This window comes from Thermobrachium celere DSM 8682 (assembly GCF_000430995.1).
Taxonomy (GTDB): Bacteria; Bacillota; Clostridia; order Clostridiales; family Caloramatoraceae; genus Thermobrachium; species Thermobrachium celere.
On record NZ_HF952018.1, the window covers coordinates 457,803 to 515,308 of the forward strand.

Below are 57,506 nucleotides of genomic sequence, written 5' to 3' on the forward strand. Positions count from 1 at the left end.
ACATTTGTAACCTTTGTTACCATACTTTTTATAGGTTGGAAGTTAACATCGCAATTAAAATATCCTTTTTTATATCTAGTTGCAACTACAGAAATACCTGTAATTTCAAATTTTGAACCACTTTTTATATTCATCTGGGGCAACAAGATATTTCAAACAGCTGCATGTATGCATTTTGGAGCTACATATTATTTTTCAGAGGCAACCAAGATCCCATATAAAATATCCTGTGCAGTGACATGTATTTTAGCAGCTCTTTTAGGATTAATTTTAGTACCAGAGCATAATAGAGGCAGTATAACAGATAAGGTTATGCCTTTTTTAGTAGGGTATATAATTTTATGGTTAATTACTGCATTTTTAATTAGCAAGTTTAAGAAGGTGAAGAAAAATGCAAAGGCTTAAACTATTTTTTATAATTCTTTTATTTTTACTATTTAGTAGCTGCTATAACAGAGTTTCTATTGAAAAGTTGTCGGTAATAACTGGAATAGGATTTGATATAGGGGAGGATAAAAGAAAAATAGAAAACGTGGCAGAGTATTTAATATTTAGGGGGCAAAATGAAATAGACAGGGGTGTAAGTTTAGAAATAGGAAAAACAATAAATGAAGCAAATGATTATAGGCAACTTAATTTAAAAAAGAATTATCTTTTAGGTACAACTAGAGCCTATGTAATTAGTGAAGAGAGGGCAAAACTAGGTATAAAGGATATATTAGATATCTGCATAAGAGATCAGGAGAGAAACTTAAATACCATAATGGTTGTATCAAAAGGAAGCTGTAAAGAAATATTTGAGCAAAAGCCTAAGGAAGAAAATACAATGGCTGATGAAATAAAGGAATTAATTGAAGCAGCCTACAGTGCCAACTTTTTTACTAATAATGCAGGAGTTAAGCATTTAGTTAATATGTATTATCAGGAGGGCAGAAACATTATCATACCAGCAATTGAAAAGAAGGATTCAACAATAAGAATTGCTGGTATTGCTGTCTTTGATAAAGATAAACTAAAAAAGATAATTCCAATTGAAGAGGCTGTATATGTAAATCTTTTAAGAAACAGTGATGTTAAGGGGAATATTGCAATTGTAATGGGTGATTATAATAAAGCTGTTGATGTGGAATGCATTTCAAAAAGAAAGGTTAAAGTAGATAAGATAGGAGATAAATTAAAATATACAATTACACTAAATATACAAGGAGAAATTAAGCTTAATACCTATAGTTTTGAACAACAAAAGGATGAAAAAGAAATTATTGAAGAAATTAATTCACTACTAATAAAGAACTTATCTGAAAAACTTAAAGAGACAATAGAAAAGGCAAAGAATGATTTTGAAATAGATGTATTTGATATACAAAAATATGCTGTGGCTAAATATGGGAGAACAGATGCAATTGTTGAAAAAATACAGGAGGGATTTAAAGATTGTGAGATAGAAGTAGTAATAAACTCAAAAATAAGGTCAACAGGAAGATATAAATAAAAAAGCGGCTAAAAAGCCGCTTAAATTATTTAATTATCTTAAGAAAGCACCTAAAACTTTTCTACAGTCGGTAATTATTTCGCAGATGCAGTGGATGTCAACAAATTTAACTGGGCAGCCGCATCCTGCGATTTCACATACTAAAATGTTATCGCAAACTGTTAAAACTCTTACACATTGAGCTCTGCCATTCTTTAATACTATAATGCAGTTTTGACCCTTTAGCATTTCAAGTATATTTTTAATTGAGCAGCATGGATTGTAGCTGAAATCACAGCAGTTATTCATACAGTTCACCACCTTTCTTAAAAATTATGTTCAACTTATATCATTGGTAGCCTATATCTTTTCCTAGTACATATTATTCTTTATGGTATTTTTTGATACAAAGTTCGACAATATTTTGTAAACAATTGGTTAATAATTTGTTTTATATGTCACTTATTTTTTTAAAGTTGCTATAATATCTTTAGAAGGTTTGGGGGTGTTAAGATGAGGTATGGTTTATGTTTAACTGGTGGAGGAGCAAAGGGAGCCTTTGAAGCAGGTATTTTAAAGTTTTTTAAGGAAAAGGGATTAAGTTTTAATGTTATAACAGGTACTTCAATTGGAGCTATTAATGGATATTTTATGTATAGGAACTCCTATGAAGATATGTATAGGTTTTGGCTTGAGATGGATTCAAATAAATATTTTGATTCGTTAAACATGGTTGTAGAAAATAAATTGGTTATAGAAGAATTAAAAAAATTAAAGGGATTTGATAATAGTATAGAATCATTTTATGTGAACTATGTTAAGGTAAGTGGTACAGCTATAGAAGAGGTTGTAGTTGATATAAAAGATTTAAGTGAAGAGGAGGCATTAGATGCAGTAAAGGCAAGTTCCCTTCTGCCATATAATTATGAAGGTGATCTAAAAAAAGTGAGTGCTAAAATTCTTTTTGAACAGTTTAAAAAAGATTTAGTAGAGGGCAAGTATGATGGGTACAAGTTAGATGGAGGAATATTAAATAACTGCCTATTAAGCCCATTAATTGAGGATAAGGTAGATAAGATCTATATAATTGCACTTTCAAATGGTTTTATAGTACCAGAGTACATATATGATATATATAAAAAAGAAGACATTATTGTCCTAGAACCCAATTTTGAAGTAAGACCAGAGGATACAGTAAACTTTAGTAATGATTTTTGCACAAGAATATTTAATCTAGGGTATGAATATGCAAAGGGATTAGAAGGGACTAAATTAATTTAGTCCCTTCTAATCCCCTTTTTATTTTTTATAGGAGTATCATTCTTTTCATATTGGTATTGGGATGTTTGCTTTTGATATTTTTCTTTGTTTTTATTATTTTGTATTTTATTATCGGGATTTTTATTAAATTCTTTTTTGGTATTATTTAAATCGTTGTTTTTTATTTTTTTGTTAGGTTTAATTTTATTTGAAGGTACTTCCTTTTCATTATTATCTTTAGGTATTGGTTTTGTTTTTTGTTTAATAAGTTCATCTTTTTGTTTATCCTGTGTATTTTGAACCTTATCATATACTTTTACAAAATTTATATTCTGTTTTTTTAGTTCAGATATAAATTTATTTAGTTTTATATCTTCTTTATCTATTTGAATATTTATTTTTTTAGATTTGTTATTATAATACTCATCAGTTATATACTTTTTTTCCTTTGCCTTATTTATAATTAAAATTAGTCCATCGTTGATATTTTTATTTTTTAGTTTAATAGAACTTGTTATTTCTTCACCATCTTTATTTAATGGGATTATCTTTATTATTCTATTAAATTTGTTAATATCAATTTTAATTTTTGGATTAATTGTTATAACTATTGAAGCATATACTTGGTTATATACTGTTAAAAATGATCCAAAAAGTATACAAATTATTAGTGAAGCTGCTATTAAAAAAGGTTTTAAATTTATAGATGTATATGTGTATTCTTGGCCTATTTGTAATTTTTCTTTAGATTTAAATTTAATAAATTCCCCTGTTTGAGTAAATAGAACGGCTTCGTTATTATTAACTTCTACAACTATACCTTTTTTAATCATTTATTTCACCTACCTTTATATTGAGGTATGATCTGATATATTTTAAATCTTCATCTGTCAAAATAAGTATTAGTGCTATTAGGTACCTTCTCCATTTTTCAATAAACTTTTCGTTTTTAGAGGCTAAAAGACATATTTGCTTTATGGGAAGCTGTTTAGTCCTAGTTAGTTTTTCAATAATTTGGCTTTCTTTAGAAACTAAAAATGCAACGTTTATTAATTCTTCTCTTGTATCTTTATGCTTTGGTGAATTTGATACCAAGTCAGAGAAACTTATTCCATATTCTTTAAGTTTAAGTGAAAAAAGAGTAATTTCTTGAGCTCTTACTTTATTTTCTTCTTCTATTTCATATCTTTCGATTGAACTTCTATGTTCAAAGCTTATAAGATCTTCATCATCAAGGGAGATGTTTAAGTTTTTTGTACTTTTCCTAAAGTAATCTATAAGTGAATTTTTAATTACCATTTTAGCATAGGAGAAGAAGTTACCTTTTTGTTTGTTATAGGTATCAATGGATTTATTAAAGGCAATTAGAGCAATACTTAATTCATCATCATTTTCCCAATTTAATCTTCTTTTACATATGCTTGAAGCAACCTTATATATAAAATCTCTATTTGTTTCAATAAACTGTTCTCTATCAGTTATCATCCTCTTCCCCCTTTCACTATCTAATACGTAAAATTTTAAAAATTTTATGGGGTAAAAATTTCTTATTCCCCCCTTAAAAAATAATTTTTGTTCGTATAATTAAGTGAAAACTAAATTAAGGGGAGGTAATAAAGATGAAAAAATATTTATCAATTGTATTAGCTTTGGCGTTTTCTTTTAATATTACAATAGCAAAGGCGGACGTGCAAGGATCAGATGCTGGAATAACACCAGACAGCATACTATATCCTGTTGATAAGCTAATTGATGAAATAAAAATAGCTTTAACCTTTGAAGAGGAGAAAAAGGCAGAAGTTACAGCAGATGTAGCAGAGGAGAGATTAGTAGAGGCACAGGTAATGGCTGAAGAAGGTAAAGAGGAACTTGTAAAACCTGCAGTAGATGAATATCAGCAGAAGATGGATGCAGCACAACAAACAGTAGAAAAAATAGTTTCTCAAGAGAGTCAGGAAGATAAAAATCAGGAAGATGATCAAGATAAAGTTAATGAATTAAGAAATAGAATAGAAAGTAGATATAAAAATTCAATAGAAATATTAAACAAAATACAGGAAAAGGTATCGGAAAATGCAAAGCCTACAATACAAAAAGTAATTGAACTTCAAACTCAAAAAAGAGAAGTATTAATAAGTTTAATAGATAAGAAAAAGGAAATGTATGAAATTAGAAAACAGGTAGTAGAAGCAAGAAAAGCACTAGAGACAGCAAAGGAAGTAAAAAATGAAGAGGAGATTAAGAAGGCAGAAGAGGCATTAAAGTTGGCACAGTCATTATTAGATAATAAAAAAGAAGAGATGAAGAAAATAAGAGAACAAGCAAGAGAAACAATTAAAGTTAGAAATCAAATAAGAAAAGAAACTAGAGAGGTATTAAAACAAGAAGTAAAAAATGGAACAATAACAAAAGAAGAGGCAAAGCAGGTTAAAAAGGAAATTAACAATAATTTTATAAACAAAAAGGATACAAATGAAATAAAGGTGGAATTAAAAAAGGAAATTAAAGAGAAAACTCAAGAAAAGCATCAAGAGAGAAAGAATAAAAAAGGTGTAAAGCAAGTTGAATCAGAACAAGCAAGTATAACAAATAATGTTGAAGAAAATCAAGATTAGTAGCATTTACCCCCATGTAATATGTTCTTGCATGGGGGTTTTTTATAAAAACCTTAAAAGTATTGGTAGACAGAAGGATTTTAATATATAATTTTATAGCTTTTTATTTAAGTTATGGTAAATACATGGATATTTTTATAAGAAAAAAATGAAAAATATATTGACAAAACTTGCAATTGTTTATATAATCTAAATCAAGAATTAAATAACAAGCTCTTATCGAGAGAGGTGGAGGGACTGGCCCGATGAAGCCCGGCAACCTGCGAAAAGCAAGGTGCCAAATCCTGCAGCGAAAGCTGGGAGATGAGAGAGGATGCCTCTTTCATCAAAGAGGTTTTTTTATTTGTATTACAGGTAAATAATATAATTTATTCAAATAAATAACAAGCTCTTATCGAGAGAGGTGGAGGGACTGGCCCGATGAAGCCCGGCAACCTGCGAAAAGCAAGGTGCCAAATCCTGCAGCGAAAGCTGGGAGATGAGAGAGGTAAGCCTCTTTCATCAAAGAGGTTTTTTTATTTGTATCACAGGTAAATAATATAATTTATTCAATAAAATAACAATAAATAATTTTAAAGGGGTGTCAGCATGATAGAAATAAAAAATTTAAAAAAGAGCTATTTGGTAAACGGAAAAAATTCAGAGGCCTTAAAAGGAATTAATTTAAAAATTGAAAAGGGGCAAGTTTTTGGAATTATAGGTAAGAGTGGTGCAGGCAAATCAACACTTTTAAGGTGTTTAAATTTACTTGAAATTCCAGATGAAGGTCAAATAATAGTTGAAGGTGAGGATATAACAAAATTTAATAAAAGAGAGCTTAGAGAGTATAGAAAAAATGTAAGCATGATTTTTCAGCATTTTAATCTGCTTTCAAATTCTAATGTGTATAAGAATGTTGCATTTCCACTTGAGATAGCAGGATATAAAAGGGAATATATAGACAAAAGAGTTAAGGAACTTCTAGAGATTGTAGGACTAGAAGACAAAGAAAGAGAATATCCTTCAAATCTGTCAGGAGGCCAAAAACAGAGAGTTGCAATAGCAAGAGCACTTGCTAATAATCCTAAAATACTTCTTTGTGATGAGGCAACCTCAGCCCTTGACCCTCTTACAACAAAACAGATTTTAGATTTATTACTCCATTTAAATAATAAATTTGGTTTAACGATAGTTTTAATTACTCATGAAATGGATGTTGTTGAAAGAATATGTAGTCATGTTGCAGTTATGGAAAATGGTTTGATTGTAGAAGTGGGCAAAAAGGATGAGGTATTTAATAGTCCTAAGTCTAAGACATTAAAACAGTTTCTACGAAGCCAAAATGAAGGAGTAATATATTTAGACTTAAAAGAAAAGGCGATGTAAGGAGGTTGAAAATATGAGTGAAATTGTTGAATTAGTGGTACCTTCATTTTTAGATACTTTGTATATGGTTGTGTTTTCTACATTTTTTTCAATAATCTTAGGGGCTCCCCTTGGAGTGTTTTTAGTATTAACTGATGAAGAAGGGTTACTTAAAATGCCAAAGATTAATTCAGTAATAGGAACAATAATAAATATAACAAGATCAATACCATTTATTATTTTAATAATAGTACTATTTCCCCTTTCAAGAGTTATTGTAGGCACAACAATAGGAAAAGAAGCTGCAGTGGTTCCATTATCCATTGCAGCAGCCCCCTTCGTTGCAAGGGTGGTAGAATCTGCTCTAAAGGAAGTAAATAAAGGTGTAGTAGAGGCAGCAGTATCATTAGGTGCTTCTATACCTCAAATAGTTTTAAAGGTTTTGATAAAGGAAGCTCTTCCAGGTCTAATATTAGGTATTACTTTAACAATTGTAAATATAATAGGATATTCTGCAATGGCAGGAGTTATAGGGGGTGGTGGAATAGGTGATTTAGCAGTAAGGTATGGGTACCAAAGATTTAGAACAGATATTTTAATAGTAACTGTTATAATTTTAGTACTCATTGTTGAAATAACACAAAGAACAGGAAATTATCTTGCAAAAAAAATTGACAGGAGGTAATAATTATGAATTTAAGAAAATTTACTTCAGTAATAGTATGCGTTTCATTATTACTTACAGGAATTACAGGATGTCAAAAGAAAGAAACTAAGAGTGTGAAAAAGATTGTAGTTGGAGCTACTCCAGTTCCTCATGCAGAAATTTTAAACTACATAAAACCAAAACTTAAAGAAAAGGGAATAGAATTAGAAGTTAGAGAGTTTACAGACTATGTTACTCCAAATACAGCACTAAATGATAAGCAAATAGATGCAAATTTCTTTCAACATGTTCCATATCTTAATGAGTTTAATAAGGAAAAGGGATTAAATCTTGTTTCAGTTGCAAAGGTACATGTTGAGCCAATGGGGGCTTATTCACAAAGGATAAAAAATAAAGAAGAGATAAAGGATGGAGCAGTAATAGCAATACCAAATGATGCAACAAATGAAGGAAGAGCACTTTTGCTTTTACAAAAGCAAGGTCTTATTAAACTTAAGGATAATAGTTTAACACAAACTCCAAAGGATATAGTTGAAAATCCTAAGAATATTCAGTTTAAAGAATTAGAAGCAGCTCAACTTCCAAGGGTTTTAAAGGATGTTGATTTAGCAATTATAAATACTAACTATGCCCTTGAGGCAAAATTAAATCCTGTAAAGGATAGCCTATTTATTGAAGATAAGGACTCACCATATGCAAATGTACTTGTAACAAGGGAGGACAATAAGGATAATGAATTAATTAAAGAACTTATAAATGTACTGCAATCAGAGGATGTTAGAAAGTTTATAGAAGAAAAGTATCAAGGAGCAGTAGTTCCAGCCTTTTAACTTAATATTTAACCTTTAAAAGCCCCATGAATTTTAAAATCATGGGGCTAATTTTACTAGAATTATTTAATACTAAACATAATTATAAATTCGCATCCATCAATTGTAGGAGTTTGGTCTTCACCTTTTCTTCCTGAAACATTATTTAATATTATTTTGATTTTAATATTTTGATTTTCATCTACATAGGTTAAAGCATCTACAGCGAGTTCAGTGTCCTTTTGAAGCATATTATATTTTTCATAAATTCCCTTTAATATCTCATTAATATTTTTGCTATAGATTAATATATTGTTTTTAAAGATATATAAAGTTGCATTGGAATTGTTATATTTAAAGCTAAATTCCTTCATATTTGTAGTATCTATATTGTATGAGTTAATTTGAACAAAATAGTCATAACCTTTAATATCTATTAAACTGTTTTGCTTTATTCTGTAATAGAAATATTGAATACTATCTGGAGTGTAAAGAGCTTCATATTCAAAACCAAATACTTCTTTCATCTTTGATGAATTGAAATCAGAAGGAACAAACTTTAACTTATCTATTCCCTGCCTATATTCAAAGTATGAAATGATACTGCTTATCTGTTGTTTATCTTTTTTATCTATATTAGGATTTTTAATAATTTTCCCATCTTTTAACATGTTATTTCTTTTTAATATATTTTCAAAACGCTTATTTTGGCTATATCTTGATATACTAAAGCTAGATAAAGGAGTAAAAAGTGATATAAATATTGTTATTGCTAAGGTAAATGGTATTAGTGTATTCTTAGTCTCTTTGGTTATATTCCAATATACGAAAACTAAGAGGACCCATATACCAGCTATAATTACATAATATCTTGGTTCTGTGACTCCATAGGCATTAATTCTAATTCCCATTGAAGTAAACATCATTAAAATTAAAGGTATTATTGCCTTGGTAATAACTTTAGTAAAATAATATGCTATTTTTACATCCTCTTTTATTGGGGCTAGGAAGAATACAACCAAAATTGTTATAAATGAATACCATAGAACAAGGTGAGAAACAAGTCCCTTAGGCCAGTTTTGTGTTATTAGTATTTTAAAGAAGTAGATGTATAGTATTATGGTATATGCAGTAAGTAGAGGCACCACTATATAATTTAAAAGTATATTGAAGGCTCTTGGAAATACGTCCTTTGTAAAGTTATCTTTAATTCTAGGAACCAAAGATAAAAAGTAATTTACTGCAAATATAAAAACACAAATAAAGAATGTTTGTAAGTATGTTTCAGGGTTTATTTTTACTTCAAGTAGCCTGTCAATCGTAAAAAGAATGGCACTAAGTCCAAAATAGAGTACACCAGTGTATATTGAGGTTATAAATCCAGCTGTAAATATTTTTATGGAGTACATTTCAAAATTTTTTCTATCAATAAAATATGGGATAAGTAGGAATAGAAGATAAAATATTATATTTGATCCAACAATTCTTGATGTGCTTATATAGTCAAGCTTATTTAGATAGATGAAGTAGTATCCGATAATGAATACAAAGGAAACGGCGTAGTAAATTAAAAGCCTCGCATAGTCTTCCTGTCTTCTTTCCCATATTATCTTAGCAGTGAGTGTTACAGGTATTGATAATATTAATATCATTGCTAATCTTTGTAGAGTGGATGGAGGTGAAGTCCTATATTCCACAATTGATATCATTGTAATACATGCAGCCAATGAAAATAAAAAGGTAACAGGAAAGCGCTTTATGCTGTTTTCAAATGCTTTAGTTATCTTAAAGGTAAAGTTTGAGATATTCATATTAATTCTCCCTTCATGGTTTATTATTAATATTATACTACAAATATTTCTATAAAAATTAAAAAATAGTATAAAAAATTAAAATGCTATTTTAAATATTTCTTAATTTATTCATAATGCTTTTTATATAAAATTTATATGTATTGTATAAAGGATTTTATTTTTAGATGTTGAATAATAAAGGTATATATCTAGTGTCTGGAGGAATTATGTAATGAAAAAAAGGTCTGTTTATATAATATTTTTTGTTTATATATCTGCTTTTATAATTGGACTAGCTATAGGTAAGTTTTATGCTGAAAACAATTCAGCTAAAGCAGAGATTAAAAGCCAAGCAAATATTAATGAAAAGGAAGAAAAAAGAATAGAAAATATAAGTAATAAGGATCATAAAAAACATTATGAACAAAAGTTGGACAATGAGGAAAATAAAAAACAAAAAGAAGATATAAGCGTTTCAAGTGACAAAAAGGATATTGATAGTATAAATAACAAAAAAGTTAATGAGATCATAAAAAAGAGCTCTAAAAAGATAGCGTATCTAACATTTGATGATGGTCCAAGTCAAGATGTAACTCCAAAGGTTTTAGAAGTGTTAAATAAAAATGGTATAAAAGGAACGTTTTTTGTTTTAGGCAGCATGGTTAAAGATCATCCTGAATTGTTAAAAAAAATACACGATGATGGACATGCTATTGCAAACCACACATATACACATATATATAGTAGAGTATATTCATCACCAGAGGTTATAATTGAAGAGATAAAGAATACAGAGAAGGTTATTAAATCTGTATTAGGAGATGATTATAACAATAAATTCTTCAGATTTCCAGGTGGAAGCTTTGGAAGACCAAAGGAAATAAAAGCTGCAGTGGTTTCAAGTGGATATAACTATATAGACTGGAACTGTTTAACTGGAGATGCAGAAGGAAAGATAGTTTCGGTTGAAAGGCAGTATCAAAGGTTTTTATCAACCTGTAAAAATAAAAAGACGTTAATAATATTAATGCACGATGGTAAGGGAAAATATACAACGCCAGAGGTTTTAGATAAGGTTATAAATTATCTAAAAGAACAGGGTTATGAATTTGAAGTTTTAAGGTAGGTGGATGATATGGACAATTTAAAAGTTCTTGTTGTAGAGGATGAAGTAAGCATTAGAAAGTTTGTAAAAATAAACTTAGAGAGAAATAATTTTATTGTTTATGAAGCAGAAACAGGTGAGAAGGCATTAGATATTTTTGATAAAACTATACCTGATGTTATTGTTTTGGACATTATGCTTCCTGGAATTGATGGGTTTGAGGTTTTAAGAAGAGTTAGAGAGAAGAATAATGAAGTTATAGTAATTATGCTCACTGCAAAATCTCAAGATATGGATAAAATAATGGGGCTTGAGCTTGGAGCAGATGACTATATGGTAAAGCCCTTTAATCCTTTAGAGTTGGTTGCAAGAATAAATACTATTTTTAGAAGAATAAAAAAGAATGAAAATAAAAGTGAGCTTACAGGAGGAGATATAAGGGTTGAACTAAATTCAATGAAGGTTTTTAAAGGTGATGAAGAAATATCATTAACACCAAAAGAGTTAGAGATATTAATATTCTTTTTGAAAAACAAAGGTAAAGTTTTAAGTAGAAATGAAATATTAGATTATGTTTGGGGTAAAAACTATTTTGGTGAAGTGAAGACTGTGGATGTTCATATAAGAAGGCTTAGGGAAAAGATAGAAGATGATTCATCAAATCCTCAGTATATAGAAACAGTTTGGGGATATGGATATAGATGGCGAAGGGAGAAATAATATGGGTAGTATAAGACGTAGGTTGCTTTTAAACTTCGTCATAATAATTGTTTTAACAGTTTCAACTTTGAATTTAATTATATATATTTCCTTTAAGAATATTTACTATAACAATATTGCAAACCTACTTATAAATCAGATTAAAATTTCATCGGATTTATACAGTAAATATTTTTCAAGGGATAGCCTATATGAAAATGTTATAAACGGAGTTGATAGTTTTTTTAGAAACAATTTAGAGGTTCAGATATTTGATAATACTGGAAAAATAATATACGATTCAATAGGTATTTTAGATAGGAGGATGTATTCGGATATTCAAGAGGCACTTTTGGGCAAATTAGGTAAGTGGATTGGACGAGTGGAGTATGATGATGAAAAGGTGTTAGCAGTATCACATCCTCTATATCAAAATGGTGAGATAATTGGAGGTATTAGGTTTGTTACAACCTTAAGAGAGGTAAATAGAGATTTAAATAATATATTGATTATACTAATAACATTAGGATTTGCTGTTACACTTCTTTTTGCTTTTTTAAGCATACTTTTAGCTGATTCAATTACGATACCTATTATAAAAATTACAGATGTGGCAAGAAAAATGGCTGATGGTGATTATAAACAAAGATGTGAAAATGCTAAGTTTGATGAAATAGAAAAACTTTCATCTACGCTAAATCATATGGCTGAAGAAATAATTAAAAGAGAGAGACTGAAGGATGAATTCATATCCTCAGTTTCACATGAACTTAGGACTCCTTTAACATCTATAAAGGGATGGGCAGTTACATTGAAACATTCAATTGATGATGAGGAATTATTAAATGATGGATTAAATATTATAGAAAACGAGTGTGATAGGCTTTCTCAAATGGTGGATGAGCTTTTAGATTTTTCAAAGCTTTCTTCAGGTAAAATTGATTTTAAATATTCTGAGGTGAGTTTAAACAAGTTTTTAAATGATATTAGAAAACAGGTAGAGTTAAGAGCTTTAAGAGAAAACAAAATATTTAAAGTTGATATGTTGAAGGATGATTTAATCTTATATACAGATATAAACAGATTGAAGCAGGTTTTTATAAACATATTAGACAACTCCTTTAACTTTACCAATGCAGGAGATGAAATATGCATAAAACTTAAAGAAGATGAATATAAAATAATGTTTGTTTTTGAGGATACTGGTATTGGAATTTCAAAGGAGGATCTGCCTCATGTGTTTGAAAAATTTTACAAAGGAAAAAGCAGCAGATCTAAAAATGGAATTGGGCTAGCTGTTTGTAAGGACATAATTGAAAGATTAAATGGAAGTATATCAATTGAAAGTGAATTAAACAGAGGAACTAAAGTTTTAATAAGTCTTCCTAAAGATGGAGTGATCAAATGAGAAGGTATATTATTCTTTTGTTGTTTTCATTTTTATTTATTCTAACAGGTTGTAATGATTTTACAAATGCAGAAAAGGTAAAGGCACCTAAGAATAAGTTAATTCCAATTAAAGGTACATATAGGGTAGAGAGCTCTGATTACATCAAAGATGATTTGATGGGAAGAAGTTTTGTTTTTAAAGAGGATGAGTTTTGGGATGGTGTGGATAGGTTTAATAACATAACCTATAAAATAAAGCTTGTTGATATGTCGGAATATCTTTTATATGGATACAAAATACAAAACAATATAAATAAAGGAAGAGAAGTAGAGGTTGTGTCTGTCTTAAGTGGAGGTAATTTTTTGTATGATTTTATTAAAGTAGATAGCGAGAATATAATGGTGATATACAATAATAAGCTATATAGATTAAAAAAGACTAATGATGAAAGTTTCAATATTTCTTCTTGGAAGAGGAGTATACCTAATTTAAAAAAATATGAACAAAACTTTAAAGATACAGCCCTATACTTAAGTATAAGGCATGAGGAGGAAGAAAAAACAGTATATAAAACATACTACATAGGAGTATCAAATGGAGAAGTAAATGAAATTTATTGTACTAATGATATATTTCTACCAAGAAAAAGTGGTTTTTGGCGTATAAGTATGGATGATTACAAAATTAAAGTAGAAAACATATCAAAGGGGCAGGAGAAGGTTGAAAGCAGAAAAGAAAAAATAGAGACTATGTTTATAAATGAAATGAACAAAATAAAAATAGATTATGTGGGAAATGATTACATGGCGTTAGAAGAGAAGCAGGGTAATGTGGATGTTTTAAAAATTGTTCCAGTGGATAATCCAATGCAAAATAAGGGGGTAAATATTTCTGACTTGCTTGGGCAGGAATATAAAAGTCTATTTGAAGATGTAAGAAAAAAGATATTAAAGGATATAAGAGGTACAGTTTTAAGAGAAGATTTAAAATATGAGAATATAGGTTTAATGAGAAAAAATGGAGGTTTTTGGATTAAAGGAAGGGTAAATTATCAAACTGATTATACCACTTCATATATAGATTTTAATACAGGATTTATACCACCTAAAAAAATGGTTGCATATGATAATTTATGTGTTCAAATGAAGGATATAAAGGATAGGGTTCCTCAGGCAATAGATGCCTACACATCTCCAAATAAAGATATAGCAGTTATAGTACTTCCTAAAGCTGTTGAATTTTATAAAATAAAAAACCTAAGGCTTGTTGATAAGGTTGGTGAAATTAAATTACATAATCAAGATAAGATAATTATGGTAGAGTGGTCAACAGGAAATTATGCTAACCTATGGAGAGAAAGCTTTATTAAGAACAATTCTGTTGAGGTAATAAAAGAAGGTAAACAGTAATTAAATTTATTTAATTATCTAGAAAAAATCTGCAAAAAATGTTATAATTCAAAATAATAATTTACATAATAAAGAAAAATATTCAATATTAACAACACTTAGCAAATTTTATAATAGATTTAATGACATTTAAAAAGTAATTTAAATTAAGGGGTATAGGTATGCAAGCTAGAAAAAGATTAGGAGAATTTTTAATAGAAGCAGGACTTATTACACAAGAACAGCTACAGAAGGCATTAAACATACAAAAGACTACAAACAAAAAATTAGGAGAAGTATTAGTTGAAAGTGGCTTTGTTACAGAGGACCAAATAATAGAAGTACTTGAATATCAGCTTGGTATACCTCATGTAAAGCTTGATAGATACCCAATTGATCAAGAATGCACAAAAATGATTTCTGAAACATTAGCAAAGAGGCACACTGTACTTCCTATTAAAATGGAAAGGGACAAGCTAGTTATTGCAATGGCTGATCCTTTAAACATATTTGCCCTTGAGGATATACAAATATACACAGGAAAACAAGTACAGCCAGTTTTGGCAAAGGAAGAGGAGATAAAAAGATTTATAAATAAATATTATGGTAAACAGGAAGCCCTTAAGGCTGCAGAGGAGTTTAAGAAGGAAAATAAGGCATTAAAACTTGATAGAAATAAAAACCCAAGAATAGCAGATGAGGATGTTCAGGGGCCAATAGTTAAGCTTGTAAATTCTATTTTTGAACAGGCTATAAATCAGAGGGCCAGCGACATACACATTGAACCCTTTGAGGAAGAGGTAAAGATTAAGTTTAGAATAGATGGAATACTATATGAGATAATGAAGGTTGAATATGAGCTTCATGCTCCACTTGTTGCAAGGATTAAAGTTATAGGTAACATGGATATAGCTGAAAAGAGAATACCTCAGGATGGAAGAACGACATTTGAAATATATGATAGAGAATATGATATGAGAATTTCATCTCTTCCTACAGTATTTGGAGAGAAGATAGTTATAAGAATAGCAGACAAGAGGGAGTTTTTGAAGGATAAGAAAAACCTTGGTTTTTTAGAACATGACTTGAAACTTTATGAAAAATTGATATCTTCACCACATGGAATAATATTAGTTTCTGGTCCAACAGGAAGTGGTAAGTCAACAACCCTATATACAGCACTTAGAGAACTTAATACTGGAGATAGGAATATAATAACAGTTGAAGATCCTGTTGAAAGTACAATATATGGGGTAAATCAGGTTGAGGTTAATGTTAAAGCAGGGCTTACTTTTGCAACAGCCTTAAGGTCAATTTTAAGACAGGACCCAGATATTATAATGATTGGTGAGATTAGAGATAAAGAAACAGCAGAAATTGCAGTTAGGGCGGCAATAACGGGACACCTAGTTCTTTCAACAATACATACAAATGACGCACCAAGCTCTGTTACAAGATTAATTGATATGGGAGTTGAAAGCTTTTTAATAAGCTCATCATTAATTGGCGTTATAGCCCAAAGATTAGTAAGGCGTATATGTCCTTACTGTAAAGAAGAATATATTGCAGACATAAGTGAAATTAAGGCTATGGGCCTAGATGAAGAAAGAGAATATAAGCTCTATAGGGGAGCTGGGTGTTTGTACTGTGGACATAAAGGATATATAGGAAGAACAGGTATATATGAAATATTAGTTATAGATAAGGAATTAAGAGCTGCTATTACAAAGGGATACAGCAGTGATGAATTAAAGGATTTAGCAGTAAAAAAGGGAATGGTTACACTTAAAAATAGCTGTATTCAAAAGGTTTTAAATGGTGAAACAACAGTTGAAGAATATTTAAGAGTTACATATTCTATGGATTGATGAGGGGTGCTTATGGCAAATTACGTATATGAGGCTATAGATTCAAAGGGTAAAAAAATAAAGGGAAAAGTTGTAGCTGAGGATGAACAGGATGCTGTAAGACAGCTTAAGGATAAAAACCTTTATGTTGTTGAAATTAATCAAGATAACCTTTTAAACAAAGAAATAGATGTAAAGTTTTTAAATAAGGTAAAGGCTAAGGATTTAGCTGTATTTTGTAAGCAGGTAGCAACACTCTTACAGTCGGGGCTTAATATATTAACCTGCCTTAATGTAATAAAAAATCAGATACCTAACAAAAAGCTAAAAAAGGCGGTTGAAACTCTTACAGAGGATGTTGAGAGGGGAACGGCGGTTTCAACTTCTATGAAGAAATTTCCTAATGTCTTTCCAGAAATACTTGTAAACATGGTAGAAGCAGGAGAGGTTGGAGGTTCCCTTGATAGTTCCTTTGATAAGATGGCGATACAATTTGAAAAGGAAATGAAGCTAAAGCAAAAGATAACAAACGCACTAATGTATCCTGCAATAGTTATATTAGTAGCTCTTGCTGTTTTAAATCTTCTTTTAGTATTTGTTGTTCCAACCTTTGTTGGAATGTTTAATGATTTAGGAGTTGAACTTCCAGCAACAACAAGGTTTATATTAAATACAAGTACATTTATGCAGAACAACTGGTTAATTCTTTTAGTTTTACTGGTGTTTATAATAATTTTACTAAATTATTATATAAAGACTCCTTCAGGCGATATTGCTTTCTCAAAACTTAAACTTAAAATGCCTATTATAGGACAGATATCCTTATTTTCTTCAATAGCAAGGTTTACTAGGACGCTTTCAACCTTAATAGGTGCAGGTGTTCCTTTAGTTACTGCTATTGAAACAACAAAAAAATTATTAAACAATGCCTACATAGAAAGCAAGTTTGAAGGAGTCGTAGAACAGGTTAGGGGGGGAGAAGGCCTAAGTAGACCAATAGGAGCTTTAGAGATTTTTCCAGAGCTTGTGCCAGTTATGATTAAAACAGGCGAAGAGAGTGGTACCCTTGAGGAGATGCTCTCAAAGCTTGCAGACCTCTATGAAAATGAGGTTGAAAACATGGTCACAAGACTTACAGCAGTATTTGAGCCTATAATGATAGTTTTCTTGGCTCTAATTGTAGGTTTCATGCTGGCATCAATTATTCTACCTATGTTTAAACTTTATGGAAACATGAATTTATAAAAGATGGGGAGGTTTAACTATGAACAAGAGAAATAAGAAAAAAGGTTTTACGTTGATTGAACTTATAGTTGTAATGGCAATAATTGCTATTTTAGTTGGTATTGCAGTTCCACAAATTACAAAGCAAATAAATAATTCAAAGATAAGATCTGATGTTGCGACTGCTAAAACTATAGCAGGTGCATTACAACAATATATGGCAGAAGGAAATACTATAACTGCTTCAGGAAAGCAAAAGATTGAAGAAAATACAGTTGTAAGTAGTGATGGGAAAACTAAGATAGATCTAAAGAAGTATATTGATAATGCAACAGCAATATTAAAACCAAAAGCAAATACATCCTATGATTTTTACTATGAATATGATCCTTCTAATAATACTTTAAAGATATTTGCTGGACCATCAGCAAATAATGCGGAAGAATTATATCCTGTTTTAAGTGATAAATATACTGTTAATATAAAGCAAGATAATAACACTCAAAATAATAACGCTCAAAATAATGACAAATAAAATCGGGGCATCTTCTGCCCCCCCTATCTTTATATTTAGGTGATAAATATGAAAAAAAAAGGTTTTACACTTATTGAGTTGGCAATTGTGGTTGCAATATTAGGTATACTTATTTCAATCGCTTATATGAATTTTACAAAGTCTCTTATAAGTTCAAGACTTGATTCTGCTGCCAATGAAATTGCATCAATGCTTAGGGATGTATATGAAAATGGAAACAAGTCAATGGACTTTGAAAGTTATTTTATAAGTATCAATGAAAATAATGGGACTTATATAGTAGAACTTGTTAACAAAAAAGAAGGAACTGAAAAGGTTGTAAGAAGCGTTGAGTATAGGGATTTAACTATTTATTATGGAGACAGCAAATTTCAGGGCGAAAATGTAATTTACTTTACACCAGAGGGTGAAGTGTTAAATCAAGATGGACAAGAAATAAATCTTATACAAATTAAAAACAAATCCGAAAACAATACCAAAAAGGTTTATATAGATAAAATACCAGCAGGAAATATAAGAGTTGAGTAGGGGTTTTGTATGAAGAAGAAGGGTTTTACTCTAGTTGAGCTTTTGGTAGTATCAGCTATACTTTTAATTCTAATCGATGTAGGTTATAGATTTTTTAATAACAACTACAAAGTCCTTCAGGAAGAAAAAAAGAAGGCATACATAGAGTCACAGGTTAAAAGTTTTATGGACTATGTGATGCAGTCTTTGCAGATGGCATATCAAGAGGATATAGTTGTAAAAAAACATGATCGATATGATAGCAAGGATGAACTTGTTATGTATGTTCCTAAGGGAAATGGCGATTTTATCTTGGACCAAGATAAAACTAATGCAGATATGATAGAAGTATATAGTTTAAGTGACGAGATACATATACAAAAAAATAATACAGAGAATATAATACTTGATGGAAACATAGAAGATTTTAGATTTGAAACTAAAACAGAGAAAACAATCATTCAAAAGCTGGATGGTACTTTTGAAGAGAAGGAAGTTTTAAAGTATATTGAGATAAAATTTACAGTTGATTATAAAATAAGAGGTATAAAAAGAGATTATTTAATTAAGTACAATATTAGAAGATGAGGGGTAGTAGTATGTTAGATAGTTTATTTAATAGTCTATGTATTGAACTTAACAGCAACTTTGTAAAGATAGTAGAAGGAAATAAGGGCAAAAAGATAAAGATATTGAAGGCTCAGGATATTAAAATAAATAGTAATAATGAAGTATTAGATGTATTAGATGAAAATTCTATCATTGAGGAATTAAACAAATTCTTTTTTGAAAATAAGGTATCTAAGAAGAATGTTAGTATAGTTTTATCTGGACTTACCAATCTTCTTGTTAGAGAGGTTACAATACCATATATACAAAGTGATAAGATATATACAATGCTAAAATATGAATCAGCACAATATTTCCCAGTAAATATAGATAAATATATATTAGATTACAAGATACTTGAGGTTTTAAAGGATGGAAAGAATAAAAAATTAAGGCTTCTTGTTTTTGCAGTTCCTAAAAACATAATTGATCAAGTTATGGCAATAGTAAATAAATTGAATTTAAAAGTAGGCAAGATAGATATAGAACCAAATGTTTTAACAAAGCTAGCTAAAAAATTAGGATTAGGTAAAGAGGAAAGTGCAATGCTTTTAAACGTAGAGAGAAACTTTTTAACAGCTGTAATTGTAAGGGATGGTATTATACATCTTACAAAAACTTATCCCCACGATTTAAATATAAATGATGAAGGTTATTTAGACACAAATGAATACACTTTAAATGAGGTGTACGATAACATAACAAAGCTAATAGAATTCTATAAAATAAGAGAAAGACAAGAATTAACTAATGTTTTTATTACTGGTGAATTGGTAAATAAGATTAAGTTTGATGAGGTGTTACCAGCAAAGGCTGGTGTTAATGTAAATTATATTGTAAACCTTGATTTTGTAGAAACAGAGTTTGATAAAAATAAATTTATAATTCCAGTTTCAACATTTATATAGTATAAGGGGGATAATATGTTAGATTTACAGTTAAATAGAGGGAAGGATATAAACCTACTTGAAGCATATAACAGGCAATACAAAAAAAATACAGAGAATAATAAAAAAATATTCATATTTTTAATATCAGAAATTGTAGTTTTTTTATTAATTACAATCATTTCTATAACTAAAATAATTTATTATAAGGTTCAAAATACAAAATTAACTCAAGAAATAAATAACTTGATTCCAATTGAAAATCAAGTTAAAGAATATACAAAGATAAAAATGCTGTATGAAAGCAAAAAAACGATCTTTGATGCAGTATCTAAAGACAATGAAACATTGAATTTAGTTATAAAAAATCTTGAAGAGATAACTCCATCAGAGATGGCTATTGAGAATATGACTTTAAGTAAAGATAAGGTATCCTTTGTAATAAAGTCTTCAAAAGAGGAGAATATAGCACAATTTGTTTATAATATGCAAAATTCATATATATTTAAAAATATAGTTTTTAATGGTATTTCCAATCAAGGAACTGAAAAAAGAACATCAATTACTGCTGAGATTGTGAGGAAGTGATGGGTATGTTTAAGTTAACAGAAAAGGATAAAAAAATGCTTTTAATTCTTTTAATTTTTCTTATAGGTTTTGGGTTTTATCATGCTTATCAATCTATGTCTTTAAAATTAAGTAACTTAAAGGAAGAAAACACTAAACTACTTGATAGAAAAGCAGAACTTGATAGAGCAGTTGAGGTATACAATAAAAATAAGGATAAAATAGAAGAGACAAAATTAAATTACTATGAAATATCTCAAAAATTACCTAATAATTTAGATGAAAAGTTCTGTGTTGTAGATGCTTTAAATCTACTTAGAAAGTATGGGGCTGTTATAAACGATTTACCCATTGCACAAAAACAACAATTTCAATACAATGGCCAAAAAAAAGTAGATGGGGCATACTTTCATAGTATAAAAATAACTACACAACTTACTTATGAAAATCTTAAAAGACTTTTTACAGAGACTAGTGACTTTAACACTTTATATTCAGTTGATAGTTTATCCCTTGTTCCATTAAATAACGGAGATATTATATCAGCTTCATTTGAACTTAAATTCTTTGGATTTGAAGATAATAATGCACCAGTTAGACAGTGGCAGGACTTTAATTTGGAAACAGGAAAGGATAAAATTTTCTCAAGTAGTACCTTAAAAACAACAATAGTGGACACAACATCAAAGGAATATATAGAACAAAATAAGGACTTTTTGGTAATGCTCTCAACTCTTAATTCTCCAGAGACAGCTGTACAAATTGTAAAAATAGGAGAAGATTTCAAAATTTATGGTAAAAACAAGCAAATTGAAAAGGCATACATAGAACTTAAACAAAATGGTGAAAAGCTTTTATATAGAATGTCAACAGAAGGAGATGCTCATCCAAAGGATGGAGGATTTAAGGAATTTAAAATAAATTCAGAAAATATAATAATATATGTTTATTCAACGGAAAGAAAATATCAAGATGATAAAAATGTAATCCTTTTAAATGTAAAAAATGAAACAAGTAAAAAGGTAATGGTTTATGTTTTTAACGATGATAAGAATAAACCAAGGCTTAACTTAACAGCAATAGGCAACAATATTTTTGTTGAAAAGAGATGATGTTATGAAGAAGATGAAGGGATATACGTTAGTTGAACTCTTAGTTGCATTTTCTATATTTGCTATCTTAATAGTTCCTGTTTCGGGAATGATAAATACTGCAATAAGAGGTAATAAATTTTCTAAAGAAAAATTAGAATTAGTAAATATATTTGACTATGCATATGAAAGTTATTTGAATGGGGATGTAAAATTAGAAAATAGTGATTCAAAAGAAATTAAATATATGAATTCTGATTATAAAATCAGATTTAAGAAGGTAGGCCAAGTAGAATATCAAATGAAGGGAATAGATTATAGTAATTACGATTTAGTATTAAAAGTTGAAGGAAATGAACTGCAGTTGTGGAAGAAAGACTGTAAAATAGCAGTAAGTCAATTAGAAAAAGAGAAAAAACCTGAAAATAGAGAAAAGGTTAAAAATAGGGCGTTTATTAAAATAACATTGGAGAATAGTAATTCATTTAAATATGAAATAAAAATAAATAAAATAAGGGAAGAAAATGACAACAAATTCAATAGTTTACCTGATGAGACATTTAGTGAAATAGTATTGAATCCTTCTGGAAAGCTTTTAATTGATGCAAATAATACAGATTATAATGTTAATTTTTTAATAGATGGTGTGTATAATAGTAATAATTTAATAGATAGAATTTTAACAGTTAATCTTAAAAATAAACCAAATGGAGATAATGTTAAGGTGGCATCTGTGTATCCTAATGTAGAGTTTATTTCAAAGGAAGATGTACAATTAAATAAAAATCAAAATATAGAATATGTAAAAATATCAATATTCAAAGAAAATGATTTAAATAACCCATTAGATGAAAAAGTATATGAGTTTTCAAAAATACAAAAATGAGAGTGATGTTTATGAAGATCAAAAAAGGTTCTGCGATGATATATGTTATTTTAATGTTAGCTGTATTATTTACTACAAGTGTTATAGCTATGCAGATTACATTGGCTTCTTTAAAGCAGAGTAGCAGCTTTTATCAAAAAAATCAAGCATATTATTATGCTGATTCATCAACTGAGAAAATACTTTATTTTTTAGATGCTATAGCTGATGAAGCAAGAGGTTATGCAAATAGTTATTGCTATACCCCTTCAGGTGCACCTAACTTAGATAATCCTGAAATTAAAACGATATACGAAAACTTTTTAAATGATAAAAATAAAGAAAATTATGAGACAGAAATTAGAAATATATTTAGAGAGAAATATGTGGAGTATTTGGATGAATTTTTTAACAATAACAGCAGTTATTCTATAAATAAACAAGTAAAATTAGGTGAAAATAGTTATACAATAAATGGTACTTGGGAAAACTGGAAGAATAACATTAAAAATATTTTAGTTAATTCTGATTTTGAAGTGGATTTTAAAATTGTTAGAGATTTAGAAGAAGATAGTGATGAATATAAAAGAATATTTAAGAATATATCAAAAAATAATTTGACTTCATATTTAAAAAGCAGATATCCATTAGAAACATTGTTAGTAAAAATTAAGCTTAAAAATAGCGATGTTCAAAGATATATGGTAACAACATTTGAATTTAATCCTTTTAGAGATAAAGCTTTTGCAACTGAAAATAAAAAAGTGTATAGAGGATATAATGGACTTTTAGATTATGCATTGATTTCAGGAAGGAATATAATTATTGCGAATGGAAATAGTACATTAACTATAAAGGGAGATATATATGCAAAGGGAACTGGTAATAAAATAGAAGAAAATAAACCATATGAAAACTATGGAGGAGTTTTAGTAGGTATTGATTCTGATGCTATACAAAACTTAAAATCAAATAAGGTAAGTGAAAATCCAACCAATATAGCAAGTATGGATACTTCAACTGGGAATTTGATAGTCGAAGGTAATATATATTCAGGATATGTTGATAAAAGCAAAAATTTTATAAGTGGATTTGTTAGAACCGTAACTCCAAATTCTAAAATAGAAGTTAAACAGAATCAAAATGGACAGGGTGGAGATGTTTGGTGCCACTCTATTATAACAGATGAAAAAGTAAATAGTTCAAATATAACAATTAAGAATGCATATATTGCAGATAATGTATCTTTATATGCAAAAAATAGTAAAATTAATATCGATAATGAACTTATATCATATGAGGAAGCAAATAATAATACTAATTATAACAGTTCATCTTCTATTGTTATAAATGATACTACTTCAAAACTTAGAATAGGTGGAAGAGTGATTTTATTTGGAGTTGCCTTTGTTGATGAACTTGTTAAGGGAAATAATCCATTTAAAACATTAGAGACTACTGCTATAAATCCAAATTTTATTGTGTATAATTACAACAAAAAAAATTATGGAGAATATTTTTCAGATTATATACTCAAAGGCAATGAAGCATTTAATTTAAGTTTGTTTGAACCAATTCTAAGTGCACCTGTTAGTAAATCAATGGGCTTTCTTTTAGATTACCTTTATTATTCAAAATTAAATAACGAAAACTTTGATTATCAATATGACTTTGGAAATAGCATAGAATTTAATGAAACAAAAATATCAGAAAGTTATTTTCCATATTTTTTTATAGCTAATAATAAAATATATAAATTAGGTAGCGGAAACATAGAATCATTTAATGATTTAAATACTATAAAATCCAAGCTAACTGAACTTAAACAAGAAGATGGTTTAAGTGAAGATGCAGCAAAGGATGAATCAAGAAAAAAGAAGGATGAGATATTAGAAAAAATATACTTTAAGGACAAAGGATTAGACTCGAATTCATTTTTAGATTATTTAGATTTAGATTTTTTAAATAGTCTTCCAGATAAAAAGATAGAAATAATAGGTAATAAAACATATGTATTAATACAAGATGGGGATATTGAAATACAAGATCTAAAAAATTATGATGGATATAACGTCTTTTTGTATAGTACTGGGAATATAACATTAAATAGCAGTGGAGAGACAAAAGTATATGGTACAATTATTTCAATGGGAGACTTGATTGTTAAAGGGAAAAATATTACAATAGAAGCAAATAAAGAGAATTCAAAAAAGTTATTGAACTATTATAGTAATGAAGAAAAGGAAGACTGTCAAAAATTCTATAGGTTTACAGCAAAGGGGATAACTGCAGATGATTACTATGAGCAGGAAATATATGCAGGACTTGAAGAGAAGGCAAAGACGAATATTTTAATTAAATCTAAAAGACAAGTTGTTACTAAATAGCCTTGAAGGCTTTGGAGGTGAAAACCTTGAAGAAAAGAATAATTGCTTTAGTTTTAATTTTGGCAGTAACTTTAGGAGTTGGATTAATTAGAACTACAAAAGCATCAGAAGTAAAGGAATTTACTGCAAAAGTATTAACTAATAGTGAACTAATAAAAGTAGGGCAAGAGGTTGAACTACAGTTTAGCTATGATATTTCTGGAAATGGAGAAAATATATCTAATATAGGTATAACTTATACTATACCAAGTAATCTTCAAGTAACAACTTTGCCAGATGATAAATGGAGTATAGTTGGTAATACATTGAAAGGAAATAATTTAAATTTTAATCCAAGAGGAAAAATTGAATTTGTAATTAAGCTAAAGGCCATATCCACAGGTAAGATTGATAAGTTTGGTACAGCTCAATTAAAGTACAATTATAATAAAGGAAATGATAAAACAAAGGATGTTGTTGAAGAGATCTTAACTAATGAAGTGCAGTTATTTAATAGACTAAGTAGTGCTCCACTAAATTCATTGATTATAGATCCAACAAACATTAATATTGAGGCAAATATAAAGAATAAAAGAACAGATAACGGAAGAAGTTTTTTATATTTAGATGAACCATTAGAAGTCGAATACAAACTTACACCTCAGGGAGAAATAAATGTTGAGAGAAAACCAGTTGACATTGTATTAGTTGTGGATACATCTGGTTCAATGCAACTAAAAAATACTTATAGAAAAGTTAATGAAATTGATTTTGAAGGAAGAATTACTAATGGCTTATCTACAAATCATATATATAAATATTTAATTAGAGAATACAAATATAGTAAGATAACAGGGGATGTTTATAGTAAGGTTTATTTTACAGATTCTCAAAATATAAAAGACTATTATAATAATCGAGAAACAGCAGATTTTTTTTATAAGTATTATTACCAATCTTTTGATAATCAAGAATATTTCAATACAAAAATGTATAAAACAACATTGGCTGCTAAAAATCTATTAAATAAAATTTATGATGAAAGTATACAAAATATTAAAGATGATAAAGTTGCAGTTGTTGATTTTGATACAAGAGTTAACAATCCAAATGATTCTTTACTGAGTATTAATGTTACAAATAATAAGAATTATTTAATTCAACGTGTTGATAGAATGTATGGAAACGGTGGAACAAATATTCATGAAGGACTTTTGATAGCAGAAAAGTATTTAGATAGTGACAATAGAGATGTAGAAAAGCATATAATTGTTTTAACAGATGGAATGCCGACATTCTATATTGAAGGATCTGCTAAGGAATCTTATAAAACCAAATATGGCGAGATTATAGATGTTTACGGAAAATATTTAGGTCCAGGATCGCAACCAAATGATACAACTAAAAACATAACAAAAAATAAGGTAAGTGAGTTAAAATCAAAATATAAAGTACATTTTATCGCTTTAAATACTGAAGCTGGAGATATAGATGCTTCATTCTTTGATGAAATTAAAAAAATAGACGCTGGAATTTCTGAAATAATAAATAACGCTGATAATTTACAGAATCTATTTAATCAGATTTATAAATCAATAACTAAATCTATAGTATATACTAATTTAAAATTTGAACAAACTATCCCATCGCAACTTCAGGTTGAAGAAGTTTATGTGGATGGAAATAAAATAGTTAATTATCAATATGTTAATGGTAAATTAACAGTTAATTTAAGTGACATAGTTTTTGAGAATAAAAAAGGAACACCACCACCATTAACAATAAATGTAAAATATAAATCCCTGGATACAGGAGTTGTAAGCTTAAATGATGCAATGATTAGTGGTGAGAAGTTAGTAGAAGGTTCAAAATATGATTATACAAATAGTTGTCGTGTAGAAAGCATTGAAATAAAACCAAGAGATTTTTATAATTATGTAAATTTCAATAATATTGAGGTTAATAGAAGCCTTGTACCAAATAATACTTTTGTTACTGTAAATGTTGATATAACTAATAAACAACTATTTAATATGGATTCTAATGCAAGAGTAGAGTTAATTGTAACTCCATTAACTGATGGAGGAGTTGAAGTTATAAAGGATACACAAGAGAATAAATTTATTTATAATGGTTTAACTCAAAGTATAAGTGATAGATTTAGATTGAGAATAACAAGTGAAAATGTAAAAGAAAAACAAGTTACTTATAGAGTAACTGCAATAAAGGTAATATATAAAGGAAATGAATACAATATTAATCAAGATATTGACAAATATTTTGGTAATAATATGCCTTCAATTACTGTAATGGTTAAAAAGTTTACATTGAGATAAAATTATAGTGGCATTTTGCCACTATTTCTTTTTTTCTTTGTAACCAATTATTTACTCTTTAGTTTTAATTATTATATAAAATGTAATTGAAAATAGATTTGGGGTTGGGAATATGAAGAGAAAAATATATATTCTCCTTATTATCTTGTTATTTTCACTGCTTCTTATGATGTCACCTAAAATACAGATAGGATTTTAGAATTTCTTGTATATAAGCCTCATAAATGATAAAATATATATCTATGAAAAAACTAGATTGTGTTAAGTAAATATGAAAAAATAGCGTAGCTAGATGTATAATTACTCAAAATTACTCAGGTTTTTATTAAATTCTAAAAAATAATTTTTAATAACTAGGGAATTTATAAAAAATAGGCATGCCGAAGGCACCTACAAAAACTTAAAAATGTAGGTGTATGAAAAGATATGCTTTATTTTAAATTAAGCAGATAGAAGCCAATTATTCATTGCTTTTTCATCAACTAATATCCCAGCTACTTGTGCAGGGGTTAGATTGTTTAAAGAATAGTGAGGTCTTAAAAAATTATAATGGAAAATAAACATTGCTATCAGAGTGTTTGCACTTTCAAATGATTTAAATCCTCGCTTGCGCTTATACCAATCTTTAAATGTATCATTAAAAGCTTCTATCAGGTTGTTAGAGATATCATCCTTAAATGATTGTACTTTGATATGCTTAGAATTATTAAAAATAGTTTTAGCTGCAAGATTATATGAGTCTAGTCTGTCGGTTACAATAGCCGATGGACATCCAAATTTGCTTGCAGATTTAAACAAAGCAAAAGCTTGCGAAGCATCTCTTGATGCTGTTAAATTGAAACCTAAAACCATTCTGGTTTCTGAATCAATAANATTAAAAGCTTCTATCAGGTTGTTAGAGATATCATCCTTAAATGATTGTACTTTGATATGCTTAGAATTATTAAAAATAGTTTTAGCTGCAAGATTATATGAGTCTAGTCTGTCGGTTACAATAGCCGATGGACATCCAAATTTGCTTGCAGATTTAAACAAAGCAAAAGCTTGCGAAGCATCTCTTGATGCTGTTAAATTGAAACCTAAAACCATTCTGGTTTCTGAATCAATAATTAACCAAAGATAATGCTTTTCACCATTTATAAAAACGACAGTTTCGTCGGCATGCCATTCATCAGAGGTGCCTAAATCGAGATTTTTAGTAAGTCTATTAGCTATACTTAGAAATATAGGAGCAAATTTTTTGCACCAAGATGCAATAGTTACATGAGACACTTTAATATTATAAGTTACTTTAAAGAATTGAGATATTCGTCTAGTTGAAGAACCATTTAAGTAATAAAGATTAAGTGCAGAAAGAATTAAAAACAAAGGAAATCTCATTCTTTTAAAGTCCATCTTTCCTTTAATTAATTCACAAGATGCAGATTGTATATTATTAGGTTTTGCGACATAAACAGAATGAGCACATTTTTTAGAGTTGCAAGTATAATGAGAGTAATACTCGTAATCATGGTGTAAATACATGCCATACCCACAAACAGGGCAACGAGGGTATCCTCTCAAAAGACTCTTTTTCTTGCCTGAACAATCTTCGAGAGTAAACTGACGTTTACAATTTCTACATTGATATTTCTGCTTACCAGCTTTATCTTTACCAAATCGATAGAGGTTATGACTGTGGCATCTTGGGCATGAAAGATTATTCATTAATTTGCACATAATTTCATCTCTCCTTCGGAGGTATTTTATTGTTGGCTATCTTTAAGATAACTCAAAGGGGAGATGAAATTCAAATATCATATAACTTAACAAAACTAAAAACTATGTACGGAGGAATATTATGAGGCTGCCAGAGAAGTTTCTAGATAGAATGAAGGAACTTTTGAAGGATGAGTTTGATGACTTTTTAAAAAGCTATGAATATGAAAGATATCAAGGGATCAGAGTAAATACACTAAAAATAAGTGTTGAAGATTTTTTAAAGATATCTCCATATAAAATATTAGATAGAGTGCCTTGGGAGGAGAGGGGTTTTTACATAGAGGAAGAAAAACCAGGAAAGGACCCCTATCACGCTGCAGGGCTTTTTTATGTGCAGGAACCAAGTGCAATGTCTGTTGCACCTCAAGTTCAAATTAAAAAGGGTGAGAAGGTATTAGATCTTTGTGCATCGCCTGGTGGAAAATCAACACAGGCTGCATCCTACCTTCAGGGAGAAGGGCTTCTTGTTTCAAATGAGATTAAACTTAAAAGAGCCCAAATACTTGTTCAAAATGTAGAAAGAATGGGAATAAAAAATGCAGTTGTAACTAACAACTCTCCAGAGGAGCTTGAGAGGGTATTTACAGGATATTTTGATAAGGTTATAGTTGATGCACCCTGTTCGGGAGAAGGTATGTTTAAAAAAGATAAAGATGCTTTAAATTACTGGAGTGTGGAAAATGTTTTAAACTATCAGGGGATGCAAAGACCAATTTTAAGGTCTGCTGCTAATATGCTAAAGCCTGGCGGTCTTATGGTATATTCAACCTGTACATTCTCCATTGAGGAAAATGAGTTTATAATAGATGAATTTTTAAAGGAAAATAAGAATTTCGAACTTGTTAATATAGAAAAGAAGTATGGATTTAGAGAAGGATTTTATGAAGTATTTAATAACCCTGAACTTAAAAAGGTTGCAAGGCTTATGCCCCACAGACTAAAGGGAGAAGGGCATTTCCTTGCCCTTTTAAGAAAGCTTGATGGAGATATAGAAGAACCCAAAAAACTAAAGACCAATATTGGCAAAAGGGACATAGACGATTTTAGAAGGTTTGTAAAGGATACATTAAAGTTTGATTTTGATGATGAAAGACTGTTATTAAGAGGAGATAGGCTTTACTATGTTCCAGAGGACTGCTTTGATTTAAAGGATTTAAATGTACTTCGTCCAGGTATCCTCCTTGGAGAATTTAAGAAAAACAGATTTGAACCAGATTATGCACTTGCGGCAACCTTAAAGATGGATGAAGTATATAGAAATATAAACTTTACAAGAGATTCAGAGGAAATAAGAAAATATATAGAAGGGTATACACTAAACGTGGATTTAGAGGACGGGTGGTATCTTATAAATGTGGATGGCTACTCCCTAAGCTTTGGAAAAGTTGCAAAGGGAGTTTTAAAAAACTACTTCCCCAAAGCCCTAAGATGGCAGTAGTTACACCTAATTTATATGAATATTTACCCAAAATTAAAGATGAAGATATTAATACTTTATTTTTTAATTCAGGTTTTTCATATTTTCTATCTCTGCTATTTTATATATAATATAATATAAAGGGAGTGGTAATAATGGATACAGCAATTATTGATGCATTAAGATTGGTTATAAGAGAGGAACTTCAGCCTATTCGTGAGGATATTTCTAAGCTAAACCAAAGAATGGACAAATTAGAATTAAGAATGGATAAATTGGAATCAAGAATTGATAAATTAGAATCAAGAATTGATAAATTAGAATCAAGAATTGATAAATTAGAATCAAGAATTGATAAATTAGAATCAAGAATTGATAATATAGAGGCTGATGTAGCTGTATTAAAAGCTGATGTAAAATATATAAAAGTACAGGTAGACGAAAATACTCAAATTTTAAAGGCTCTTGAACATCAAACACAAGTTAATAAATCGGAAAATGATAGATTAGTATATCAAATTGCCAAGGTAGAAGCTAATTTAAACGCAATAAAACCTGATGTTATAAAGGGTGTAGAGGCTTATAATTTTATACAGGAATTAAAGCAGTTTGTAGCAAGGTAAGCAATAGGCTTACCTTTTTTTGTATCTAAAATAGTATTCAGGTGTGTTTTCATCTATAGTTTCAAACATATAACCCTTCTCCTTGAAATAGTCTATAATCTTTGGCAGTGCTTTTACAGTATTTTTGTCTGTTTCACTGCAGTGCATAAGAAGAAAAACTGTATTCCATTTTTGGCTTGTTTTAATAGCTTCTCTATACAAAACATCAGGTGCTTTGCTTGGCACATATCCATCTGAAATTCTTGCATTCCAGTCATACACCTTATATCCTAATTGGTGCAGCCTCTCATGTAGTTCTTCATCAAGTCGCCCTGTACTTCCACCTGGGAACCTTATTATTTTTGGTCTAATACCAATAACTTCATATATGGCATCTTCAGTTTTTATCATTTCTTCAATAAAAGCATCTTTACTTTTATAAACAAGTTTCATTTTATGGGTATAGGTATGCAATCCAATTGAATGACCTTCTTTATATATTCTTTTAACTATTTCACTTCTATCATGAACCTTATTTCCAATAAGAAAAAATGTTGCTTTTACCTCTTTTTCCTTTAAGATATTTAAAATTTGGTTTGTTATTTTGTAGCTTGGTCCATCATCAAAAGTAAGATATATAGTTTTTATACTAGAATTATCATCTGCTTCAGCAGAGCAGTTCATATCAAATTTGGCTAAATTATAAAATATAAATCCAGTGATTAAAAAAGATAAAATAGATAATGTTTTATTTTTCAATTTTATCATCTCCTAGAATTAATATATATTTATTATTTGCTTTTATCTTAACAATATGTAAATGCAAGTGATTTGCAATTTCTTATAAGTGAGGTATTATTATAAATAAATAGTAATATAATTAAATAGAAAATTATTAGGAGGTATTTTAAGTTATGGAACATCTTAACGAACTTAAAACAAGTTCAATTCTAAAGTTTATTTTTTTTGGCATTATAATTATGATTTCACTAAATATACTTGGGATTAAATTTATAAAAATTGATAAAGATGTCTTTAATAGTTTTTCCGCAATATTTATCAGTATAATACTTGAGACCATTCCTTTTATACTTTTAGGGTCCTTTGTTTCAGCAATAATACAGGTTTTTGTTTCAGAAGCTACCATACATAAACTAATACCTAAAAATAAATTTTTTGCAATCATAACAGCCTCTTTATTAGGATTTTTTATTCCAATTTGTGAATGTGGAATAATACCTGTTGTAAGAAGGTTGATTAAAAAGGGTGTTCCAAGTTATGTAGCTATTACATTTATGCTTTCATGTCCAATAATAAATCCTGTTGTAATACTTTCAACCTATAACGCATTTTATGATAAAAAATACATGCTATTTTTAAGAATAGGTTTTGGTTTAGCAGTTTCTCTAATAATAGGCCTTTTACTTTGGTACCTTGAAGGTGATAATAAAGTTGTTTTAGAAACTTATAATCATCATAGTTGTTGTTGTCATCATCATAAATCAAAGCTATATGAAATATTTGACCACACTAGCCATGAATTTTTAGATATAGGTAAATTTTTAATATTTGGTGCTTTAATTTCAGCTATAATGCAGACAGCTAATATAAAGTCTTTAATATCAATCTATTCGAGAGATAGTTTTCTATCAGTTGTGGCTATGGGTATTTTTGCATATGTTATATCTCTTTGCTCTGAGGCAGATGCATTTATTGCAAGAACATTTATACAGCAGTTTACAGTTGGTTCCTTAGTGACATTTTTAATTTTAGGACCAATGATAGATATTAAAAATACATTGGTTCTATTTTCGTCATTTAAAAAAAGATTTGCAGTTGAACTTATCCTACTAATATTTTTGATATCCATTTTATGTGGAACATTTATAAATACATCATTTGTGTTGAGGTGAAAATATGAAGTTTGAAAATATATTATGGACTAGTATATTGTTTTTACTGTTTTTAATCACTACGCTACTAAATGTAACAGGGAAAATTTATTACTTTTTACATCCAAGGCTTTTTATATATAGTGTTTTTGCATCCGTTATGCTATTTATGTTGTTTTTATTTGAGGTTTATAAACTATTTAAAACTAATAAACATAATCATAAGCATAGGCTAAGAGTTTTACCTTATTTTATGTTTGTTATGTTTATATTTGTATGTGGAGTATATGAATTTGAAAATTCAACGCAAAACATTGCTAGAAATAAAGAAGCATACTTTACTATGCCTATTATGTTAAAGGGAGAAGGTATTGGTGAAGGAATAATCAATGTAGATAACAAAAACTATTTGGATGTAATGGAAGAGCTTCATAATAACTTAGATAAATATCTAGGAAGAGAAATTGTAATAGAGGGGTTTATATTTAGAAATAAAGAATTTAATAAAAATCAATTTGTTGTGGCAAGGATGCTTGTAAACTGTTGTGCGGCAGATGCTCAGGTAGTTGGTCTTATGGTAGAAGGAAGTTATAATGTAAAGGAAAATGAGTGGGTTAGAGTAAGGGGGAATATTAAAAAAGGTTGTTATGATAATCAAGAAATTCCAGTTATTGATGCAAAAAGTGTAGATTTAATAAAAAAGCCAAAGGAAGAGTATATATATCCATGATTATTTTAATTAAATAGCTAAAAATAAATGTAGGTATATAAAAAAATTAAAAAAGAATGTTTGAATTTTGATATTAGTTATGTAATACTATAACAAACACAATTTAAGGGAGGTATGAATATGGGAAGATTAAATGGAAAAATAATTGCTATAGCTGTTGTTGCGCTTTTGGTAATTTGGGGTATAGGAAGTTACAATGGTTTAGTTTCAAAAAGTGAGAAGATAAATGAAACGTATAGCCAAATACAGAATCAGCTACAAAGAAGAGCAGATTTAATACCTAATCTAGTTGAAACTGTTAAAGGATATGCAAAGCAAGAAAAAGAAGTTATCCAATCTGTTACAGATGCAAGAGCAAAGCTTGCAGGGGCAAGAACACCTCAGGAGCAAGCAGCTGCAAATAATGAACTAAATAGTGCACTATCAAGACTTTTGGTTGTTGTTGAAAATTATCCAAACTTAAAGTCAGATGCGAATTTTAGACAGCTTATGGATGAACTTGCTGGTACTGAAAATAGAATAGCAGTTGCAAGAAAGGATTATAACGCTGCAGTTAAGGAATATAATGTTAAAATTAAGAGATTTCCTACTGTGATTATTGCAAGAATATTTGGTTTTACTGAAAAACAATATTTCGAAGCAAATCCAAATGCGCAAAATGCACCTAATGTCAAGTTTTAGGGGGGAATTTTATGAAGAAAAAATTCCTTCCCCTAAGTATTATTTTAATATTATTTTTTAGCATAATAGCTTTTGCAACACCTAAGATTCCACAGCCAACAGAGTATAAGTATTTTAATGATTATGCAAATATAATAGATAACAATGCTAAGGGGAAAATACTTCAGCTTGGAAGTGAGCTTTATGCAAAAACAGGTGCAGAAATTACAGTTGTAACATTAGACTCAACTGAAGGTTTAAGCATAGAGGAATATGCGAATGAATTATTTAGAAGGTGGGGTATAGGACAAAAGGGAAAAGATAATGGGGTGCTTTTTCTTGTTGCAGTTAAAGATAGAAAAATGAGAATAGAAGTAGGATATGGATTAGAAGGTGCGCTTCCTGATGGTAAAACCGGTCGCATAAGAGATGAATATATAATACCATATTTTAAACAGGGGGATTATTCAAATGGAATACTCCTTGGATATCAAGCTCTTTGTAGTGAAGTTGCAAAGGAGTATGGAGTTGAACTTGAGGCACTAGATAAAAACATAGTTCCAATTAGAGGCAATAATAATAATAACTCAACAGGAATGGATCCATTTTATATACTTTTGTTTATTTTTATTCTATTTGCAGCGGATGGACTATTTTTAAAATGGTATATTTTAAGAACGATACTATATTTATTGATAAGCTCAGATAATAGAAGAGGTCCAAGAGGAGGTTTTGGTGGCGGAGGATTTAGCGGATTTGGTGGAGGCTCCTCAGGTGGCGGATTTGGTGGTTTTGGAGGAGGTTCCTCTGGTGGAGGTGGCTCTTCCGGAAGCTGGTAAAAAAGTGCCACCCAGGTGAAATGTGAAATTTTCCAATTTGTGTAACAAAAATTATTGTGATATGCTCCCTTTATGGTAGACAGATTAAAAATGTAAAAATTGTTTACCATAGAGAGGAGTATATTTTTATGAGAAAGAAAGGCGTATACGATTTTGATATAAAACTTAAAAGTGTTGAAGAATATTTAAACAATATTAAGACAACAAAACAAATATGTTGTGAGATTGGTGTAAATAAGAAGAAGAAGGTATTTTTAAATTGGGTAAGGAAATATAAAGTAGAAGGAGCAAAAGGGTTAATAATTAAAGATTCTAATAAAAAATATTCAACAGAATTAAAAATAAAGGCTGTTGAAGATTATTTCAATAGCACTCTATCTCAATTTGAGATATGTTCAAAATATTATATTTGTTCTCATATTGTTATAGCTTTTGTTTATAAATAAAAAAGTGAAATATGACACAACCAATCAATGGAAAATGTCACATTTCACTTGGGTGGCACTTTATTGGGCAGCCTTTACCTCAGTCCATATTCTATCATATTCCTTTAGCATGTCTGATAAATCCTTATACACTTCACATCTTTTAATAACTTCATCATCTGGATATGCAGTTTTATCATTTCTTATTTGTTCATCTAGCATTTTATATGCTTCTTTGTGTGGAGTGGAGTATCCTATATATTCGGCATTCTTCTTAGCAATTTCAGTTTCACACATAAAGTTAATAAACATTTCTGCTTCTTTTTTGTGTTTTGAAGTTTTTGGGATAACCATACAGTCGATAAATAGATTGCTTCCTTCTTTAGGTACAACAAATTCTAAGTCTGGGTTTTGCTTTTTCATAAACACTGCATCACCTGCCCAAGCAACAGCAAGTGCAGCCTCTCCAGATATCATTTTATCCTTTATTTCATCTCCAACATATGCAAGTACAAGAGGCTTTTGTTTTATTAATTCTTGTTTTGCTTGTTCTAACTTATCCTTATCGGTTGTATTTAAAGAATATCCAAGCTTTTGCAGAGCAACTCCTATAGATTCCCTTTGACTATCAAGCATAAGAATTTGCTTCTTATACTTTTCATTCCAAAGTATGCTCCAGCTATCAACAGGATCAGATACCATCTTTTTGTTGTATACTATACCAACAACACCCCACATATAGGGTACAGAATATTCATTATTAGGGTCAAATTCAAGTCCCTTAAACTTTTCATCAATGTATTTATAATTTGGCACATTTGAAAAATCAATTTTCTCAAGCATGCCTTCCTTAATCATTTTTGAAATCATATATTCTGAAGGTATAGCTACATCAAATGCTGTTCCACCAGCCTTTATTTTAACATACATATCTTCATTTGTTGCAAATGTTTCGTAATTTACTTTAATTCTATATTTATTTTCAAACTCAGATATTACTGTCTCGTCTATATAGTCACCCCAGTTGTATACATTAAGTGTTACTTTTTCTTCTTTAGAACAGGAGGCTAATGGAATAACAGCAAGTGCAATAAAAATAAAGATCAATAACTTACTTAATCTTTTCAATTAAACTCATCTCCTTTGCCTCTTTATTTATATAAGATAAATTCATTAAAAAGAGGGAGGACTAGATACCCAAAGTATCTGTGCCTTTGTCTTTCCATTGTTTTTTATGTAGTGGTTGCTGTTTGGTTTGAAGTAGAAACATTGTCCCTTTTTTAATTTAAACATTTTATTTCCAACAACTAATATTATAGACCCAGATAGTACATACCCAAATTCCTCACCATCATGTGGAGCATCAATTTCTGATGAACCGCCTTCGTCTAATGTTATTATTATAGGCTCCATTATATTTTTCTGTGCATTTGGAACTATCCAGCTAATAATATTTTTAAGATCTGGATTTTCCTTTTCAAAAGCATCCTCTTTTTTAAATACAATTTTTTCATCGCTGTTATCATTAAAAAAGTCCTTAATATTTGTTCCAAGGCATTCTAATATGTCCATTAATGTATTAATAGAGGGAGATGTTAAATCCCTTTCAAGTTGAGAAATAAAACCTTTAGAAAGCTCACATCTATCCGCTAGTTCCTCTTGTGTAAGACCTTTTTTGATTCTTAATTCTTTAATCTTTTTTCCTATTTTCATTTTTACACCCTTTACTATAATATTAAACTTTTAGTTTACTTATACTAAACATACTTTAATTATAACTCTTAACCAAAAAAAATCAATATATACATTTAATAGTAATGAAGATTAACAAAAATATATAAAATAAATACAAAAATATGGAGTTAATGAAATATGTATAAATTCATTAACTCCATAGGATCTATAGCTACGTTAGTTCATTTTAAAAATTTTATTGGATATAGAAGGAAAATGTCACATTTCACTTGGGTGGCACTATTATAGTTGTATAAATCCAATTTTTCTTTGCATTTTCCTTAAGGTTTTGTTAGCTACATAGTTTGCCTTTTCAGCTCCTTTTCTATAGATAGATTCAAGGTATGCTTTGTCAGACATGATTTGGTTTATTCTTTCTTGTATAGGTCTTAATTCTTCAACAACTATTTCAGCAACATCCTGTTTTAGTTTTGCATAGCCTTGACCTTCATAATCTTTAACTATATCTTCAGGCTTTCTGCCGGTTATTGCAGCTATTATGTTAATTAAGTTCTTTATTCCTGGCTGTTCGTCTGAGTAGTTTACAACACCTATACTATCTGTAACTGCTCTTGATATTTTCTTTCTTATTACATCTGGAGAATCGTTTATTAGTATATATCCATTTGGATTATCCTCTGATTTTGACATCTTCTTTTCAGGATTTTGTAGGTCCATTATCTTTGCACCAGCTTCTGGAATATACGCTTCTGGTACCTTAAAGGTTGGGCTATATAGGTTGTTAAATCTTATAGCAATATCTCTTGCAAGTTCTAAATGTTGCTTTTGATCCTTTCCAACAGGAACAAGGTCAGTATTGTATAAAAGTATATCCGCAGCCATTAAAACAGGATAGTTAAAAAGCCCTGCACTTATGCTTTCACCAAGTTTTTGTGATTTATCTTTATATTGAGTCATTCTGCTTAGTTCTCCCATGTAGGTAAAGCAGTTTAAAAGCCATTGAGCTTCGCTGTGGGCTGGAACATGGGATTGTATGAATAATGTGCATTTATCAGGATCTATACCTGAGGCTATATATGTAGCAAGTATTTGAAGTGTACGAGCTCTTAAATCCTTTGGTTCCTGTCTAACTGTAATTGCATGCAAATCAACAACGCAGAAGTATGATTCATATTCATCTTGAAGCTTTACCCAATTTTTTATAGCACCTAAGTAGTTACCTAAGGTTAGTTCTCCTGAAGGCTTAATACCACTAAATAATACCTTTTTTTGATTTTCCATATTAATCCTCCTCCTTTATGGTATAAATAAAAGCCCTATGCAAAGCATAGGGCGTAGTATTACGCGGTACCACCTATTTCAAGAAGCAAAAGCTTCTCCTCTGTAGGATACTAACATATCCTGCTCATTTAACGGCGAGCATGCGTTTTAGGCTACTAAAATTTCACCCAAATCCTCTAGGACCCATTCAGCCTATGGTAAGTTACTGCATTTCCACCACCAGCAGCTCTCTGTAAACATCCCATATGCTTACTTGCTTCCCTTCATTGGATCTTTTCACCATATTTATATTTTTAATTAATATTATATGCAAAAGGTATAAAAAATACAACATCTACTTTAAAAGCAGATTATTTTATATAATTCAATATTTCTTTATTTTTATCATTTTTGAAACAATTTAATTATTGTGTGATTTTTGACGAAATATGTGATATAATATTTAGGACCATTTTAGAAATGAGGGACAAAAGGTGAGGATACTTGTAGTTTCAGATAAGGAATCTACATATATTTGGGATCATTTTGATAGAGAAAAATTTAAAAATATAGACTTGATAATATCCTGTGGAGATCTTAAGGCAGAATATCTTTCCTTTTTAGTTACCATGATAAATGCACCTCTTTTTTATGTGCATGGAAATCATGATAGAACATATATTTATAATCCACCAGAAGGCTGTACATGTATTGATGATAAACTTGTAGTATTCAATGGTGTTAGAATACTTGGAATTGGTGGAAGTCCATTTTATAATGGAAAAGAATTTCAATATACTGAAAAACAAATGGAAAAAAGGGTACAAAGACTTATACCTAAGATTTGGTGGTATGGAGGAGTTGATATTCTAGTTACCCACACACCAGCATTTGGTTTAGGAGATGCTCCAGATGTTGTACATACAGGTTTTAAGGTATTTAGAAGGCTTCTTGATAAGTATAAACCCAAATATTTTCTACATGGCCATCAGCATTTAAATTATGCAAATGGAAATAGGATAATTAAGTATAATGATACAACAATAATAAATGGATATAGATACCATATATTTGATTATTAAGTGCCACCCAAGTGAAATGTGACATTTTCCAAATGAAACCATATATTTTTAAAATAAAGTCGTATATACGAAAAGTATCGCAATATTGCATAATAAATTTCAATAATAGTTTATTTCATAAAGAGTTATAAATAATACAAAGCCTCGCATGTGTTATTTTGGCAAATGCGAGGCTTTAAGTATTTTAGTCAAAGGTATAAATTTATATAATCATTAGAGTATAAATATTAATCTGTGAAATATTCTTGTGCATGTATATAAATTTTTTTATGTTATAAAATCATCACATTATCCACATACCACTTCATAGAAAGTATCTGTTCATAAGTTGCATTTTCACCAGAATCAATTCTTAAAACTCCGTTATTATCATAGATAGGCCCTGTAAATGGGTTATAAAGTCCATCTGCAATCATTCTTTTCATAAACTCAATAAGCTTTTGTGTTTCTTGAGGCACTGTATTTTTAGAGTAGTATATGTCAAGTACCCCTGCATCGATTCCCCACCAAAAATTATATACCCTACTTGTTGTACCAAAAATATCTGTTATATTCTTTACTTGTTCATTTAAAATACTTCTAAGTATTTTTTCATAAAACACTCCCCATCTCCATATTGGAGCAGCATAGTATTTATCTGGCATTTTAGTCTCTTCATCAATTGATGTCAGCATAGAGTAGACTCCATACATTTTGGTTACTGGATGGTTTACATCTATTGTCATGTTAGATATGATATCAACTCCATTTTCAATCAATTTTTTATCCGCATCTTCATATTTATTTGTACTGTGCCATTCATTTGTCCAACTTACCAACACTTTAGCATAAGGATTTACAAGCTTTGCACCAAGCGAAAATGCATTAATAGAACTTATAACCTCATGGGTTGGTGAGGTTGCAACGTATCCAATTCTATTATTCTTTGTCAATGCACCTGCAATAATTCCTGTTAAAAATCTTGGTTCGTATGTTCTTCCAAAATAATTTCCAACATGAGTATATGGTGTATACTCAGAACAGTTAAAGAACTTTATATTAGGATACTCAAGTGCACATTTTAATGTCTCCTTATGATAAATTGGGCTTGTGGTAAAAATAACATCATATCCAATTTCAGATAGATCCTTAAATACATTATAGGCACTATCGCCAAATGGTACATTTTCAACATACTCTGTTATAATTTGATCCTTCAAAACCTCTTCAACATGTCTTCTTCCAAGCTCATGGGCATATGTCCATCCAGATGATTCTATTGTTCTTGCATATGCAAATAGTACTTTTAATTTCTTTTTAGGTATAACAAATGTACTTAATGTTTGTATAAGGTTTTCCCTAACATCAAGTGGAGAGGTTTGTATGTTTGCATAGTCTACATTTGATAATGATTTAAGCTCTGGAATTAAAAGACGTATTCTTTGTGTAACTTCCTCTCTAGTTTCATTTACAAACGGAAGTCCATAAAGCTTAAAATATTCAAAAAAAGCATCACCTGTTGTTATAGGTATATTTCCTCCACCTAAAGATAAATAGATTTCTCTAAATGGTAAATAAATGTTCCTTTCAAAATATTTATACCTATTTTCCTTAAATTCAATAGAATCAATCTCAAGCTTATCTATAGCATTAAGAAGTCTATTAAATCTATTTTTCTTACTAAAGTATAAGGTATTTAACCCAGTTACTTTGTTAAAGTTTAAAAACTCATAATATATCTTTATATCATGGTTGTTTTCATCATATTTAGGTATTATCCTTGTAACGTTTGCATGAATAGAGTAGGCATCAAAATATTTTAAAACGCTTACCCTTTTGTTTCCCTCAACAACGTAGAACCAGTTTAAATACTCATAAACCTTTATAGGATCCCTTATTCCCTCTTCAAGATGGGCAGCACATAAGTTTACCCACTTTGTTTGCATCTCTGTATTTTCATTTAAAAGAGGCATAAAGTTTCTTGCAAATGAAAGACTCCTAAGATGCGAATAGGTACCAACAATTTTTTTAAGTGGAATTTCAACAAGTCCAATATTTACTTCAGAAACAATATCTGTATTTTTAATAATACCCTCAAGGGATGGAAGATATCCAGATTCACCCTTTGAGGCATATCTGTTATATTCCTTTAAAGCCATTCTTCTAGCAGAACTGTAATGCTCTTTAGCTTCATTTATAATATTATTTTTCATTAAAATCACCCTTAATAAGACAGACTATAGTTTATATTATATTCTACAATATTTATAAAAAATAGCAAACGTAAAATTAATTTACTTTTAAAAATTATCTTGTGTGGAAAAATATAATTAAAACAAATAAGAGGTGATACTATGGATGAAAGATGGAGGCAGGGAATGTTTTTTTATCCCTTTGGTGCATATATAAATAATATTTATGACATAAAACAGGAACATGATTCCTATAGGGTATTTGTGAATGGAGATTATGTTGGAGATAAGGTGCTTATAAGTGAAGGAGAAGATGTTAAAGATGTAGAAAGGTTTTTACATGATAGGGGATTTACCAATATATCTTCACAAATTGAAGGAAATATGTATAATATAATAGTTACAGATGAAGAGGCTGCAGAGGAGATAAAAAGAAATGTAGATGTTTATTTAAAAAATAGATAAGCAGGAGAAACCTCCTGCTTAATTTAGCGTCTAAAAATGTTTCTTAAGGCTTCCTTTGTTCTTTCAATGAATTTTTCCCTTTTTTCTAGATAGTTTCTGTATGTTTCTTCATCGTAGTATCTTTCATCCTCTTTATAGAAGCCCATAGCATCACCACCCTAAATATATTATGCTCAACTGTGAAAAAATAAATGTGATATGTTAATTTATTAACATACGTAAAATTTTATACTCTTTTACAAAATATACTATAACATTTTTGTTGCAAATACTTTAATGTAACATTATAATAAAAATATGAACTAAATTTTAAAATATTTAAAATATTATTAACAATCAGCAAGGAGGTTACATTAATGAAAAAGTTTCAAGATGTATTAGTAATTGGACTAGCTCTATTTGCAATGTTCTTTGGAGCAGGAAACTTAATCTTCCCACCTTATATAGGACTAATATCAGGTGACAAGTGGTATATGTCTCTTTTAGGATTCCTATTAACAGGTATAGGCCTCCCACTTATAGGTATCATTGTAATGTCTAAGAATGAGGGAAAATTTGAAAACTTTGCAGGTAAAGTTGGGACAAACTTTAGTAAAGGATTAGGAATAATTATAATGCTTGCAATAGGACCACTTCTAGCAATACCAAGAACAGGGGCAACAACATATGAAATGGCTATAAAACCAATATTCCCAACTGTAAATCCTATTATTGTTACATCAATATATTTTGCAATAAATTTATACCTTGTAATAAATCCATCTTCTGTTGTTGATAAGATAGGTAAAATTCTAACACCTGTACTTTTAACAATGCTTGCAATTATCATATTTAAGGGAATATCCACACCAATTGGTTCACCTATAGTTACAGATATCCAAAATCCTTTTTCAAAGGCATTTGCTGAAGGATATCAAACAATGGATGCACTAGCTTCAACAGTTTTTGCAGGAATTGTTATAGGAAGCGTAGTAGCTAAAGGATACAAGGATACAAAGGACCAAATAAGACTTACTTTAATGTCAGGAGTAATTGCAGCTTTAGGTTTATTGTTAGTTTATGGTGGACTTATGTACCTTGGTGCAACAGCATCAGGCCTATATGGAGCTGATATATCAAAAACTCAGCTTACAATTGCAATAACAGAAAGATTGCTTGGAACATTTGGTAAAGTTGCTTTAGGAGTTGCTGTTGGTTTTGCCTGCCTTACAACTTCAGTTGGACTTACAGCAACAGCAGGAGATTTCTTCTCTAACTTAACAAATAACAGAATAAGCTATAAGGCTGTTGTAATAATTGTTACTGTATTTAGTGCAGTTGTTTCAAACTTTGGAGTTGAAAAGATAGTAAAATTAGCAGTACCTCTACTTGTTACTGTATACCCAGTTGTTATAGTTTTAATTGTTCTTAATATATTTGATGAATTTATTAAAAATAAAAACTGCTATGCAGGTGCAGTATATTTAACATTAATAATAAGCATAGTTGACGGACTTGCGGCAATTGGACTAAACTTAAAGGGAGTACAAAATTTTGTTGCAAAGCTTCCTTTTGCAAGTGCAGGTTTTGCATGGATCCTACCTGCAATAATAGGATTAATAATTCCACTTATATTCTCAAGAAAACAGGAGGCTTAAATTTAAAGTTAAGGGGTTGTGATGTTTGCAGATACCTTTACCTCAGGTAATGCCTAAGTTTACTGTATTTAGATTAATAGCTGGTTTAATTATTAAACTAGTAGGTCTTTGGGGTTATTATTTTCTTCTTATTGGTCTGACAGTAATTTTATCCTCAAGATATATTATAAAGGCCTATAAAAACCAAAATTATGAAACATGCTTTTTAATAGTTATATTTATGTTTATTCTAATTGGAGGCATAATTGCATTAGTTAACAACTAGGGTGCTGGAAAATATCTTTTCTAGCACCCTAGTTTTGTAGTATATTAAAATTAATAAAAATTATGGGGGAATAGATATGCTAAATCATGCCGTATATAAAAAGGACAAGGGATATATATACAAAGATGATGTAAATAAAGATGAGTTAAGACAACTTGAGGATCTATTTAATTATGATGAAATAAACGAATATGAGACCTATACTTACTTTAAACTAAATTCAGGAAGATACGCTTTTGTAAAGTGTTTCAATATAGAAGAAGAAAACATATTTCATGCTATAGTATTTGAAAAAATAAATACATCACCACTTCAAATTATAAATGAAGGAATATTTATAAATGAAATAGAGGAAATAGATAACTTAAAAAGGGAACTAATTGGGGAGTTCAACAATGAAATAGCAGAAGAATTTTTAAAGTCAAGGCAGGATAGAAGTATTAGAGATATTATTTATTTTTTTATTAAGCAAAAAAATATAAATATCGTTGACTACAGAAAAAACCATTTGAGTTGGATATCATCTATATATTATTGTCTACCTAGCAGTTGTTATAAAAATATCACATTTACAACTAATCCTTACTTTAAGGGAGAAGTAAAATTTTATGTTCTAGAACAAAGATATAATGAAAATGTTTGTATATTTGATTATGTATGGGGATCAAAGCCCAACCTAAACATAACAACACCATATATAAAATTTATAGATACAGGAGTTTTTGCATCAAAACAGATATATAGGTCTTATATGAATTTTATGGAATATTTTGAGTATGAAGAAGTAAATGAAGAACTAAATGACAGTTACAATTTATTTTTACTTTTAAACATACCAAACCTAATTAATGATGAAAGAGCCCTTCAAAGTGCATTAAAGTTTTTAATAAAGTATGCAAAGGTTAGTGAAAGAAAATATTTAATAGAAACATACATAACTTCCTTAGACAGCCTCACAAACAAAATAAACTTTGATATAGCAGAAGAATTTTATTATTTTGTATTTAAAGACGTAGAGCATAAGAAGGGAGTATATGATACAGCTGTATCAATATTTTATAGAAGCATTTTTAATATACTAAAGGAAGGACAGAGCTTAAAAAACATAATAGATTTGTATAACAAAGTTGCTGAGCTAAACAAAGACAAGCCATATTTTTATACCTATGTGCTGGATAAAACCTTCTTTAAGTTTATAGAAGATTTTATAAGCCTAGATAGAGCAAAAGTATTAGGACTTTACATTGCTGTATTTAGTGCTTTAAACTCAGGTTTAAGTTTTAGTCAGCTTAAAAATATAGAAGGATTTAAAAATACATTTGATCATGGATTAAATGAAGAGATAATGGAATACATTCTAGAACAAACAGAGAGGGATTTAGATTTTACATTAAGTTTCCTAATAGAAGCTTTAGATTTATGCCAAGCATCTTCAGTAAATGAGCTCTATAGAATATATTCAGAGGGAGACTTTGAAATAAAAAGAAATATATATAAAAGGCTGTTAGAAGAGGACAAAAAAGAAATTGCCTTTACAATGTACTTAAGGGGATTAGAAAAATCAGAGGATGTAATCAAATATTTTGACGAATATAAAAGGGAAATTTTAGATTATTTTATGGAATATTCAAAGGAATATTTAGGTAAAATAATAATCGAATACTTTAGATGTTTAAATAGAGAAGAAAGATTTGAAGAGGCAAAGAAACTTTTATTTGAATATGTTTTAAATGCATCATATATATTAAATAAAGACGCAGCAACTAAAATAATAGAATCATTTGAACTTGGAATAACTCTAGAGAACTATCTAGAATATAAAGATTTAATAGATAAAGTAAGAGCAATAAAAATTAAAAATGAAATAAAAACAAATATAGACATGTCCTTTATAGATGTAATTTATGTTATAGATGACTTTAAATATGGAGATTTTAAAGACCTTATTGAAGAGATTAAGTATATATTAAAGGAGTATGATATTCAAACAAACATTAAACATAGAAATATAATACTATACAAGGTTGGAAAGCATCTTACAAATTTAGAATACCATAAGGAAATGTTTGATCTTTTCTATGATGAAGATGATTTGATAACATATTTTGAATTTATAAAGATAAATAAAAACGAAGAAAATTATAAAGATATACTTACAAGCTTTATTGCATATTATCTTTATTATATAGAACCAAAATATAGGCTTTTAAATAAACAGGATAAAAATACAGAAATTGAAGAGGCTATTATAAATGAGCTTACAACCTTTAAAAAGAAGGATTTGGAATATTTTGACGCAAAAATAAAAGAAATTTTTGAAAATTTAAACTTAAGTATTCCTATAAAATGGAGTATAATATTAAATAATACAAAAGAAAGGATGACATTAAAGTATAAAATAATAAACCTTTTTAAAGGGTAAATGAGGTGGTTTTATGAAGGCTGAACTTATATGTGTTGGCACAGAGCTTCTTTTAGGAGACATAGTAAATACAAATGCAGCATTTATTGCTAAGAACCTTGCTATGCTTGGAATTGATCATGTTTATGAAGTTGTAGTTGGAGATAATAAGGATAGATTAAAAGCTCAGCTTGAAATTACAAAAAACCGTTCAGATATTATTATTTTAAGTGGTGGACTTGGTCCAACACAGGATGATTTAACCAAAGAAACAGTAGCTGAGCATTTAAATAAAAAACTTGTATTTGATGAAAATGTATATAAACATATTGAAGAGTATTTTAACAAAATAAAAAGACCAATTACAGAAAACAGCAAAAAACAAGCCTATGTTATAGAGGGTTCAAGGGTATTAATGAATGAATGGGGAACGGCACCTGGACTTATATGTGAAGAAAATAATAAGACATATATACTTCTTCCTGGTCCACCTATGGAGCTTGAACCCATGTTTAATAAATATGTATTCCCTTACCTTAAGGAAAGGAGCAGTACAGTCTTAGTTTCTAAAACAGTTAAAATAATGGGCATAGGGGAAGCTATGGCAGAGGAGATGGTGAAGGATTTAATAAAGAGTCAAAATCCAACCCTTGCTCCATATGCAAAGGATGGAGAAGTTCATTTTAGGATAACTGCAAAGGCAAAAAATGAAGAGGAAGCACAAAGCCTAATACAACCTGTTTACAATAGACTAAAGGAAATATTTGGGATAAACATTTATGCGGAGGATGATCAAACGCTTGAAGAGGTGGTTGCAAACCTTTTAATAAAAAACAACCTTACAATAGCTGTTGCAGAATCCTGTACAGGTGGACTTGTAACTTCCAAACTTGTAAATTATCCTGGTATTTCAAGTGTACTTTTAGAGGGAGTTGTAACCTATAGCAATGATTCAAAAATTAAAAGGCTTATGGTAAGTGAAGAAACCTTAAAACAACATGGAGCTGTTAGCTATCAAACTGCAATTGAAATGGCAGAGGGTGTTGCAAAAACAGCAAAGGCTGATATTGGAATATCAACAACAGGAATAGCAGGGCCATCTGGAGGAACAAGTAAAAAGCCTGTAGGACTTGTTTATTTAGGAGTATATATAAAGGGTTATAAGACTTTTAAGGAGCTTAAATTAGCAGGTGATAGACAAAGAATACGTGAAAGGGCATCCAAAGAGCTCTTAGATTTCTTAAGAAGAGAATTAAAAACAGAGATGATTGGGAAGTAGCCCAATCATCTCTTAAGATTTTGCTCAATAATTTTCCTTAAATTTTTCTCGAAATTAAAGTTGTTAAAATATGTTCTTTTTTTAGGATTAGATGTTTTCCCACCACTTTCTCTAACCTTATAACTTACATATCTTTGCATGAGAAGGGAATCTATATTATCGTTAGTAAATATAAGTCCATTTTGATTAATTGCAAATGTTCCTTTAGACAGCACCATTGCTGCAACTCCATAATCTTGAGTTACAACAATATCTCCTTGTTTTGCTTCATTTACAAGGGCAAAGTCAACAGAATCCCTGCCTTTACCTACTATAATTGTCTTTGAATACCCATCATCTATTATATGTGATGTATCCATAAACATTAAAACATCAAGTTTATATTCTTTTGCAACTTTGACTATTATATCCTTAACAGGACATGCGTCAGCATCAACTAAAATTCTCATAACTACCTCCATAAATTTTTGCTTATTTAAAGTATATGATTAATTTTAACAAATAATTTTAACTTAAGGTATAAAAATAATGTTTGGGGGGCATATATGAATAGAGATAAAAGCTACATAACAAGATCTCATAAAAGATGTATAGAATATGGAATAGATAAAAATCAAAAGTTCAGCAGAAGAATATTAAATCAAAATGAATTAAACGATAGATTGATAAGAAGTAGAAAGCTAATTTTAGCAGCAATACCATTTATGAACATGCTCTATGATTTTGTTAAGGGATATGATTTCTTCTTAATATTGACAGATGAAGAAGGCTGTATTTTAAACATAGTAGGAGATCAAAACATTCTTCAAGAGGCCTTTGAACTTAAAATGGTTCCTGGAGCATTTATGTCTGAGGAGGCAATAGGTACGAATGCAATGGGAACAGCGCTAAAGGAAAAAAGGCCTGTTCAAGTTTCAAAGGATGAGCATTTTATATATGCATATCATAAATGGACGTGCTCTGCAGCTCCAATTAGGGATAGGGATGGAACAATTATAGGCTGTCTTGATATTACAGGGTATAGCGAAAAAGTACATCCACATACATTAGGTATGGTTGTTGCAGCAGCATACTCAATTGAAAGAGTTATAGAAAATGATTCATATTTAGAGAAAATAAATAAATCAAAAAAATATATAGAGAGAATATTTAACTCAATTGAAGCTGGAATATGTGCCTGTGACGATTATGGTAAAGTTAACTACTATAATAATAAATTTAAGGAAATGTTCAGTCTAAAAAGCAACGGCGTTAATCTTGAAAATTTGATATATGGGTTTGATGATATAAAAAATAGGTTAGCAAAAGAAAATGAAATAACTGATATGGATGTTTATATAAAGGCTGATGTAAACAAGCTGTCGTTAAATTTAAGTGTATATCCACTTTATACAACAAGTGCTCATGGATATGTTTATGTTTTTAAAGATGCAAAGAAGGAGAGGAAGCTTATAGATAAAATCTCCTCATCTAAAGCTATTTATACATTTAGCAAAATAATAGGTCAAAATGAAAGGTTTAAATCAACTGTTGAATATGCAAAAAAAATAGCAGATAGCAAATCAACAATACTTATTTTAGGTGAAAGCGGAACAGGTAAAGAGGTTTTTGCACAATCTATTCACAACTATAGTAGTAGAAGTGAAAAGCCATTTATAGCAGTAAACTGTGCTGCGATACCTTCAAATCTTATAGAATCAGAACTGTTTGGTTATGAAGAGGGTGCCTTTACTGGTGCAAAAAAAGGAGGGTATGAAGGGAAATTCCAACAGGCAAATGGAGGAACAATATTTTTAGATGAAATAGGAGATATGCCTCTTGATATGCAGGTTAAATTATTAAGAGTAATTGAAGAAGGAGTTATAGTTAAAATAGGTGGAACAACTCCCAAATATGTGGATGTAAGAATAATTGCTGCAACAAATAAGGATTTAAAGAGGCTTGTGGAGGAGGGTAAGTTTAGAAGCGACTTATATTATAGATTAAATGTGCTTCCTTTATACCTCATGCCTTTAAGAGAAAGAAGGGACGATATTCCTCTGCTTATAAAATATTTTATGGATAGGCTTTCCAAAAAACTAAATAAAAAGCCTGTTATTATAGACGAAGCTGAAATGGAAAGGCTAATATCTTATAATTGGCCTGGAAATATTAGAGAATTAGAAAACTATGTAGAATATATCATAAATATAGGACATATACCTAGAAATTTAAATGATAATGAAATAAAGGATGTAAATAAATTTATTCCAAGAACATTAAGTGAAGTAGAAAAGAGACATATTGAAAATACTCTAAGGCATTTTAATTTTAATATAACTCAAGCAGCAAAGGCTTTAGGAATTGGAAGAAATACATTATATAGAAAAATAAATGAATTTGGTATAGATTTAACATGTGTTCCAAAATAGAACAAAGTTCAATTATAGAACAACTATTATATAATAAAACTGAACTATAATAGAACAGTTATATTAAATAAGTAAGGTTTAAAATTGGCATACACCTTGCTTATTTTTTATTGGGTTCCATCAAAGTTGGAACTAAAAAAGAAGGGAGGTAAATTTATGTTTGGTTATAGGGGTAAAATACTTAGGGTAAATTTAACAACTGGGGAAATTAAGAAGGAAATATTAGATATGGAACTAGCTAAAAAATACATAGGAGGAAGAGGACTTGCAACAAAACTTTACTATGATGAAGTTGGAGCAAATGTTGAGCCTTTTGATGAAAATAATAAGTTATTAATAGTAACAGGACCACTAACTGGAACTGCTGCTCCTACAGGCGGAAGATATATGGTTGTAACTAAATCACCTCTTACTGGAACAATTGCATGTTCAAACTCAGGTGGCTTCTTTGGTGCAGAACTAAAGAGTGCTGGTTATGATGTAATAATAATTGAAGGAAAGGCTAAAAGTCCAGTATATATATCAATAGAAGATGATAGTGTTGAAATAAAGGATGCTTCACATCTTTGGGGTAGGGTTGTATCTGAGACAACAGATGAACTAAAGAAGGTTTCAAAGGAGAAGGCAAAGGTATTATGCATTGGTCCTGCAGGAGAAAAACTATCAAAAATTGCAGCAGTAATAAATGATTATGATAGAGCAGCAGGACGTTCTGGTGTTGGAGCTGTTATGGGATCAAAGAACCTTAAGGCAATTGTTGTTAAGGGAACTGGTAAGGTTGATATTCATGATGAAGACAATTTAAAACAGGTTGTACAGGATTGTATAAAGAAGATTAGAGATAATGGAGTTACAGGTCAGGGACTTCCAACCTATGGTACAGCAGTTTTAGTAAATATAATAAATGAAAACGGTGTATTCCCAACAAACAACTTTAAAGAAGCTTATTTTGAAAAGGCTGACAACATAAGTGGAGAAACAATGACTGATAAGTATTTAGTTAGAAAGAACCCATGCTATCGTTGTCCAATCGCCTGTGGAAGATGGGTAAAGATTGAACCATTAAATATGGAGGCTGGAGGACCAGAATATGAAACCCTATGGGCATTTGGTGCAGACTGTGGAGTAGATGATATTCAGGCGATATTTGTTGCAAATCATCTATGTAACGAATATGGACTTGATACCATTTCAGCTGGTGCAACAATAGCTGCTGCTATGGAACTTTATGAAAAGGGACTAATTAAGGATGATGAAATAGAAGGGACACCGCTTAAATTTGGAAACAAAGATGCAATAATTGAATGGACTAAGAAGATGGGACTTCGTGAAGGACTTGGAGATAAGCTTGCAGAAGGTTCATATAGACTATGTAAAATGTATGGAGCACCTGAACTTTCAATGTCTGTTAAAAAGCAGGAACTTCCAGCCTATGATCCAAGAGCAATTCAAGGACACGGACTTGAATATGCAACTTCAAATAGAGGTGGATGCCACGTTAGAGGATATATGATTTCACCTGAAATATTGAGTCTACCTGAAAAACTTGACAGACATTCATTAGAAAATAAGGCTGAATGGGTAAAGATATTCCAAGACCTAACTGCTGTTATAGATTCACTTGGACTATGCTTATTTACATCCTTTGCACTAGGTGCAGAAGATTATGCAAAGCTTCTAAATGCTGCATGTGGTTTTGACTACGATAAGGACAGCATACTAGAGGCAGGGGATAGGATATATACATTAGAGAGAATGTTTAACCTTGAGGCTGGAATTGATCCAAGTGAAGATACTCTTCCAAAGAGGTTGCTTGAGGAACCAATTCCAGAAGGACCATCAAAGGGACATGTAAATAGATTATCAGAGCTTTTACCAAAATATTATGAAGTTCGTGGTTGGGATGAAAAGGGTGTTCCAACAAAGGAGAAGTTACAAAAGTTAGGTTTATAAAGGATGGGGTATGATGCACGTACGCGTAAAACTATTTGCTACTCTAAGGATTGGACGAGAAAAGGATAAGGTATATGAAATAAAAGATGGAGCAAAGGCTATTGATGTTATTGATATGCTTAATATAAACAAAGATGATGTGAAGATACTTCTAATAAATGGCCAGGATGCAGACTTTTATGAGGAGCTTAAGGATGGAGATGTGGTGTCTATATTTCCACCAGTAGGTGGGGGATGATTAAGGAGTAGGTTATCCTACTCCTTCTTTTCTCCTTTATATAGGCTGTCCACAAGAATTGCAATTGCGTTGTCTCCTGATACGTTACATGCTGTACCAAAGCTGTCTTGTGTTATATATAGTGCTATCATAAGTGCAAGTTGTGCTTCTGAGAAGCCAAGCATTGATTGAAGTATTCCAAGTGCCGCCATAACTGCTCCACCTGGAACTCCTGGTGCAGCAACCATTGTTACACCAAGCATAGCAATAAATCCAACCATCTTTGAAAATTCAACAGGCATATTGTTTAGCATCATAACTGCAATTGAACAGGATGTTAATGTTATTGTACTTCCTGAAAGGTGTATTGTTGCACATAGTGGTACAACGAATTCTCTAATTCCCTTTGATACTCCCATATTTTCTGAACATTGTAGGTTAACTGGGATTGTAGCAGCTGATGATTGAGTACCTATTGCTGTTAGGTAACCAGGAATTTGTTTTTTAAGTGTTGAGAATATATTTTTCTTTCCTACTGAACATGCAACTGTATATTGGAAAAGGATTATAATTAAATGAGCAGCTATAATTATTAAGAATACCTTCCAGAATACTCCAAGAATTCTTCCAACTTCACCGGCATAAGTCATGTTAGCAAATATACCCATAATATGAACTGGTAGAAGTGGAACTATAACGTTTCTTATTGTCTTTTCCATTATCTTTTGGAATTCACTTGCTATATTGTAAAGAGTTTTTTCTTTGATTGCTGCAATTCCAAGTCCAAGTAAGAATGCTAAAATTAGTGCTGTCATAACTCCCATAACAGGAGGCATATCAATTTTGAAAAATGGTGCAAGGAGCTTGTCCTCTGGATTTCCAGCATCACTTAAAACTTCAGCAGTGTGGATAAATAATGGGAAGAATGACTTTGCAACAAAATATGCAAAGAAACCAGCAATTAAAGTAGAAACATATGCAATTGCTGTTGTAAGTCCAAGTAGCTTTCCAGCACCTTGGCCAAGGTCAGCTATACCTGCAACAACAAAGCCTAAAATTATAAGTGGAATACAGAATCCTAAGAAGCTACCAAAGATAGCATTGAATGTAGCAAGAAGTCTTACTACAGGTTCAAAAGTAAACTTACCGATTAGAATACCAAGAATAATTGCAATAATAAGTCTTGGTACTAGTCCTAGTTTTTTCATTTTATCCCTCCTTAAAGTTGTTAAGCTTTATACAAACATTTTACTGAATATTTAAAATTAAGTCAATTATTAAAATAAGAAAATAATAAAAATATGACAGAAAAGACTTTAAATTATGCAAAACGGCTTTAAAATTTCTATAAAATGTAATGACAAGAACTAGGAAATGAAACTTAATAAAAAATACAATTCAAAATCAAGAATATAAAAACACTAAAAAGGTTAATTTTGTTAAAAAATAATTTAGAAAAATTTTTTTATTTATCCCTAAAGTATTAAAAAGAAGGTACGACAAATTAAATAGAAGGTTCAAGAAAAAAGTAACAAAAAAATTTTTAAAAAACCCTAAAGTTTATAAAAAAAGCCTTCGAAAAAATTAATAGAAAATAAAACACAAAACTTTCGGCCGAAAGATTAGTGTTTTAAAAAACAAAAGGCAAGGATGCCAAAATAAAAATTCAAGGAGGAATGTAAAATGATAATCAACCACAATCTAAATGCATTAAATGCACACAGACAACTTGGAATGAACACAGTAGCAGCAGGAAAGTCAATGGAAAAGCTTTCATCAGGTCTAAGAATTAACAGAGCTGGTGACGACGCAGCAGGCCTTGCAATCTCAGAAAAGATGAGAGGTCAAATTAGAGGTTTAGAGCAAGCTTCAAGAAATGCACAAGATGGTATATCTATGATACAAACAGCTGAAGGAGCCTTAAATGAAACACATTCAATTCTACAAAGAATGAGAGAGCTTGCTGTACAAGCAGCAAATGATACAAATGTAGCAGTAGATAGAGATGCTATACAAAATGAAATTGATCAATTAGCAAAAGAAATAACAAGAATATCAGATACTACAGAATTTAATAAACAAAAATTATTAAATGGTACATTCCAAGGAAGTTTTCAAATAGGTGCAAATGAAGGACAGCAAATATCAGTTTCAATAAATAATATGGGTTCTTATGCTTTAGGTGTTGCAGGAAATGGAACTTATCAAGAAACAATTGACACTGCTGGAACTATTGCTGGTAGTAAACAAGATATTGCTGATGGAAAGTATACAGTTGGAACAGATGGAAAGAATGGGTATACATTAGTTAATAGTAAAGGAGATGTTGTTGCTACATCAATAGATGGGCAAAACTTTGATTCAATAATTGGAGAAGGGGACGACACTTATGCATTTGGTGCAACATTAAAGGTTGGTAGCACTGTAACTATATCAAATAATGGTGTTAAGGCAGAGGTTACAATATATGGTACTAATACTGGTTTAAATGCAGGTATTTACACTTATGATCAGTCTAATAAAGTTTTGAAAGACGAAAATGGTAATATTGTAGGAACTTCTAGTGATGATCAAAACATAATAGATGCTTCAGGTAACACAATATATTCATTTGCTGCTGCTGTGACTGCTAATAAAACTATTGATGTTGGTGGTGTTGATGTAACAACTAACGCTAAAACAACAACAGCTATGATTACTACTATTAATAATGCCATAGAAAAGGTTTCTTCGCAAAGAGCGACACTTGGAGCTATTCAAAATAGACTTGAACACACAATAAATAATTTGAATACTTCAGCCGAAAACTTACAATCATCAGAATCAAGAATTAGAGATGTTGATATGGCTAAGGAAATGATGAACTTCTCAAAGAACAACATCCTTGCACAAGCTGCACAAGCAATGCTTGCACAAGCTAACCAACAACCACAAGGAGTTCTACAGCTATTAAGATAATGCTAGTTAATCAAAAGTAAACAAGGAAAGGAAAACTGAATATATTTAATATATTCAGTTTTCCTTTTAAATTTTTAATATTAAATGCGACCTTGATTAAGAGGTGAATTAAAATGATTAGAGTTAAAAAGAAGAATATTTTAGGTTTAATTTTTCTTTTTTTTATAATATTAGGAGAGTTAAAAGTTTATGCCAGTGGAGCTGTTTCTAATTCGTATTTAGAATTTGTTGTTAGTCCAACTGGCAGGTTTACTATAGGGACTACAGGAGGAAATCCAAGTAATAGTTTGGATGATTACCAAAATATGTTATTTGGTCATCCAATTCCTAGTACATCATTTACAACTATTAAAATAGATGGAATAGAATATATATATTCACCAAATTATGAGTCACCTATAAATAATTTACCTGATTTAAGTAATACTTCTTCAAATTATTATGGTGATATCTTAGTGAAACAAACTTTAAAAATAGTTAAAAATTCTAATACTGGAAATTTTGATACTGTTGAAATTAAATATTCTATAAAGAATTGTGACACAAAATATCATAATGTAGGTGTAAGAATAATGCTTGATACTATGTTGGGTTATAATGATTCTGCACCATTTAGATTACCCAATATAGGACCTGTTACAACAGAAACAGAATTAACAGGGAATAATATACCAGAATATTGGCAAGCATTTGATGATTTGCAAAATCCAAGTGTAATTGCACAAGGTACGTTAATTAATAATGTTCAAAATAAACCTGATAAAATTCAGTTTGTTAATTGGAGCAGAATATATAATACAATGTGGAATTACTCAATATCTCCAGGGTCACCTAATGGTGACAGTGCAGTTGGGATATATTGGAACGAAAAACCGTTAGCTCCAGGTGAAACAAAGGAGTACATAACTTATTATGGATTAAGTGAATTTTTTCAAGATTTAAGACCACCTCTTTCGTTTAGTGTAACTGGTGCAAATATTATTCAATTAACTCCAGAAGGATACTCTCCTAATCCTGTAACAATCACAGCTTATATTAGTAATATAGGGAATGGAAATAGTAATAATGTAAAAGCAACTATTAACTTACCAGAGGGAATTAGCTTAGTAGAAGGTCAACAGAATATTATATATCTTGGAACAATAGCACCAGGAGAGCTAAGGCAGATTTCTTGGCAAATAAAAATTCCAAATTGTGATGTAGATAAAACGATAAATTATTCGATAAGTTTAGAAGGAGACGAACAGGAAACAAAGACAATTACAAGAAGTATTTTTATTCCTCAATTTAAGATATTATCCGAGAGTATAGCTATTAATCCTAATTCACTAACTTTAAAACCTGGAGAGACTAGGCAGTTATCTGTTATAAAAAAATTGGTAGATGGTTCTACTGTTGATGTTACATCTAATGATAAAGGAACGATATATACAACTAATAGATCAGATATTTTGACAGTTAACCAGGATGGAATGATATTTGTATCATCAACAGCAAAAGATGGAGATACAGCAACAGTAACAGCTTTAAATAATGGCAAATACGCTAGCTGTGAAATTGTTATTAAAGAAGATACTACTGAAAAATTAGAGATTATTCCTAATACGTTAAATTTGGGGCCAGGTCAAAAATATCAACTATCTGTGGTGCATACGCTTATTGATGGAAGTACAAAGGATGTAACAAGAGAAAGTGGAATAATATATACAACAAATAGTACATCAGTAGCAACAGTAAATGGGAATGGAGAAGTGACAGTATCACCTTCAGCAAGTGTAGGATTTAAAGCAACAATAACAGCAAAGTATGGAGGAAAGACAGCAACATGTGTTGTAACTGTTGCAAATGCAACTACTACCATAAGCAGTTTGAGAATAGAACCATCATCGGTGAGCAAAGCACCAGGTGAGACAGAACAGCTAAAAGTAATAGCAACAATGTCGGATGGAAGTACAAAGGAAGTAACAAGGGAAAGTGGAATAATATATACAACAAATAGTACATCAGTAGC

The 57,506-nt window shown here is 29.9% G+C and carries 52 protein-coding genes, 2 pseudogenes, 2 riboswitches and 1 other annotated feature (1 of these 57 only partly in view); of the genes and pseudogenes, 40 read left to right on the plus strand and 14 right to left on the minus strand.

Features of this window, described 5'->3' with window-relative positions; all coding sequences use genetic code 11:
• Positions 1 to 405, plus strand: partial view of a GerAB/ArcD/ProY family transporter gene (locus TCEL_RS02770; protein ID WP_018660894.1) — the final stretch only. 678 nt of this gene lie to the left of the window's left edge; 405 of the gene's 1,083 nt are visible here — the last part of the coding sequence; the start codon falls outside the window, past its left edge; it ends in the stop codon at positions 403 to 405.
• Positions 392 to 1,492 carry a Ger(x)C family spore germination protein gene (locus tag TCEL_RS02775; RefSeq protein ID WP_018660896.1) on the plus strand — a complete coding sequence of 367 codons (1,101 nt, stop codon included), beginning with the start codon at positions 392 to 394 and terminating at the stop codon, positions 1,490 to 1,492. The genes TCEL_RS02770 and TCEL_RS02775 overlap by 14 nt, the downstream gene beginning before the upstream one ends.
• Before the next feature lie 33 nt (positions 1,493 to 1,525).
• On the opposite strand, the gene TCEL_RS02780 is transcribed toward TCEL_RS02775, so the two are convergent.
• Positions 1,526 to 1,780, minus strand: a complete 255-nt coding sequence (locus TCEL_RS02780) for a hypothetical protein (RefSeq protein WP_018660898.1) — start codon at positions 1,778 to 1,780, stop codon at positions 1,526 to 1,528.
• 204 nt (positions 1,781 to 1,984) lie between these two features.
• Here TCEL_RS02780 and TCEL_RS02785 point away from each other — a divergent pair, with 204 nt between their 5' ends.
• On the plus strand, positions 1,985 to 2,752 hold the full coding sequence (locus tag TCEL_RS02785) for a patatin-like phospholipase family protein (protein WP_018660899.1): 768 nt from the start codon (positions 1,985 to 1,987) through the stop codon (positions 2,750 to 2,752).
• Here the strand turns inward: TCEL_RS02785 and TCEL_RS12730 are convergent.
• Both TCEL_RS12730 and sigI read right to left on the minus strand, forming a co-directional pair.
• Positions 2,749 to 3,564, minus strand: a complete 816-nt coding sequence (locus TCEL_RS12730; protein ID WP_018660900.1) for an anti-sigma factor domain-containing protein — start codon at positions 3,562 to 3,564, stop codon at positions 2,749 to 2,751. The two genes, TCEL_RS02785 and TCEL_RS12730, sit on opposite strands and share 4 nt — an antisense overlap.
• A complete protein-coding gene (gene sigI / locus TCEL_RS02795; protein ID WP_018660901.1) occupies positions 3,557 to 4,216 on the minus strand; it encodes an RNA polymerase sigma-I factor in 660 nt (219 codons plus the stop codon). The genes TCEL_RS12730 and sigI overlap by 8 nt, the downstream gene beginning before the upstream one ends.
• A gap of 134 nt (positions 4,217 to 4,350) precedes the next feature.
• Here sigI and TCEL_RS02800 point away from each other — a divergent pair, with 134 nt between their 5' ends.
• The 4 genes from TCEL_RS02800 (at position 4,351) to TCEL_RS02815 (ending at position 8,187) form a co-directional block, all read left to right on the plus strand.
• A complete protein-coding gene (locus TCEL_RS02800; RefSeq protein ID WP_018660902.1) occupies positions 4,351 to 5,346 on the plus strand; it encodes a DUF5667 domain-containing protein in 996 nt (331 codons plus the stop codon).
• Between the two features lie 213 nt (positions 5,347 to 5,559).
• Positions 5,560 to 5,656, plus strand: a riboswitch (SAM riboswitch).
• A gap of 78 nt (positions 5,657 to 5,734) precedes the next feature.
• Positions 5,735 to 5,831, plus strand: a riboswitch (SAM riboswitch).
• A gap of 103 nt (positions 5,832 to 5,934) precedes the next feature.
• Positions 5,935 to 6,711: a methionine ABC transporter ATP-binding protein gene (locus TCEL_RS02805; protein WP_018660903.1), complete on the plus strand. Its 777-nt coding sequence runs from the start codon at positions 5,935 to 5,937 to the stop codon at positions 6,709 to 6,711.
• 13 nt (positions 6,712 to 6,724) lie between these two features.
• Entirely contained in the window at positions 6,725 to 7,375 is a 651-nt protein-coding gene (locus tag TCEL_RS02810; protein ID WP_018660905.1) for a methionine ABC transporter permease, read from the plus strand.
• Between the two features lie 5 nt (positions 7,376 to 7,380).
• Positions 7,381 to 8,187 carry a MetQ/NlpA family ABC transporter substrate-binding protein gene (locus tag TCEL_RS02815; RefSeq protein WP_018660906.1) on the plus strand — a complete coding sequence of 269 codons (807 nt, stop codon included), beginning with the start codon at positions 7,381 to 7,383 and terminating at the stop codon, positions 8,185 to 8,187.
• Between the two features lie 62 nt (positions 8,188 to 8,249).
• Here TCEL_RS02815 and TCEL_RS02820 read toward each other — a convergent pair whose 3' ends face one another.
• Positions 8,250 to 9,977 (minus strand): DUF4153 domain-containing protein, encoded by a 1,728-nt coding sequence (locus TCEL_RS02820; protein WP_018660908.1) that lies wholly within the window; start codon positions 9,975 to 9,977, stop codon positions 8,250 to 8,252.
• Between the two features lie 214 nt (positions 9,978 to 10,191).
• On the opposite strand from TCEL_RS02820, the gene TCEL_RS02825 reads away from it, so the two are divergent.
• The 15 genes from TCEL_RS02825 to TCEL_RS02895 all read left to right on the plus strand — a co-directional run bounded on the left by TCEL_RS02825 (position 10,192) and on the right by TCEL_RS02895 (position 27,375).
• A complete protein-coding gene (locus tag TCEL_RS02825) occupies positions 10,192 to 11,085 on the plus strand; it encodes a polysaccharide deacetylase family protein (protein ID WP_018660911.1) in 894 nt (297 codons plus the stop codon).
• A 9-nt stretch (positions 11,086 to 11,094) separates the two neighbouring features.
• Complete coding sequence (locus TCEL_RS02830; protein WP_018660913.1) at positions 11,095 to 11,784, plus strand: response regulator transcription factor; 690 nt, start codon at positions 11,095 to 11,097, stop codon at positions 11,782 to 11,784.
• Positions 11,756 to 13,171, plus strand: coding sequence for a sensor histidine kinase (locus TCEL_RS02835; RefSeq protein WP_242823432.1), 1,416 nt, complete (start codon positions 11,756 to 11,758; stop codon positions 13,169 to 13,171). Before TCEL_RS02830 ends, TCEL_RS02835 begins: the two co-directional genes overlap by 29 nt.
• Positions 13,168 to 14,562: a hypothetical protein gene (locus TCEL_RS02840; protein WP_018660918.1), complete on the plus strand. Its 1,395-nt coding sequence runs from the start codon at positions 13,168 to 13,170 to the stop codon at positions 14,560 to 14,562. The genes TCEL_RS02835 and TCEL_RS02840 overlap by 4 nt, the downstream gene beginning before the upstream one ends.
• A gap of 161 nt (positions 14,563 to 14,723) precedes the next feature.
• Positions 14,724 to 16,409: a GspE/PulE family protein gene (locus tag TCEL_RS02845; protein ID WP_018660920.1), complete on the plus strand. Its 1,686-nt coding sequence runs from the start codon at positions 14,724 to 14,726 to the stop codon at positions 16,407 to 16,409.
• A gap of 12 nt (positions 16,410 to 16,421) precedes the next feature.
• A complete protein-coding gene (locus TCEL_RS02850) occupies positions 16,422 to 17,633 on the plus strand; it encodes a type II secretion system F family protein (protein WP_018660922.1) in 1,212 nt (403 codons plus the stop codon).
• Between the two features lie 19 nt (positions 17,634 to 17,652).
• Positions 17,653 to 18,147, plus strand: a complete 495-nt coding sequence (locus TCEL_RS02855) for a type II secretion system protein (protein WP_018660924.1) — start codon at positions 17,653 to 17,655, stop codon at positions 18,145 to 18,147.
• Positions 18,148 to 18,195: 48 nt separating this feature from the next.
• A complete protein-coding gene (locus TCEL_RS02860; protein WP_018660925.1) occupies positions 18,196 to 18,675 on the plus strand; it encodes a prepilin-type N-terminal cleavage/methylation domain-containing protein in 480 nt (159 codons plus the stop codon).
• Between the two features lie 9 nt (positions 18,676 to 18,684).
• Positions 18,685 to 19,242 (plus strand): prepilin-type N-terminal cleavage/methylation domain-containing protein, encoded by a 558-nt coding sequence (locus TCEL_RS12735; RefSeq protein ID WP_018660927.1) that lies wholly within the window; start codon positions 18,685 to 18,687, stop codon positions 19,240 to 19,242.
• An 11-nt stretch (positions 19,243 to 19,253) separates the two neighbouring features.
• The gene (pilM, locus tag TCEL_RS02870) at positions 19,254 to 20,171 is read left to right on the plus strand and encodes a pilus assembly protein PilM (protein ID WP_018660929.1); all 918 of its coding nucleotides are present in this window, start codon (positions 19,254 to 19,256) and stop codon (positions 20,169 to 20,171) included.
• Between the two features lie 15 nt (positions 20,172 to 20,186).
• The gene (locus TCEL_RS02875) at positions 20,187 to 20,738 is read left to right on the plus strand and encodes a PilN domain-containing protein (RefSeq protein WP_018660931.1); all 552 of its coding nucleotides are present in this window, start codon (positions 20,187 to 20,189) and stop codon (positions 20,736 to 20,738) included.
• Between the two features lie 5 nt (positions 20,739 to 20,743).
• Positions 20,744 to 21,829 carry a hypothetical protein gene (locus TCEL_RS02880; protein WP_018660933.1) on the plus strand — a complete coding sequence of 362 codons (1,086 nt, stop codon included), beginning with the start codon at positions 20,744 to 20,746 and terminating at the stop codon, positions 21,827 to 21,829.
• 4 nt (positions 21,830 to 21,833) lie between these two features.
• On the plus strand, positions 21,834 to 22,694 hold the full coding sequence (locus tag TCEL_RS02885) for a PulJ/GspJ family protein (protein ID WP_018660935.1): 861 nt from the start codon (positions 21,834 to 21,836) through the stop codon (positions 22,692 to 22,694).
• Positions 22,695 to 22,705: 11 nt separating this feature from the next.
• Positions 22,706 to 25,060: a pilus assembly PilX N-terminal domain-containing protein gene (locus TCEL_RS02890; protein ID WP_018660937.1), complete on the plus strand. Its 2,355-nt coding sequence runs from the start codon at positions 22,706 to 22,708 to the stop codon at positions 25,058 to 25,060.
• 26 nt (positions 25,061 to 25,086) lie between these two features.
• Entirely contained in the window at positions 25,087 to 27,375 is a 2,289-nt protein-coding gene (locus TCEL_RS02895; RefSeq protein WP_018660938.1) for a vWA domain-containing protein, read from the plus strand.
• A 441-nt stretch (positions 27,376 to 27,816) separates the two neighbouring features.
• On the opposite strand, the pseudogene TCEL_RS14040 reads toward TCEL_RS02895, so the two are convergent.
• Positions 27,817 to 28,245: pseudogene (locus tag TCEL_RS14040) on the minus strand (DDE-type integrase/transposase/recombinase); the annotation flags it as partial.
• Positions 28,246 to 28,260: 15 nt separating this feature from the next.
• Positions 28,261 to 29,094, minus strand: a pseudogene (locus TCEL_RS14045) (IS6 family transposase); the annotation flags it as partial.
• 121 nt (positions 29,095 to 29,215) lie between these two features.
• On the opposite strand from TCEL_RS14045, the gene TCEL_RS02905 reads away from it, so the two are divergent.
• Both TCEL_RS02905 and TCEL_RS02910 read left to right on the plus strand, forming a co-directional pair.
• Entirely contained in the window at positions 29,216 to 30,574 is a 1,359-nt protein-coding gene (locus TCEL_RS02905) for an RsmF rRNA methyltransferase first C-terminal domain-containing protein (protein ID WP_018660943.1), read from the plus strand.
• Between the two features lie 134 nt (positions 30,575 to 30,708).
• Positions 30,709 to 31,176 (plus strand): coiled-coil domain-containing protein, encoded by a 468-nt coding sequence (locus TCEL_RS02910; RefSeq protein ID WP_018660945.1) that lies wholly within the window; start codon positions 30,709 to 30,711, stop codon positions 31,174 to 31,176.
• A 9-nt stretch (positions 31,177 to 31,185) separates the two neighbouring features.
• Here TCEL_RS02910 and TCEL_RS02915 read toward each other — a convergent pair whose 3' ends face one another.
• Positions 31,186 to 31,923, minus strand: coding sequence for a polysaccharide deacetylase family protein (locus tag TCEL_RS02915; protein ID WP_423219071.1), 738 nt, complete (start codon positions 31,921 to 31,923; stop codon positions 31,186 to 31,188).
• A 146-nt stretch (positions 31,924 to 32,069) separates the two neighbouring features.
• On the opposite strand from TCEL_RS02915, the gene TCEL_RS02920 reads away from it, so the two are divergent.
• The 5 genes from TCEL_RS02920 (at position 32,070) to TCEL_RS02940 (ending at position 35,722) form a co-directional block, all read left to right on the plus strand.
• A complete protein-coding gene (locus TCEL_RS02920) occupies positions 32,070 to 33,068 on the plus strand; it encodes a permease (RefSeq protein WP_018660948.1) in 999 nt (332 codons plus the stop codon).
• 4 nt (positions 33,069 to 33,072) lie between these two features.
• On the plus strand, positions 33,073 to 33,777 hold the full coding sequence (locus TCEL_RS02925) for a TIGR03943 family putative permease subunit (RefSeq protein ID WP_040683728.1): 705 nt from the start codon (positions 33,073 to 33,075) through the stop codon (positions 33,775 to 33,777).
• A 114-nt stretch (positions 33,778 to 33,891) separates the two neighbouring features.
• Positions 33,892 to 34,458, plus strand: a complete 567-nt coding sequence (locus TCEL_RS02930; protein ID WP_040683729.1) for a LemA family protein — start codon at positions 33,892 to 33,894, stop codon at positions 34,456 to 34,458.
• Between the two features lie 11 nt (positions 34,459 to 34,469).
• Positions 34,470 to 35,276: a TPM domain-containing protein gene (locus TCEL_RS02935; protein WP_018660956.1), complete on the plus strand. Its 807-nt coding sequence runs from the start codon at positions 34,470 to 34,472 to the stop codon at positions 35,274 to 35,276.
• A gap of 128 nt (positions 35,277 to 35,404) precedes the next feature.
• On the plus strand, positions 35,405 to 35,722 hold the full coding sequence (locus tag TCEL_RS02940) for a transposase (RefSeq protein ID WP_018660957.1): 318 nt from the start codon (positions 35,405 to 35,407) through the stop codon (positions 35,720 to 35,722).
• Between the two features lie 60 nt (positions 35,723 to 35,782).
• On the opposite strand, the gene TCEL_RS02945 is transcribed toward TCEL_RS02940, so the two are convergent.
• The 3 genes from TCEL_RS02945 to trpS form a co-directional block, all read right to left on the minus strand.
• Positions 35,783 to 36,829 (minus strand): ABC transporter substrate-binding protein, encoded by a 1,047-nt coding sequence (locus TCEL_RS02945; RefSeq protein WP_018660959.1) that lies wholly within the window; start codon positions 36,827 to 36,829, stop codon positions 35,783 to 35,785.
• 45 nt (positions 36,830 to 36,874) lie between these two features.
• Positions 36,875 to 37,414 (minus strand): helix-turn-helix domain-containing protein, encoded by a 540-nt coding sequence (locus tag TCEL_RS02950; protein ID WP_018660961.1) that lies wholly within the window; start codon positions 37,412 to 37,414, stop codon positions 36,875 to 36,877.
• A gap of 264 nt (positions 37,415 to 37,678) precedes the next feature.
• Positions 37,679 to 38,677: a tryptophan--tRNA ligase gene (gene trpS / locus TCEL_RS02955; RefSeq protein WP_018660963.1), complete on the minus strand. Its 999-nt coding sequence runs from the start codon at positions 38,675 to 38,677 to the stop codon at positions 37,679 to 37,681.
• 44 nt (positions 38,678 to 38,721) lie between these two features.
• Positions 38,722 to 38,953: a binding site (T-box leader), on the minus strand.
• A 197-nt stretch (positions 38,954 to 39,150) separates the two neighbouring features.
• On the opposite strand from trpS, the gene TCEL_RS02960 reads away from it, so the two are divergent.
• The gene (locus tag TCEL_RS02960; protein WP_018660966.1) at positions 39,151 to 39,738 is read left to right on the plus strand and encodes a metallophosphoesterase family protein; all 588 of its coding nucleotides are present in this window, start codon (positions 39,151 to 39,153) and stop codon (positions 39,736 to 39,738) included.
• Between the two features lie 272 nt (positions 39,739 to 40,010).
• Here TCEL_RS02960 and TCEL_RS02965 read toward each other — a convergent pair whose 3' ends face one another.
• Complete coding sequence (locus TCEL_RS02965; RefSeq protein ID WP_018660968.1) at positions 40,011 to 41,930, minus strand: BMP family ABC transporter substrate-binding protein; 1,920 nt, start codon at positions 41,928 to 41,930, stop codon at positions 40,011 to 40,013.
• A 141-nt stretch (positions 41,931 to 42,071) separates the two neighbouring features.
• On the opposite strand from TCEL_RS02965, the gene TCEL_RS02970 reads away from it, so the two are divergent.
• Positions 42,072 to 42,374, plus strand: a complete 303-nt coding sequence (locus tag TCEL_RS02970; RefSeq protein ID WP_018660970.1) for a hypothetical protein — start codon at positions 42,072 to 42,074, stop codon at positions 42,372 to 42,374.
• Between the two features lie 23 nt (positions 42,375 to 42,397).
• Here TCEL_RS02970 and TCEL_RS14180 read toward each other — a convergent pair whose 3' ends face one another.
• Positions 42,398 to 42,520 (minus strand): hypothetical protein, encoded by a 123-nt coding sequence (locus tag TCEL_RS14180; RefSeq protein ID WP_018660972.1) that lies wholly within the window; start codon positions 42,518 to 42,520, stop codon positions 42,398 to 42,400.
• A gap of 210 nt (positions 42,521 to 42,730) precedes the next feature.
• Between TCEL_RS14180 and brnQ the strand changes: the two genes are divergently transcribed.
• The 4 genes from brnQ to TCEL_RS02990 all read left to right on the plus strand — a co-directional run bounded on the left by brnQ (position 42,731) and on the right by TCEL_RS02990 (position 47,956).
• Positions 42,731 to 44,011 carry a branched-chain amino acid transport system II carrier protein gene (gene brnQ, locus TCEL_RS02975; protein WP_018660974.1) on the plus strand — a complete coding sequence of 427 codons (1,281 nt, stop codon included), beginning with the start codon at positions 42,731 to 42,733 and terminating at the stop codon, positions 44,009 to 44,011.
• Between the two features lie 25 nt (positions 44,012 to 44,036).
• Positions 44,037 to 44,276: a hypothetical protein gene (locus tag TCEL_RS02980; RefSeq protein WP_018660975.1), complete on the plus strand. Its 240-nt coding sequence runs from the start codon at positions 44,037 to 44,039 to the stop codon at positions 44,274 to 44,276.
• Positions 44,277 to 44,352: 76 nt separating this feature from the next.
• Positions 44,353 to 46,698 (plus strand): hypothetical protein, encoded by a 2,346-nt coding sequence (locus tag TCEL_RS02985; RefSeq protein WP_018660977.1) that lies wholly within the window; start codon positions 44,353 to 44,355, stop codon positions 46,696 to 46,698.
• Positions 46,699 to 46,711: 13 nt separating this feature from the next.
• The gene (locus TCEL_RS02990; protein ID WP_018660979.1) at positions 46,712 to 47,956 is read left to right on the plus strand and encodes a competence/damage-inducible protein A; all 1,245 of its coding nucleotides are present in this window, start codon (positions 46,712 to 46,714) and stop codon (positions 47,954 to 47,956) included.
• A 5-nt stretch (positions 47,957 to 47,961) separates the two neighbouring features.
• Here the strand turns inward: TCEL_RS02990 and TCEL_RS02995 are convergent, their stop codons facing one another.
• Positions 47,962 to 48,405: a YaiI/YqxD family protein gene (locus TCEL_RS02995; RefSeq protein ID WP_018660980.1), complete on the minus strand. Its 444-nt coding sequence runs from the start codon at positions 48,403 to 48,405 to the stop codon at positions 47,962 to 47,964.
• Between the two features lie 96 nt (positions 48,406 to 48,501).
• Here TCEL_RS02995 and TCEL_RS03000 point away from each other — a divergent pair, with 96 nt between their 5' ends.
• The 3 genes from TCEL_RS03000 (at position 48,502) to TCEL_RS03010 (ending at position 52,558) form a co-directional block, all read left to right on the plus strand.
• Positions 48,502 to 50,367, plus strand: coding sequence for a sigma-54-dependent Fis family transcriptional regulator (locus TCEL_RS03000; protein ID WP_018660983.1), 1,866 nt, complete (start codon positions 48,502 to 48,504; stop codon positions 50,365 to 50,367).
• A gap of 156 nt (positions 50,368 to 50,523) precedes the next feature.
• Positions 50,524 to 52,320, plus strand: coding sequence for an aldehyde ferredoxin oxidoreductase family protein (locus TCEL_RS03005; RefSeq protein WP_018660985.1), 1,797 nt, complete (start codon positions 50,524 to 50,526; stop codon positions 52,318 to 52,320).
• A 10-nt stretch (positions 52,321 to 52,330) separates the two neighbouring features.
• The gene (locus TCEL_RS03010; RefSeq protein ID WP_018660986.1) at positions 52,331 to 52,558 is read left to right on the plus strand and encodes a MoaD/ThiS family protein; all 228 of its coding nucleotides are present in this window, start codon (positions 52,331 to 52,333) and stop codon (positions 52,556 to 52,558) included.
• A 17-nt stretch (positions 52,559 to 52,575) separates the two neighbouring features.
• Here the strand turns inward: TCEL_RS03010 and TCEL_RS03015 are convergent, their stop codons facing one another.
• Positions 52,576 to 53,745, minus strand: a complete 1,170-nt coding sequence (locus tag TCEL_RS03015; RefSeq protein ID WP_018660987.1) for a dicarboxylate/amino acid:cation symporter — start codon at positions 53,743 to 53,745, stop codon at positions 52,576 to 52,578.
• 475 nt (positions 53,746 to 54,220) lie between these two features.
• Here TCEL_RS03015 and TCEL_RS03020 point away from each other — a divergent pair, with 475 nt between their 5' ends.
• Both TCEL_RS03020 and TCEL_RS13785 read left to right on the plus strand, forming a co-directional pair.
• Positions 54,221 to 55,495, plus strand: a complete 1,275-nt coding sequence (locus TCEL_RS03020) for a flagellin N-terminal helical domain-containing protein (RefSeq protein ID WP_018660989.1) — start codon at positions 54,221 to 54,223, stop codon at positions 55,493 to 55,495.
• A 113-nt stretch (positions 55,496 to 55,608) separates the two neighbouring features.
• Positions 55,609 to 57,506: Ig-like domain-containing protein (locus TCEL_RS13785; RefSeq protein ID WP_341348973.1), on the plus strand; the 1,898-nt coding region annotated here is incomplete at its 3' end.

What these genes read in the sequence shown, in the direction of transcription:
- TCEL_RS02910 (WP_018660945.1), top strand. Translation starts at nt 30,709, where the DNA reads ATGGATACAGCAATTATTGATGCATTAAGATTGGTTATAAGAGAGGAA.
- TCEL_RS02835 (WP_242823432.1), top strand. Translation starts at nt 11,756, where the DNA reads ATGGATATAGATGGCGAAGGGAGAAATAATATGGGTAGTATAAGACGT.
- TCEL_RS02985 (WP_018660977.1), top strand. Translation starts at nt 44,353, where the DNA reads ATGCTAAATCATGCCGTATATAAAAAGGACAAGGGATATATATACAAA.
- TCEL_RS03010 (WP_018660986.1), top strand. Translation starts at nt 52,331, where the DNA reads ATGATGCACGTACGCGTAAAACTATTTGCTACTCTAAGGATTGGACGA.
- TCEL_RS02925 (WP_040683728.1), top strand. Translation starts at nt 33,073, where the DNA reads ATGAAGTTTGAAAATATATTATGGACTAGTATATTGTTTTTACTGTTT.
- trpS (WP_018660963.1), bottom strand. Translation starts at nt 38,677, where the DNA reads ATGGAAAATCAAAAAAAGGTATTATTTAGTGGTATTAAGCCTTCAGGA.
- TCEL_RS02990 (WP_018660979.1), top strand. Translation starts at nt 46,712, where the DNA reads ATGAAGGCTGAACTTATATGTGTTGGCACAGAGCTTCTTTTAGGAGAC.
- TCEL_RS02805 (WP_018660903.1), top strand. Translation starts at nt 5,935, where the DNA reads ATGATAGAAATAAAAAATTTAAAAAAGAGCTATTTGGTAAACGGAAAA.
- TCEL_RS02965 (WP_018660968.1), bottom strand. Translation starts at nt 41,930, where the DNA reads ATGAAAAATAATATTATAAATGAAGCTAAAGAGCATTACAGTTCTGCT.
- TCEL_RS03005 (WP_018660985.1), top strand. Translation starts at nt 50,524, where the DNA reads ATGTTTGGTTATAGGGGTAAAATACTTAGGGTAAATTTAACAACTGGG.
- TCEL_RS02940 (WP_018660957.1), top strand. Translation starts at nt 35,405, where the DNA reads ATGAGAAAGAAAGGCGTATACGATTTTGATATAAAACTTAAAAGTGTT.
- TCEL_RS02780 (WP_018660898.1), bottom strand. Translation starts at nt 1,780, where the DNA reads ATGAATAACTGCTGTGATTTCAGCTACAATCCATGCTGCTCAATTAAA.
- TCEL_RS02890 (WP_018660937.1), top strand. Translation starts at nt 22,706, where the DNA reads ATGAAGATCAAAAAAGGTTCTGCGATGATATATGTTATTTTAATGTTA.
- brnQ (WP_018660974.1), top strand. Translation starts at nt 42,731, where the DNA reads ATGAAAAAGTTTCAAGATGTATTAGTAATTGGACTAGCTCTATTTGCA.
- TCEL_RS02830 (WP_018660913.1), top strand. Translation starts at nt 11,095, where the DNA reads ATGGACAATTTAAAAGTTCTTGTTGTAGAGGATGAAGTAAGCATTAGA.
- TCEL_RS02970 (WP_018660970.1), top strand. Translation starts at nt 42,072, where the DNA reads ATGGATGAAAGATGGAGGCAGGGAATGTTTTTTTATCCCTTTGGTGCA.
- TCEL_RS02785 (WP_018660899.1), top strand. Translation starts at nt 1,985, where the DNA reads ATGAGGTATGGTTTATGTTTAACTGGTGGAGGAGCAAAGGGAGCCTTT.
- sigI (WP_018660901.1), bottom strand. Translation starts at nt 4,216, where the DNA reads ATGATAACTGATAGAGAACAGTTTATTGAAACAAATAGAGATTTTATA.
- TCEL_RS02825 (WP_018660911.1), top strand. Translation starts at nt 10,192, where the DNA reads ATGAAAAAAAGGTCTGTTTATATAATATTTTTTGTTTATATATCTGCT.
- TCEL_RS02860 (WP_018660925.1), top strand. Translation starts at nt 18,196, where the DNA reads ATGAAAAAAAAAGGTTTTACACTTATTGAGTTGGCAATTGTGGTTGCA.
- TCEL_RS02820 (WP_018660908.1), bottom strand. Translation starts at nt 9,977, where the DNA reads ATGAATATCTCAAACTTTACCTTTAAGATAACTAAAGCATTTGAAAAC.
- TCEL_RS02920 (WP_018660948.1), top strand. Translation starts at nt 32,070, where the DNA reads ATGGAACATCTTAACGAACTTAAAACAAGTTCAATTCTAAAGTTTATT.
- TCEL_RS02995 (WP_018660980.1), bottom strand. Translation starts at nt 48,405, where the DNA reads ATGAGAATTTTAGTTGATGCTGACGCATGTCCTGTTAAGGATATAATA.
- TCEL_RS02850 (WP_018660922.1), top strand. Translation starts at nt 16,422, where the DNA reads ATGGCAAATTACGTATATGAGGCTATAGATTCAAAGGGTAAAAAAATA.
- TCEL_RS02855 (WP_018660924.1), top strand. Translation starts at nt 17,653, where the DNA reads ATGAACAAGAGAAATAAGAAAAAAGGTTTTACGTTGATTGAACTTATA.
- TCEL_RS12730 (WP_018660900.1), bottom strand. Translation starts at nt 3,564, where the DNA reads ATGATTAAAAAAGGTATAGTTGTAGAAGTTAATAATAACGAAGCCGTT.
- TCEL_RS02935 (WP_018660956.1), top strand. Translation starts at nt 34,470, where the DNA reads ATGAAGAAAAAATTCCTTCCCCTAAGTATTATTTTAATATTATTTTTT.
- TCEL_RS02840 (WP_018660918.1), top strand. Translation starts at nt 13,168, where the DNA reads ATGAGAAGGTATATTATTCTTTTGTTGTTTTCATTTTTATTTATTCTA.
- TCEL_RS02815 (WP_018660906.1), top strand. Translation starts at nt 7,381, where the DNA reads ATGAATTTAAGAAAATTTACTTCAGTAATAGTATGCGTTTCATTATTA.
- TCEL_RS02905 (WP_018660943.1), top strand. Translation starts at nt 29,216, where the DNA reads ATGAGGCTGCCAGAGAAGTTTCTAGATAGAATGAAGGAACTTTTGAAG.
- TCEL_RS14180 (WP_018660972.1), bottom strand. Translation starts at nt 42,520, where the DNA reads ATGGGCTTCTATAAAGAGGATGAAAGATACTACGATGAAGAAACATAC.
- TCEL_RS02810 (WP_018660905.1), top strand. Translation starts at nt 6,725, where the DNA reads ATGAGTGAAATTGTTGAATTAGTGGTACCTTCATTTTTAGATACTTTG.
- TCEL_RS02880 (WP_018660933.1), top strand. Translation starts at nt 20,744, where the DNA reads ATGTTTAAGTTAACAGAAAAGGATAAAAAAATGCTTTTAATTCTTTTA.
- TCEL_RS02930 (WP_040683729.1), top strand. Translation starts at nt 33,892, where the DNA reads ATGAATATGGGAAGATTAAATGGAAAAATAATTGCTATAGCTGTTGTT.
- TCEL_RS03000 (WP_018660983.1), top strand. Translation starts at nt 48,502, where the DNA reads ATGAATAGAGATAAAAGCTACATAACAAGATCTCATAAAAGATGTATA.
- TCEL_RS03020 (WP_018660989.1), top strand. Translation starts at nt 54,221, where the DNA reads ATGATAATCAACCACAATCTAAATGCATTAAATGCACACAGACAACTT.
- TCEL_RS02950 (WP_018660961.1), bottom strand. Translation starts at nt 37,414, where the DNA reads ATGAAAATAGGAAAAAAGATTAAAGAATTAAGAATCAAAAAAGGTCTT.
- TCEL_RS02775 (WP_018660896.1), top strand. Translation starts at nt 392, where the DNA reads ATGCAAAGGCTTAAACTATTTTTTATAATTCTTTTATTTTTACTATTT.
- TCEL_RS02885 (WP_018660935.1), top strand. Translation starts at nt 21,834, where the DNA reads ATGAAGAAGATGAAGGGATATACGTTAGTTGAACTCTTAGTTGCATTT.
- pilM (WP_018660929.1), top strand. Translation starts at nt 19,254, where the DNA reads ATGTTAGATAGTTTATTTAATAGTCTATGTATTGAACTTAACAGCAAC.
- TCEL_RS03015 (WP_018660987.1), bottom strand. Translation starts at nt 53,745, where the DNA reads ATGAAAAAACTAGGACTAGTACCAAGACTTATTATTGCAATTATTCTT.
- TCEL_RS02800 (WP_018660902.1), top strand. Translation starts at nt 4,351, where the DNA reads ATGAAAAAATATTTATCAATTGTATTAGCTTTGGCGTTTTCTTTTAAT.
- TCEL_RS02845 (WP_018660920.1), top strand. Translation starts at nt 14,724, where the DNA reads ATGCAAGCTAGAAAAAGATTAGGAGAATTTTTAATAGAAGCAGGACTT.
- TCEL_RS02915 (WP_423219071.1), bottom strand. Translation starts at nt 31,923, where the DNA reads ATGATAAAATTGAAAAATAAAACATTATCTATTTTATCTTTTTTAATC.
- TCEL_RS02875 (WP_018660931.1), top strand. Translation starts at nt 20,187, where the DNA reads ATGTTAGATTTACAGTTAAATAGAGGGAAGGATATAAACCTACTTGAA.
- TCEL_RS12735 (WP_018660927.1), top strand. Translation starts at nt 18,685, where the DNA reads ATGAAGAAGAAGGGTTTTACTCTAGTTGAGCTTTTGGTAGTATCAGCT.